General features: G+C 47.8%; 60 protein-coding genes, 1 tRNA gene and 1 pseudogene (1 of these 62 cut by a window edge). 7 read left to right on the forward strand and 55 right to left on the reverse strand.

Annotation, left to right across the window (positions count from 1 at the left end; genetic code table 11):
- The 16 genes from LEUMU_RS0110420 to LEUMU_RS28000 all read right to left on the reverse strand — a co-directional run.
- Positions 1-97: the 5' end (the start) of a DUF2955 domain-containing protein gene (locus tag LEUMU_RS0110420; protein WP_022952229.1), read on the reverse strand. The gene continues 953 nt to the left of window position 1, outside the view; the window shows 97 of its 1050 coding nt (coding positions 1-97); its start codon is at positions 95-97; the stop codon falls past the left edge of the window.
- Positions 98-107: 10 nt separating this feature from the next.
- Positions 108-1172 (reverse strand): HlyD family secretion protein, encoded by a 1065-nt coding sequence (locus LEUMU_RS0110425; protein WP_022952230.1) that lies wholly within the window; start codon positions 1170-1172, stop codon positions 108-110.
- Positions 1169-1654 carry a MarR family transcriptional regulator gene (locus LEUMU_RS0110430; RefSeq protein WP_022952231.1) on the reverse strand — a complete coding sequence of 162 codons (486 nt, stop codon included), beginning with the start codon at positions 1652-1654 and terminating at the stop codon, positions 1169-1171. The genes LEUMU_RS0110425 and LEUMU_RS0110430 overlap by 4 nt, the downstream gene beginning before the upstream one ends.
- 226 nt (positions 1655-1880) lie before the next feature.
- The gene (locus LEUMU_RS0110435; protein ID WP_211223025.1) at positions 1881-2801 is read right to left on the reverse strand and encodes a fructosamine kinase family protein; all 921 of its coding nucleotides are present in this window, start codon (positions 2799-2801) and stop codon (positions 1881-1883) included.
- A gap of 11 nt (positions 2802-2812) precedes the next feature.
- Positions 2813-3775 carry a ketopantoate reductase family protein gene (locus LEUMU_RS0110440; RefSeq protein WP_022952233.1) on the reverse strand — a complete coding sequence of 321 codons (963 nt, stop codon included), beginning with the start codon at positions 3773-3775 and terminating at the stop codon, positions 2813-2815.
- Positions 3776-3957: 182 nt separating this feature from the next.
- Positions 3958-4656, reverse strand: a complete 699-nt coding sequence (locus LEUMU_RS0110450; RefSeq protein ID WP_022952235.1) for an outer membrane protein — start codon at positions 4654-4656, stop codon at positions 3958-3960.
- 322 nt (positions 4657-4978) lie between these two features.
- Positions 4979-5995, reverse strand: coding sequence for an MBL fold metallo-hydrolase (locus LEUMU_RS27995; protein WP_022952236.1), 1017 nt, complete (start codon positions 5993-5995; stop codon positions 4979-4981).
- Positions 5996-6122: 127 nt separating this feature from the next.
- Positions 6123-7091: a helix-turn-helix domain-containing protein gene (locus LEUMU_RS25620; protein WP_157474307.1), complete on the reverse strand. Its 969-nt coding sequence runs from the start codon at positions 7089-7091 to the stop codon at positions 6123-6125.
- Positions 7092-7103: 12 nt separating this feature from the next.
- Positions 7104-7700, reverse strand: a complete 597-nt coding sequence (locus LEUMU_RS0110465) for a DUF3726 domain-containing protein (RefSeq protein ID WP_022952238.1) — start codon at positions 7698-7700, stop codon at positions 7104-7106.
- A complete protein-coding gene (locus LEUMU_RS0110470) occupies positions 7697-9403 on the reverse strand; it encodes a hypothetical protein (RefSeq protein WP_022952239.1) in 1707 nt (568 codons plus the stop codon). The genes LEUMU_RS0110465 and LEUMU_RS0110470 overlap by 4 nt, the downstream gene beginning before the upstream one ends.
- A gap of 23 nt (positions 9404-9426) precedes the next feature.
- Positions 9427-9621, reverse strand: coding sequence for a hypothetical protein (locus tag LEUMU_RS0110475; RefSeq protein ID WP_022952240.1), 195 nt, complete (start codon positions 9619-9621; stop codon positions 9427-9429).
- 48 nt (positions 9622-9669) lie between these two features.
- The gene (locus LEUMU_RS0110480; protein WP_022952241.1) at positions 9670-9909 is read right to left on the reverse strand and encodes a toxin-antitoxin system HicB family antitoxin; all 240 of its coding nucleotides are present in this window, start codon (positions 9907-9909) and stop codon (positions 9670-9672) included.
- Positions 9906-10334, reverse strand: coding sequence for a putative toxin-antitoxin system toxin component, PIN family (locus LEUMU_RS0110485; RefSeq protein WP_022952242.1), 429 nt, complete (start codon positions 10332-10334; stop codon positions 9906-9908). The genes LEUMU_RS0110480 and LEUMU_RS0110485 overlap by 4 nt, the downstream gene beginning before the upstream one ends.
- 59 nt (positions 10335-10393) lie before the next feature.
- Positions 10394-11368 carry a membrane dipeptidase gene (locus LEUMU_RS0110490; RefSeq protein ID WP_022952243.1) on the reverse strand — a complete coding sequence of 325 codons (975 nt, stop codon included), beginning with the start codon at positions 11366-11368 and terminating at the stop codon, positions 10394-10396.
- A 3-nt stretch (positions 11369-11371) separates the two neighbouring features.
- Positions 11372-12832: an aldehyde dehydrogenase family protein gene (locus tag LEUMU_RS0110495; protein WP_022952244.1), complete on the reverse strand. Its 1461-nt coding sequence runs from the start codon at positions 12830-12832 to the stop codon at positions 11372-11374.
- A 176-nt stretch (positions 12833-13008) separates the two neighbouring features.
- Positions 13009-13521 carry a hypothetical protein gene (locus LEUMU_RS28000; RefSeq protein ID WP_022952245.1) on the reverse strand — a complete coding sequence of 171 codons (513 nt, stop codon included), beginning with the start codon at positions 13519-13521 and terminating at the stop codon, positions 13009-13011.
- Positions 13522-13614: 93 nt separating this feature from the next.
- On the opposite strand from LEUMU_RS28000, the gene LEUMU_RS0110505 reads away from it, so the two are divergent.
- The 4 genes and pseudogenes from LEUMU_RS0110505 (at position 13615) to LEUMU_RS0110520 (ending at position 16506) form a co-directional block, all read left to right on the forward strand.
- Positions 13615-14493: a LysR family transcriptional regulator gene (locus tag LEUMU_RS0110505; protein ID WP_022952246.1), complete on the forward strand. Its 879-nt coding sequence runs from the start codon at positions 13615-13617 to the stop codon at positions 14491-14493.
- 126 nt (positions 14494-14619) lie between these two features.
- Positions 14620-15737 (forward strand): annotated as a pseudogene (locus tag LEUMU_RS25630) (IS256 family transposase).
- Positions 15738-15794: 57 nt separating this feature from the next.
- Entirely contained in the window at positions 15795-16061 is a 267-nt protein-coding gene (locus LEUMU_RS25635) for a type II toxin-antitoxin system RelB/DinJ family antitoxin (protein ID WP_022952247.1), read from the forward strand.
- Positions 16062-16065: 4 nt separating this feature from the next.
- Positions 16066-16506: a type II toxin-antitoxin system VapC family toxin gene (locus LEUMU_RS0110520; protein ID WP_022952248.1), complete on the forward strand. Its 441-nt coding sequence runs from the start codon at positions 16066-16068 to the stop codon at positions 16504-16506.
- Positions 16507-16539: 33 nt separating this feature from the next.
- Here the strand turns inward: LEUMU_RS0110520 and LEUMU_RS0110525 are convergent, their stop codons facing one another.
- From LEUMU_RS0110525 to LEUMU_RS0110555, 7 genes are all read right to left on the reverse strand, one after another.
- Complete coding sequence (locus LEUMU_RS0110525; RefSeq protein WP_022952249.1) at positions 16540-17592, reverse strand: AI-2E family transporter; 1053 nt, start codon at positions 17590-17592, stop codon at positions 16540-16542.
- 153 nt (positions 17593-17745) lie between these two features.
- Positions 17746-19578 carry a BCCT family transporter gene (locus LEUMU_RS0110530; protein WP_022952250.1) on the reverse strand — a complete coding sequence of 611 codons (1833 nt, stop codon included), beginning with the start codon at positions 19576-19578 and terminating at the stop codon, positions 17746-17748.
- A 145-nt stretch (positions 19579-19723) separates the two neighbouring features.
- Complete coding sequence (locus LEUMU_RS0110535) at positions 19724-20542, reverse strand: TauD/TfdA dioxygenase family protein (RefSeq protein ID WP_022952251.1); 819 nt, start codon at positions 20540-20542, stop codon at positions 19724-19726.
- Positions 20543-20837: 295 nt separating this feature from the next.
- Positions 20838-22148, reverse strand: a complete 1311-nt coding sequence (locus LEUMU_RS0110540; RefSeq protein ID WP_022952252.1) for a TRAP transporter large permease — start codon at positions 22146-22148, stop codon at positions 20838-20840.
- Entirely contained in the window at positions 22145-22639 is a 495-nt protein-coding gene (locus tag LEUMU_RS0110545) for a TRAP transporter small permease (protein WP_022952253.1), read from the reverse strand. Before LEUMU_RS0110545 ends, LEUMU_RS0110540 begins: the two co-directional genes overlap by 4 nt.
- Before the next feature lie 92 nt (positions 22640-22731).
- Positions 22732-23730: a TRAP transporter substrate-binding protein gene (locus LEUMU_RS0110550; protein ID WP_022952254.1), complete on the reverse strand. Its 999-nt coding sequence runs from the start codon at positions 23728-23730 to the stop codon at positions 22732-22734.
- A 239-nt stretch (positions 23731-23969) separates the two neighbouring features.
- Positions 23970-24046: transfer RNA gene (locus LEUMU_RS0110555), tRNA-Pro, on the reverse strand.
- A 174-nt stretch (positions 24047-24220) separates the two neighbouring features.
- On the opposite strand from LEUMU_RS0110555, the gene LEUMU_RS0110560 reads away from it, so the two are divergent.
- The gene (locus tag LEUMU_RS0110560; RefSeq protein ID WP_022952255.1) at positions 24221-25099 is read left to right on the forward strand and encodes a polysaccharide deacetylase family protein; all 879 of its coding nucleotides are present in this window, start codon (positions 24221-24223) and stop codon (positions 25097-25099) included.
- On the opposite strand, the gene LEUMU_RS0110565 is transcribed toward LEUMU_RS0110560, so the two are convergent.
- From LEUMU_RS0110565 to LEUMU_RS0110630, 14 genes are all read right to left on the reverse strand, one after another.
- Positions 25067-26746, reverse strand: a complete 1680-nt coding sequence (locus LEUMU_RS0110565; RefSeq protein WP_022952256.1) for an AMP-binding protein — start codon at positions 26744-26746, stop codon at positions 25067-25069. The genes LEUMU_RS0110560 and LEUMU_RS0110565 overlap by 33 nt on opposite strands.
- A gap of 65 nt (positions 26747-26811) precedes the next feature.
- Positions 26812-28155 (reverse strand): metalloprotease PmbA, encoded by a 1344-nt coding sequence (gene pmbA, locus LEUMU_RS0110570; RefSeq protein ID WP_022952257.1) that lies wholly within the window; start codon positions 28153-28155, stop codon positions 26812-26814.
- Positions 28152-29594: a metalloprotease TldD gene (gene tldD, locus LEUMU_RS0110575; protein WP_026744666.1), complete on the reverse strand. Its 1443-nt coding sequence runs from the start codon at positions 29592-29594 to the stop codon at positions 28152-28154. The genes pmbA and tldD overlap by 4 nt, the downstream gene beginning before the upstream one ends.
- Positions 29595-29648: 54 nt before the next feature.
- Positions 29649-31133 carry a ribonuclease G gene (gene rng / locus LEUMU_RS0110580; RefSeq protein WP_022952259.1) on the reverse strand — a complete coding sequence of 495 codons (1485 nt, stop codon included), beginning with the start codon at positions 31131-31133 and terminating at the stop codon, positions 29649-29651.
- A gap of 13 nt (positions 31134-31146) precedes the next feature.
- Positions 31147-31770 carry a Maf family protein gene (locus LEUMU_RS0110585; RefSeq protein ID WP_022952260.1) on the reverse strand — a complete coding sequence of 208 codons (624 nt, stop codon included), beginning with the start codon at positions 31768-31770 and terminating at the stop codon, positions 31147-31149.
- A 2-nt stretch (positions 31771-31772) separates the two neighbouring features.
- Complete coding sequence (gene rlmH, locus LEUMU_RS0110590; protein WP_022952261.1) at positions 31773-32246, reverse strand: 23S rRNA (pseudouridine(1915)-N(3))-methyltransferase RlmH; 474 nt, start codon at positions 32244-32246, stop codon at positions 31773-31775.
- A 20-nt stretch (positions 32247-32266) separates the two neighbouring features.
- Entirely contained in the window at positions 32267-32614 is a 348-nt protein-coding gene (gene rsfS, locus LEUMU_RS0110595; RefSeq protein WP_022952262.1) for a ribosome silencing factor, read from the reverse strand.
- Between the two features lie 2 nt (positions 32615-32616).
- The gene (gene nadD, locus LEUMU_RS0110600; protein WP_022952263.1) at positions 32617-33240 is read right to left on the reverse strand and encodes a nicotinate-nucleotide adenylyltransferase; all 624 of its coding nucleotides are present in this window, start codon (positions 33238-33240) and stop codon (positions 32617-32619) included.
- Complete coding sequence (locus LEUMU_RS0110605; RefSeq protein ID WP_022952264.1) at positions 33237-34502, reverse strand: glutamate-5-semialdehyde dehydrogenase; 1266 nt, start codon at positions 34500-34502, stop codon at positions 33237-33239. Before LEUMU_RS0110605 ends, nadD begins: the two co-directional genes overlap by 4 nt.
- A gap of 135 nt (positions 34503-34637) precedes the next feature.
- Positions 34638-35249, reverse strand: coding sequence for a hypothetical protein (locus LEUMU_RS0110610; protein ID WP_022952265.1), 612 nt, complete (start codon positions 35247-35249; stop codon positions 34638-34640).
- Between the two features lie 111 nt (positions 35250-35360).
- Positions 35361-35774 carry an alternative ribosome rescue aminoacyl-tRNA hydrolase ArfB gene (gene arfB, locus LEUMU_RS0110615; protein ID WP_022952266.1) on the reverse strand — a complete coding sequence of 138 codons (414 nt, stop codon included), beginning with the start codon at positions 35772-35774 and terminating at the stop codon, positions 35361-35363.
- A 3-nt stretch (positions 35775-35777) separates the two neighbouring features.
- On the reverse strand, positions 35778-36809 hold the full coding sequence (holA, locus tag LEUMU_RS0110620; protein WP_022952267.1) for a DNA polymerase III subunit delta: 1032 nt from the start codon (positions 36807-36809) through the stop codon (positions 35778-35780).
- Entirely contained in the window at positions 36806-37132 is a 327-nt protein-coding gene (locus tag LEUMU_RS0110625) for an RnfH family protein (RefSeq protein WP_022952268.1), read from the reverse strand. The genes holA and LEUMU_RS0110625 overlap by 4 nt, the downstream gene beginning before the upstream one ends.
- Positions 37125-37556, reverse strand: a complete 432-nt coding sequence (locus tag LEUMU_RS0110630; protein ID WP_022952269.1) for a type II toxin-antitoxin system RatA family toxin — start codon at positions 37554-37556, stop codon at positions 37125-37127. Before LEUMU_RS0110630 ends, LEUMU_RS0110625 begins: the two co-directional genes overlap by 8 nt.
- Before the next feature lie 89 nt (positions 37557-37645).
- Between LEUMU_RS0110630 and smpB the strand changes: the two genes are divergently transcribed.
- Positions 37646-38125, forward strand: a complete 480-nt coding sequence (gene smpB / locus LEUMU_RS0110635) for an SsrA-binding protein SmpB (protein ID WP_022952270.1) — start codon at positions 37646-37648, stop codon at positions 38123-38125.
- A 39-nt stretch (positions 38126-38164) separates the two neighbouring features.
- Entirely contained in the window at positions 38165-42322 is a 4158-nt protein-coding gene (locus LEUMU_RS0110640; protein ID WP_022952271.1) for a DEAD/DEAH box helicase, read from the forward strand.
- 15 nt (positions 42323-42337) lie between these two features.
- On the opposite strand, the gene folK is transcribed toward LEUMU_RS0110640, so the two are convergent.
- The 18 genes from folK to rpoE form a co-directional block, all read right to left on the reverse strand.
- Positions 42338-42829 carry a 2-amino-4-hydroxy-6-hydroxymethyldihydropteridine diphosphokinase gene (gene folK, locus LEUMU_RS0110645; RefSeq protein ID WP_022952272.1) on the reverse strand — a complete coding sequence of 164 codons (492 nt, stop codon included), beginning with the start codon at positions 42827-42829 and terminating at the stop codon, positions 42338-42340.
- Entirely contained in the window at positions 42826-43191 is a 366-nt protein-coding gene (gene folB, locus LEUMU_RS0110650) for a dihydroneopterin aldolase (protein ID WP_022952273.1), read from the reverse strand. Before folB ends, folK begins: the two co-directional genes overlap by 4 nt.
- 13 nt (positions 43192-43204) lie before the next feature.
- A complete protein-coding gene (gene parC, locus LEUMU_RS0110655; protein WP_022952274.1) occupies positions 43205-45427 on the reverse strand; it encodes a DNA topoisomerase IV subunit A in 2223 nt (740 codons plus the stop codon).
- A 27-nt stretch (positions 45428-45454) separates the two neighbouring features.
- The gene (locus LEUMU_RS0110660) at positions 45455-46198 is read right to left on the reverse strand and encodes a hypothetical protein (RefSeq protein WP_022952275.1); all 744 of its coding nucleotides are present in this window, start codon (positions 46196-46198) and stop codon (positions 45455-45457) included.
- A complete protein-coding gene (gene cysM, locus LEUMU_RS0110665) occupies positions 46195-47088 on the reverse strand; it encodes a cysteine synthase CysM (RefSeq protein ID WP_022952276.1) in 894 nt (297 codons plus the stop codon). Before cysM ends, LEUMU_RS0110660 begins: the two co-directional genes overlap by 4 nt.
- A 2-nt stretch (positions 47089-47090) precedes the next feature.
- Positions 47091-47468 (reverse strand): holo-ACP synthase, encoded by a 378-nt coding sequence (gene acpS / locus LEUMU_RS0110670; protein WP_022952277.1) that lies wholly within the window; start codon positions 47466-47468, stop codon positions 47091-47093.
- Positions 47469-47597: 129 nt separating this feature from the next.
- Positions 47598-48293, reverse strand: coding sequence for a DNA repair protein RecO (gene recO, locus LEUMU_RS0110675; RefSeq protein WP_022952278.1), 696 nt, complete (start codon positions 48291-48293; stop codon positions 47598-47600).
- Positions 48293-49186 carry a GTPase Era gene (gene era, locus LEUMU_RS0110680; protein WP_022952279.1) on the reverse strand — a complete coding sequence of 298 codons (894 nt, stop codon included), beginning with the start codon at positions 49184-49186 and terminating at the stop codon, positions 48293-48295. The genes recO and era overlap by 1 nt, the downstream gene beginning before the upstream one ends.
- Complete coding sequence (gene rnc, locus LEUMU_RS0110685) at positions 49183-49851, reverse strand: ribonuclease III (protein ID WP_022952280.1); 669 nt, start codon at positions 49849-49851, stop codon at positions 49183-49185. The genes era and rnc overlap by 4 nt, the downstream gene beginning before the upstream one ends.
- A 47-nt stretch (positions 49852-49898) precedes the next feature.
- Entirely contained in the window at positions 49899-50324 is a 426-nt protein-coding gene (locus tag LEUMU_RS25640) for a DUF4845 domain-containing protein (protein ID WP_022952281.1), read from the reverse strand.
- Positions 50325-50435: 111 nt separating this feature from the next.
- Positions 50436-51227, reverse strand: a complete 792-nt coding sequence (gene lepB / locus LEUMU_RS0110695) for a signal peptidase I (protein WP_022952282.1) — start codon at positions 51225-51227, stop codon at positions 50436-50438.
- A gap of 1 nt (position 51228) precedes the next feature.
- The gene (lepA, locus tag LEUMU_RS0110700) at positions 51229-53034 is read right to left on the reverse strand and encodes a translation elongation factor 4 (protein WP_022952283.1); all 1806 of its coding nucleotides are present in this window, start codon (positions 53032-53034) and stop codon (positions 51229-51231) included.
- Complete coding sequence (locus LEUMU_RS0110705; RefSeq protein WP_245570697.1) at positions 53021-53251, reverse strand: glutaredoxin family protein; 231 nt, start codon at positions 53249-53251, stop codon at positions 53021-53023. The genes lepA and LEUMU_RS0110705 overlap by 14 nt, the downstream gene beginning before the upstream one ends.
- Positions 53252-53274: 23 nt before the next feature.
- Positions 53275-54708, reverse strand: a complete 1434-nt coding sequence (locus tag LEUMU_RS0110710; protein WP_022952285.1) for a Do family serine endopeptidase — start codon at positions 54706-54708, stop codon at positions 53275-53277.
- 85 nt (positions 54709-54793) lie between these two features.
- Positions 54794-55279, reverse strand: a complete 486-nt coding sequence (locus LEUMU_RS0110715; protein ID WP_022952286.1) for a SoxR reducing system RseC family protein — start codon at positions 55277-55279, stop codon at positions 54794-54796.
- 35 nt (positions 55280-55314) lie between these two features.
- Entirely contained in the window at positions 55315-56169 is an 855-nt protein-coding gene (locus LEUMU_RS0110720) for a MucB/RseB C-terminal domain-containing protein (protein WP_169446415.1), read from the reverse strand.
- A gap of 41 nt (positions 56170-56210) precedes the next feature.
- Positions 56211-56867 (reverse strand): sigma-E factor negative regulatory protein, encoded by a 657-nt coding sequence (locus tag LEUMU_RS0110725; protein WP_022952288.1) that lies wholly within the window; start codon positions 56865-56867, stop codon positions 56211-56213.
- A 34-nt stretch (positions 56868-56901) separates the two neighbouring features.
- Positions 56902-57477 carry an RNA polymerase sigma factor RpoE gene (gene rpoE, locus LEUMU_RS0110730; protein ID WP_022952289.1) on the reverse strand — a complete coding sequence of 192 codons (576 nt, stop codon included), beginning with the start codon at positions 57475-57477 and terminating at the stop codon, positions 56902-56904.
- Positions 57478-57671 lie beyond the last annotated feature (194 nt).

Here is a 57671-nt window from a genome sequence, read left to right on the forward strand (position 1 = left end):
TGATTGCAAAGCCAAGCGTACAGCCACTCGCAACCCGCAGTGCCTGGCGCAGCCCATTCGCATCTAATTGTGGCACGTGGCCAGCAACTTGACTCATAGCACCTCCATTAATAGATGTAATGTAACCAGCTGATAAACTTTATCTGCAGGTCCGCCAGTCGTTGTCCGAGGGGAAACTCTGGCAATAACTGTACCGTCGCCCGCGCACTACTGGGCAGATTCGCGATCAGGCTTTCATTATTGACGAGTGTTAAATGAATGCGTTGACGCTGTGCATCACGTACCCATCGGTTGCTGGATTCCGTCGTGCTGAGCAAGCCATCGGCGCTTAACTGACCATCGCTGACACCCGCTTCAAAAGTAGTAATTTTCGCATCGTATACTTCGCCGGGGCGGCTATCAAAAACCACCTTGGCCAAGCTACCGGGTTTCATATTCATCAATGACTTTTCTCTGAAGTCCGCAACCAAGTCGGCCTTTTTGGCCACAATCGCCAGCAACGGCTTACCTGCAACCGCATAGGCCCCCTCGAGTAACTGCAAATTAGAAACGATGCCATCGCTTAAGGCCCGTACTTGTGTGTACGACAAATTAAGCTTCGCCTCAGCCAGCTGGTTGGCGGCATGGCGTCTGGCAAGATTCATCTCACCCGGCGCTCCACGCGCTAAAATAGCTTCCGCTAACTCTGCCTCTAGCGCCGCCTCATCGGCTTGGCTCACGTCAAAATTCGCATTGATACTCTGCAGCTCCTGCGCCGACATATAGCTTTTTCTATACAACTCCTGCCCCCGCTTTTTTAACAGCGACTGCTCATATTGCTTGGCCTTGGCCGCACTGATTTTTTCCTTAATCACTCGAATATTGGTATCGAGGCGTCTATTTTGCAGCTTCACCTCTTCGAGATCTATCCGGACTTGTTCTATCGCCAACGTGTAAGCAGCTGAATCGATTTCAAACAATAAATCGCCCGCCTTGACTGGCTGGTTATTTTTGACCAATACCTTCGTTACCCGACCACTGACTTGCGGGGAGACCTGCACAACAGAGTGATACACACGCGCCTGAGGCGTGACGGGGAACAAGACATCCGCCGCTAAATAATAAATAAACACCAATACGAACAGCGCCAGCGATAGCCTCACATAGCGCGTAAATTTTTGATCCGGAGTCATGACTTAGCTCTATTTTTAACTTGATTTTGAATGCAATTTTGGGCGTTTTTTTCCATTTCTACCAAGCCATACGCAATGGCATCCAACTGCTCAGTGCTTAAACCGCTGTACAGCTGATCCCGAATATCGGCGATTTTTTCTTTTACCGCCTCCATCACCACACGGCCCTGCTCCGTAAAGTAGATTTTTTTACTGCGCTTATCTTCCTCATCAATACGACGAGTGATTAGCAACTGCTCTTCCAGCTGCTTGAGTGTGCGCGTGAGTGACGGCATTTCTATACCGAGACTTCGGGCAACTTCAAGCTGCGTCGCGTTCTCCTTGAGCAGGCTCACATGCATTAACACAGTCCAGCGGGATTGTGTTAAACCCATTGGCTCAACGGCAATCGTCACCGCATCACGGCATATACGATGCACGCGGCCCATATGGGCGCACAGGTTTAAATCTAGGGTTTCATAAAAAGGAACTTGCTTGGCCATCACCATCTCCAATTACTTAGCAGGCTAACTAATGGCGTGGAGATTAGCATTAGTTAGCCTGCTAAGTAAGTGCGAGATGGCTTTATTAAAATTAAATAATGTAGAGCGAAGAAAATATTCCGGAGCCAGCCCCCGTATTAAATTCACTTCGCCGACTCGCTTTGCTCGTAAGGACTGCGTGAATTTAATACGGGGGCTGGCCTGCTTGAGTAGTGGCGGTGAGTTGTTAGAGTAGTAGGTCTTTTATTATTCTGGTGGCTTGCTGGCCGTAGTTGCCACCAAATAAGTGGTAATGATTGAGGATGTGGTAGAGCTGATAGAGGGCTTTGCGTTGTCGGTAGCCGCTGTCGATGGGAAAAGCTTCGTTGTAGGCTTGGTAGAATTGCTCGTTAAAACCGCCGAATAGTTCGGTCATTGCCAAGTCGGTTTCGCGGTCGCCATAGTAGCAAGCAGGGTCGAATATTACGGGTTCGCCACTGGCATCATAGCCCATATTGCCGCTCCACAGATCTCCGTGTAACAGTGATGGCTCTGGCCGATAGCGTTTAAAAAACCGCGGAAGTTGATCACACAGGCTTAACCCCGCTTCATAATCTCTAGCGCTCATGCCCTGCTTTTTGGCTAGTTTAAGCTGCGGCATTAAACGCTCTTCGAGCCAAAAATCGACCCAATTTATGTGGTATCGATTGGATTGGTGAGTGCTACCAATTGTATTGTCTTGGTGCCAGCCAAAACGGCCTTCCGATTCAACGGTTTGATGCAGCGCAGCCAGCTGCAAGCCGGCCTCACGCTGTGAGTTTGCGTTGGGAGGCGCTAAAGTGATGTATTCCATCAGCAGGTAACTGACGTTTTCACCGGCTCCATAAGCAATTGGCTTGGGGCATCTGATGCGGCCACTTTGCATGATTGCTTGCAAGCCAGCATATTCCGCCGCAAACATTTCAAGCTGGCTTAGGTGGTTGAGCTTGATAAACAACTGGCTTGGTTGTTTGTTCGGTAACGAGGGATTGGCGCCGATACTCAACTGGTAGGCTTGATTTATATTGCCACCATACACAGTCTCGAAAGTGTTGAGCTGAGCGCCCTCACCTAATTGCTCCGTCAGGATCTGCTGCAGTTGTTGTGCGGTTTGCTCTGTATTTTGCACTGCGGATACCATCAAACGCCAACAGCAACTGACTGCTCTGCTTGCGACTCTAGTAAGGCATGAATAAGTTCAGTAACCGGAACCTCAATACCCAGCTGCTTAGCTCGCCGAATCACAGCACCGCTAATCCCATCCAACTCCAATGGACGGCCTTTCTCTTTATCAACCAACATTGAGGTTTTAATGGCGTCGAAGTTACTGATCAACTCAAACATTTCATCAATATCTTGTTGCCCCAACTGCACTTGATCGGCTTTGGCGACTGCGGCGACTTCTTCCATCATTCGATAGACTGTTTTTGCAAATACAGGGACTGAGGTCAGGCGCTTGGTATTTAAACCCGTGAGAGCCGATAGCGGATTAACGCCGTTATTGATCAGCAGTTTACGCCATAGCTCATATTGAATATCAGCGCTAAGTTGGGTCGGTATGCCGGCTTTGTTAAAGATTTCTGCAAAGCATTCAAGTGCGCTGGCATCCACCGCTGTCTCGCTGCCGTGGTTAGGCCAGCTGCCAAAAATGACTTGCGCCGGGCCTTTAACCTCGACTTCACCGGGCTTGGTAATATGCCCGCCAATTCGCACGGCAAGCCCGCCTAAGGTTCTGTTTGCGCCGACACTTTCGGCAATCAGCAATTCATTATCAACGCCATTTTGCAATGATAAAATAGGTACTCCACAGCCTGTAAGCCAGTCAGAGAGTTGATCGAGGATGGTCGCAGTCGCGCCGCTTTTGAGGGTAAGTACGATGAGGTCGAACTGGCTGCAGTTTTCGTGTTGTAGCAAATACTCAATGTCGATTGCTTCCACGCCTTCATGGAATGACAGGTCTTCGTGGCTCACGGTAAGGCCGTTGCGCTGCATGGCTTCGAGGTGCTCGTCACGGGCAAGATAACAGACTGAGTGACCGGCTACTTGCAGCCTTGCACCGTAATAACACCCGATACCGCCTGCTCCCACTATTAGAAAACGCATTGTTACCCTCCAAAAAATCGTTCCATACAGACTATCGTACAAAAAATACTAAGCCAATATTTCATAAGTTGATTTTTTGGAGGAGATACCAGATGGATAACGATTTATTTGAAAAAGGCTTAGCCCCGGTATTAAATACCGGGGCTGGCCGATTGGTGCAGAAGACGAGCCAATATTGCTGATTAGAACCGGTAGGTGATTCCCGCTGTCACTTCATGTGAAGCCGTATCAAAATCAATCCTGTCACCATTCACGTCAACACCTGTTGAAACATCACCCATATCAATGTACTGGTACTCTAGGTCAATTGATAAGTTCTGTTTAACAGGGTAACTAACACCCGCCCCTAGCGCCCAGGTAAAGTTGGTGTCATCACCTTCAGGATAATCCCAGTCATTCAGTTCAAAACCGCCAAATGAAGGAAAGCTACCATCTAATTGTGCATTGGTCTTATGTCGAGAATAACCGACACCCGCTTTTAGGTAAGGCTTAACCTTGCTAGCTGTGTGAATATCGTAGAGCACATTAGCCATCAACGTGACGCTTTTATCTTCCCCATCAATATTGAACGTATCCTCTGATCGCGTCGCCAGACCGTTTTGTGTTGATGTATCGGTATTGAGTTTGCGTTTGCGAAGCTCACCTTCGAAACGAAATTTATTGCCTGTGTCGTAACCCACGGCAACCCCACCAAGGGTATTTCCATCTAGATCATAACTGGGTGTATTAGCTGAGTTAGTCCCACTGTGGCTGGCTTCATTCTGACCGACCTGAGTACCGACATCACCTGAAACATACCAGCCAGCATTTGCCTGTACCGCAGCTGAGGTGAAGAGTGAAATGGATAATAAAGGAATAGCTGCGAGTGTTTTAAATGTCATTGTTTCCACCGTAAATTAAAATGTAGAAACCTCTATCAACTTATATTCTCAGAATTATTAAGTTCGTAAAATATTAATTATTTACGATAATTTTGAATATTAAGTGCGTCGAGATTTGCTGTATTTGTTCGATGGATGAATCTTCACATCTGGACGTATTAGAATAAACAAGGCGATGGTAATGAGTACTATGAGGGAAATCGATGAATCATTCCCATACGCTCTAGCCATGAGCGGCATGGCACTATTGGGTCTCGCAACAGCATTGGCACCCGGTAGGTTTTATTGACCTACCGAGCGATCAACCAACTGCTATGAATTGCTATGGATCTAAAATAATCTGATGCATAAACATCGTCTGGCAATTTTCTACTGCGTTTAGCGTGATATTTCGAACACGACCAGCCCAGTTCTCAATCAGCTTATTCGCACACATGTTTGAGGCGATCAAAATATTTTCTTTGTAACCCCAATGCTCGAAGCCATCTTTATAACGAGCAACGGCTTCTTTGGAGGCATTTTGGAATGCTGGCGACTTCACAACTTCAAACAGAATCTTTTGCATGTCTTCGATCAGCGCTTTGTAGGTTTCCAGATGCGCCCGCGTTGGCACAATGCGCTCATGGCCCGCAATCACAAAGTTGAAGTCATAGGTATCCAGCAGCATACCGGGCAGCATAAATGCGAACATCGGATCGGAGGACTCGCCAAAGTGAATCCATGGGGCGGCGTCGGCGTGGAAGGTATCGGTCGCAAACAAGATCTTTTGCTGAGGCGCATACATGATCGTATCGTCCTGAGAGTGCCAGTTGCGTCCAAAATCTTTGAACTCTAATCGCAAGCCACCAGTTTCCAGCACATAGCTATCCGACCACGTAGTATCCGGCATCGGACGTTTTGGGTCGTTTGCGATTGCTAAGAATTTAGCAGTGCGCTCATTGGCAATCAGCTCGGCAGACTCCGGAAACAAATAAGCTCCATCGGAATGATCACGATGGTGATGCGAGTAAATTACGTGAGTAATTGGCTTATCCGTAACTTCCGGAATAACCTTGAGTACAAACGGAGACACATCAGGCTTGGGGTCGTAAACCACCACACCATCATCCGTAACAAAAAAGACCATATGCTCAAAATCGTCATGCACAAAATAGGCATTGTCAGCGATTTTGTAATAGTTATATCCGCGCTCTGGTAGCGGCGCATAGGCATAGTCTCTAATGCTGTATTTAGCCTTTACCGCTTCAACATCAAACGTACTCTCAGCAGCTGACGTAGTGCCACTCGCCGCTGAAAATAGCAGAGTGGAACATATGGCCAGAACATTTAACCATTTCATGATTTATACTCCTGTCAATCATTTAAAAACTGCCGCCACTTAAAACGGTTTAACGCCTAAAGGCAGTGTATTTGAATGACCTATCATCGCATTAGTCCTAAAATCTATTAAGAGGCCCAACGCGGATTTACTGGTACTTTTCACGGGTTAGCTGTCGGAACGCCGCCGGACTCATACCCACTTCTCGCTTAAAGAAGCGCCCGAAGTAGGATGCATCGTCGAAGTTTAAACGGTAGCCAATTTTAGCGACGGTAGCATTGCTATGAGCCAGTAAACGTTTAGCTTCAAGTGCCAGTTTTTGACGAATCAATTGGCCAGGCGTGAATCCTGTTACCGCTTTAACGGTGTCGGTGAGATGGCTGCTGCTGATACCTATCCTGTTGGCATAATCCTGCACGGCTTGCTCTGTGAGAAAATGCTCAGCGACTAACTGCCGGAACTGGTGCACCAGTGAGGAGGTTTTGGCAGAGTATTCATCCGGGCAGTCAGCCAGATATAAGCGATTGAGTTTAGTCAGCAGGATATGCAAATAGGCCCGTAATACCGACAGACTGCGCGTAGCTTCGTTTTTAAATTCTTCCTCAATTCCCTCAAGCAAGCTGCTAATCATCGCCTGATTTTCAGGGCCAATCGCCAGTGAGGGCGCATGTCCCGCCTGCTGGAAAAAGGCTAAGTCTTGCGTTCTGATAATACTTTGAGTAGGAAAGCCCAGAAACTCTTCAGGAAACAGCAGCGCATAGCCTTTCAAGGGCTTCTCAAGCTGCCAGAAGTGGACCTGATCTTTTGAGAGAAAATAGAAGACTGGTGGCTGAATAGGGTGAGGTTCAAAGTCGATGATATGTGTCCCCTCGCCACCGCAAATATACAGCACTTCATAGCAGTCATGGCGATGCGGGTAATCCGCCTGAGCAGACGAATTCATTAAGTCAAATTGCGTAATTGCAAACGGGAACTGCGGATCGAGAGATAGAAGTGGCTCGCCCTGTTCACATTGGACGTTATCCGCTGCTTCATTGTAGTAGTGGAAAGGAATGTCTGAGTTGTTCTTTTTATTAACCATGGATGAAGTCTGCGCCATAGTCGAGGATGAACTCAAGAAATGCGTCCATTAATCAGCGGGCCCAGCCCCTAGCCTCGACGCTTCAGTGGCGGGCACATAAGTATGATGCGCCAACTCCGCCAGCACTTGCCAATCGCTCTCATGAATAAACTGCCCCGTTCGCTTTGCCATTTGCCCTTGTCGAACTTGTTGCTTATTGCCTGACACTTCGCAGCACACATCGGTGGCAGCATCCGTACTCGGCTCAGATTGTTCCAATATACAAATACCTGTTGAATTACACACAATCCTCTCACCATCCCACGAGATCACCAAATTCAACGACCGTTCCCGCGCTAACATCGCCACATAAGGAAGCAATAACAGCGGGTAAGCCAGCTGCTTAAAATATACTGCTTGCGTCACGATCGCGTCACCATTATCACAAATCGCCGCACCTGCAGCGATTGGGCACATCCCCTGAAAGTGTTCTGGCGCATTGGCGTATTGCGGTAAGTAAGCCGCTAGCAGCGCTGCACCGGGTAACTCATGCTTTGCCAGCCAACGTGCAGCCTTACCAGCCTCCTCCGCATGGCCCCATTCAAAGCCTGCACCACGCGTGGCTTTTTTGCATTGCGCATCAATCTCACTCAAGGAATAAATCATGGTTTTGCAGCCTCTAACGGCGGATAGGCCCAACCTTCCGGTGACAGGGTGGTGATTTCATGAGGAAACGGCGCGCCTTGGAACATAGTAATTCTCTCCCAACGATCGGAGCGCGGATCAAAGTGCGTGGCACCAAAGAAGGATAGCTTCAGGCGCAGCATATTGATCGGCAGCATGTCGGCATCAATCAGGTTGTCACGAATCTCCATATAAGGATATTTCTCTGCCATTTGCGCGCGACGAACCACATGGCGGAACTCTGGATGAACCAGTAAAAATGCCGCCAGTGATGAGCCGGAGAACTCAGCCAAGGCCTTATCCAGCTGAGAAACATGCCACGCCACACACAGCGGCTGCTCCAGCTCCATGCCGGGTTCGCTAAAGCGCTCACCTAAGCGTGGCTCCAGCTTTTCCTCAGACACATACCAGAAGCGATTGCGGCTGGTCACTGCTGAAAAATCAGTATCCAAAGCCCATTGGTAATGCGTTTTTAGTAAGTCCCGCATCGCCTGAATGGATAGCCTAGTATCAATCATGGGCAGGGTTTCATCGGCATTCATGCAGTCGGTTAAGCCATCCACTAGTTCGGGATATGGTTCTAACATCAGCATGGCAACCTGCTCCTGTGTTTCTTCAGTGAGCTGCTCTTCGCACCATAAATAGAGCGTATTCCAAAGGTAAGGCTGCGTGGTGTCAACCGAATCTAAGTGCTCGCTAAAGCGCTTTAACTCTTGCTGCAAGGTTTGAATTTTTGGCTTCTGAATTGGGTGCTCAGACTCCCACTGCATGGCATTAATCTGCGCACGCGCCAGAAACTTCCTGAAGCACTCAAGCTTATCTTCGCTGACTGTGGCTTGTGAACGGACTCGCGCCAAGGCTTCCTCGCGCGCCATCATCCAGTTATTAAGCAATATCGGATGATTCACAATAAAGGGAGCCATGCCCAAGCCAGTGGAATTCCCCACGCCAATGCAGCGGCGCAATACAGGCTCCAGCGCAACGGCTTTATCGCCACCACGAACCTTGGCCATGTATTCCACCAAGTCCAGCGTAAATGCCCGAATTAGCCAAACTGATAACATCTCTGCCTGAAATGGGCCGGATAACTCCTCCCTATCCTGAATTTTATCCCGATCTGCCGCGCCAAATTTACCGGAGCCATACACCGCTGTGGTACGCATAAGATAACCAATGCATTCCAGCTTTTCACGCGCCGGCTGCTCGCCTTTGGCCAGTGTATTAGCGACATAATCAAACAAGCGCATTGAACGATTGGCACGAGAGAGTGAGAGCTCCGAAGGCGTCACCCGCCCTGCTTCCTGCTTTGGCACATTGTTCGCGAGCCGCTTTAAGTCTGCTTCGGTGGGGATGCCATCGAACAGCGTAAAGGTTGCGTCCCATGCCTCAGCAATCACTCGGTCAGAGCGTAATTCATCGGGGAGTTCATGGGCGAAAGCCACTAAAGAATAGGTGCGCTCCGGGCCTTGGGCTTGGTACACCGCACGTCCAACGCCATGGTCATCAAACTCCCATAAGCTGCAGTCGAATTGCCAGTTTTCGCGCTTCATGCGGCGTAGTAAGGTGCGCATAAATGAGAGGCGGGATTGGTGTGCGCTGCCCATTCGGGAGAGGCGCATCACGGTTTCAGGTGAGCGGTGGTATTGGCTGGGTTGCCAAGCGGGATGGGGGCTTCGGTTTTGCATGGACACCTACCAGTAGAGGGCGACTACCCTTTGTATTTATCGTATAAAGATTCAACTGTGTAATTAAAAAGGTCTTTAATTTTATCCTTGAGTGCCAGCTCGGATTCCCAAGGGTAGTTGTCGATGAGCTCGCAAGCTTCGCGGTGTACTTTAAGCAATTTTTTGTAGTGCACTAACTCAGTGCCACCGCTGCGATGAGAGTAGCTTGCTTCAACCATTACACGTGCTCCTGTTCTTAGGCCGACGCATCAAAAACACTAATGCATTTACTCTATACGGTCATGAATCTCAGGCTCGGCATCTGGGACTTTTGCCATAGCAGCCAAAAATGCATTCTTATCACCTTTTTTTGCTCTTTTTTCCAAATACTCTTCAGTCATTAAAGCAGACATTTTTTCTGCTACTGCTGAAGCAACGAATTGATTGATTGAGATACCTTCTCTTTTGGCGAGAAGCTTAACTTCTTCATGTAATGATGTAGCTAGTCTTAAACTTAATGTGCTCATGACAGTAATCCTCTAATGGTCATAAATTCGTATGGAGTGACTAATTCAATTCCAAATTTTTCACAACCAACAAAATCTTTCTTGTTAAAGGTAATGATGTATTCACTTTGTGACTTAACGGCAACTTCAAGCACCAAGTCATCCCCTGGATCTTTCAGTAACGGTCGCCATAGATAATAGATTTTCTGTATGTTTGATTGACTCAAAAAATAACTCAAAATGTCATCAATCTCTTTCTCCGTAAGGCCGACAATCAAACCAGATCTTTTTGCTACGGATTCATACTCAATGAAGAGAGGCACTGACACATTGGGTACAAACGAGCCTTCAACCAAAGACATCAATAATTTGTATGAAGCTCCTCTGTTAGACTTAAGCGCACCAACTAAAACATTAGTATCTATCGTTACATTAACTTTATTCATTTTGGTATTATATATAGTACCATTATTTATGCAAAGCCTAGCTATTACTTAGACTCACCTTACGGACCAAAATTCTCTTCAAAGAAGCGATGCCAGTTATTGCCCATCACCTTGTGCACATCCGTCTCACTAAATCCGACCTGCCGCAATCCAGCCTCAATATTCGGGAAATCTGCATTGCCACCAAACCACTCCGGCATATCCGGAAATCCCGGCGCACTGGCTGAGCCTTCACCATAATCAATCTGCTTAGTCCAGCGCCCAACGCGCATCCATTCCACCACAGAATCCGGCTGATCCTGACAAAGATCCGATCCCAAACCAATATGATCCACGCCCATCAACTCCGCAGTACGCGCAATCATTTCGCAGAAACTCTGCAAGGTGCAGTCAGTGCTTCCCGCCAAATGATGCGGATACATAGAGAAGCCCAACATACCGCCAGACTCCGCCAATGCTCTCAACACATCATCAGATTTATTACGTAGTGCCGGATGCCAGTTATGTGGATTAGCATGCGTCACAACAATGGGCCGCTCACTAATTTCAGCAGCTTCCAGCGTGGAGCGTTCAGCCGAGTGGCTCATATCGACCACCAAGCCGACACGATTCATTTCTCGAATCACCTCACGACCCATGCGGGTAATGCCAGGGTCTTCAGCTTCATAACAACCGGTCGCGAGTAATGACTGATTGTTATACGTCAGCTGCATAAACCGTGCGCCAAGCGTATGCACGATTTCCACCAAACCAATGTCATCTTCAATCGGTGATGGGTTTTGAAAACCGAAGAAAATAGCGGTGCGGTTAGTTTGTTTTGCCAGTGCCACATCGGCGGCCGTTTTGCCGTGAAGAATCAAATCATGATGCTTTTCAAACAACAGATTCCACGCTTCTATATTGGCTACGGTCTCACGAAAATTCTCATGATAAGCGATGGTGACATGAACCGCGTCCATGCCTCCTGTGCGCATTTCACGAAAAATCTTCTCGCCCCAATTAGCATATTGCAGGCCGTCGATGCGAAAGTTCATGGCTTACTCCGGATCGCCAGCGCTGATGTAGCTGGTTTTTACGGTGGTGTAGAATTCAGCCGCGTATTGACCTTGCTCACGAGGGCCGTAACTAGAGTCACCGCGACCACCGAATGGGACGTGATAGTCCGTGCCGGCTGTTGCCAGATTCACCATCACGCAACCGGTCTGCGCATTTCGACGGAAGTGAGTGGCACGTGCTAATGAGTTAGTGATAATGCCGGACGTTAGACCAAAGTTAGTGTCATTTACCGTTGCCAACGCTTCATCATAAGAGTCCACTTTGATCACGCAGGTCATCGGTGCGAATAGCTCTTCACGATTAACGCGCATCTGGTTGTTAGTCCCGATAAAGACCGCAGGGTCCATGTAGTAACCTTCCGTTTCACGCTCTAAACGCTCACCACCACACATCCATTCTGCGCCTTCGCTTTTCGCGAGCGCCACATTATCGAGGTTTTGCTGAAGTTGCTCAGCGCTGACGACAGGGCCGATTTGTGTGCCTTCTGTTAAGGCGTGACCGACGACCATTGACTTAGCACCGGCGACTAAACGCTCAACGAATTCATCATGAACCGCGCTGTGAACGACTAAGCGGGAAGAGGCGGTACACTTTTGACCAGAACCACCGAATGCGCCGCCTAATGCCGCTGCAACCGCAATGTCTAAATCGCCATCATCCATTACTGCGAGTGCGTTCTTAGAACCCATTTCCATTTGCAGCTTGGTGAGGTTACCAATCGCAGAAACCGCAATGTGCTTACCCACTTCGACAGATCCGGTGAAGGTAATCGCATCAACCCGTGGGCTTTCAACTAAACGCTGACCAATGTCACCTCCAGAACCCATCACCAGATTAAACAAACCTTTTGGCATGCCCTTTTCCACTTGGCGAGCGATGATTTCAGCAACCGCTACCGCAGACGCTGGAACGATATTCGCAGGCTTCCAGATCACCGTATTACCGAAGGCTAGCGCGGGGGCAATTTTCCAAACCGCTGTCGCCGTTGGGAAATTCCATGGAGAGATAATCGCCACCACACCGACTGGTTCACGGGCGACATGCACTTCAACACCGGCGCGAACAGAGTCTGCGGTGTCACCAATTTGGCGCAATACTTCAGCCGCGTAATAAGTGAAGAACTGACCGGCACGGAATACTTCACCCTTACCTTCAGCGAGCGGCTTGCCTTCTTCACGCGCTAGCAATGTGCCTAGTTCAACGGCACGCGCCATTAACTCTTCACCAATCGCATTCAAAATGCTTTGACGTTGTTCCAGACCGACTTTTGCCCACTGTGTTTTAGCATCGTGAGCAGCATCTAGCGCTAGCTCTAACTGTGCGTGATCTGCTTGTGCGTACATGCCGATCAGGTCGCTGAGGTCAGAAGGGTTGTAGTTCTCGACTTCTGAAACACCGTTCATCCATTCGCCGGCGATGTAGTTTTGTGTGTTCTGGGTCATAAATCTTGTCCGCTAGTGTATTTAGTCTGAATAAAATCAGCATGGACGCTAGTCGGCTCTTGTGTCAATCTTAAACTATTGAAGATTATTTCAATTATTTTGAAATAACAGGCAATCAATTAATGAACATTAAAACTGAAAGCCTGTGTGAGGACTTGGTAGCTCAGAAAGTAAACTTAATCAGCGGGCGAGAAAGGCGTACCAGCCACGGATTTGATGTGCTTAAACGCTGACCCCGTGAATTCGTAGAAATGAGCACCAAAAATATTGTTGGTTTCGTCTCCGCCCGTTAGCCCAACCATAATGAAGAGTCGGCTATTGGCGCGTGTATAGAGGTTTTGACCCGTGTAGGTACTTTTGCCAGTGCCGTCTGGATCAGCGTAAATGCCACCGGGAAACATGACCCACTTGCCTGTTTTTTTACTGACTACCGCACCAGTCTCACAGCTCGACCCACAGCCCCATTTTGCAACGGCATACTCACCCGCAAAATTGACTGGTGAACCCAGTGCCTGAAGCAGTTCATATTCGAAACGAGGCTCTGAGTTTTGCAACAGGCGTACTGCCCTCTCCTGATAAATTTCGGAGACAGCATAGTCTTTAAATTTTGTTGTTGTGCCATCTACAGCCTGCGCTACGGGTAAGAAAAGTGTCATCGCCAGCAAACCGCTAACCAATAATTGCTTCATCGCATATCTCCCTAAGTTGTAGACTAAGCATAGTCTGTACAGCGGAAATGACGGATTTATTTACTTCAGCCCTCACAACACGATAACTAAATCATGAATATCAAACCTGAAAGCCTGCGTACCTTTGTGACGGTAGCCGATTGCGGAAACTTGCATGAAGCCTCGGAAATACTGGGACGTACACCCTCCGCGATTTCCATGACTCTCAAGCAATTGAGCGAGCAGCTGAACACTGAATTATTTGAAACCGACCGCAAATCTAACCTCACTCCAACCGGCCAGTTTGTACTGGAAGAAAGTCGCCGCGCATTAAACAGTTTTGATGAATCGGTGCGAACCATTGAGCGTTACACCAAAGGTGAAATGGGCGTGGTGAGAGTGGCAACGGTGCCCTCGGTGGCCAGCCATTTATTGCCTGCGGTGGTATCGCGGTTTCAACAAAAATCGCCCAAAGTACGGCTGGAGTTACGGGATACAGACTCGGTCATGGTTGCCACTGCGGTGCGTAATGGGAGTGTGGATTGCGGCGTGGCGAGTTTGTCATTTGCCTCGCATGATTTGCAGCATGAGTTATTGCTGGAGGAACCGTTTGGCTTGGTGTGTCGGCCTGATCATTCCCTGGCAAATACCACGCAACCATTGAAATGGCAGGCGCTGGAGGGCGTGACATTTATTAGTAATGGCCTATGCGAACAGATCCGAAATGAGCGCTTTATGCGGATTAATAGTCGTACGGCAATTCAGGTACACAATATTGTGACGTTGCTGGGGCTTATTCAGCAAGGTATGGGGGTGACGCTACTGCCAAGGCTTGCAGTGCCGGATGGTGGGGAATTTTGCTTTTTGCCGTTGGCGGATAAGACGGTGGTTAGGAAGTTGTACTTTTTGGAGAACCGGCATCATCGGATTAGTCCGGCTGGGCAGTTGTTTAAGGAGGAAGTGGTTGGGAGTTTTAAGGAGCAAAAAATATAGGTTTATCCATCTCAACAAGGTTTGCGTTTCGATGACATTTGGCATACATTTGATTACATATGAAAACAAGGAGGCTGTAAATTGAACTGTGTATCTGCCTAATCCTAACCTGTTAGAGTAGATCACATGAATAAGAAACAATTAAAAGCCCTGGCTAAAGAGGCCGCTCAAGGCCTCAACTCGGAAGAAGATATTGCTGCATTAACCAAACTGCTGCGCCAATCATTCTATGAAAAAGCGCTTGATGCTGAGCTAGATGACCACCTTGGTTATGATCGTCATGATACAAAGCCCAGCACGAATAGCCGTAATGGTTACACTAAAAAGACAGTGAAAACGGATGAGGGTGAGTTAGAAATTAACACACCCCGTGATCGTCAAAGTGAGTTTGAACCGCAAATTATCAAGAAGCGCCAAACGCGCACACCCGCTTTGGACAGTAAAATTCTGAGTTTGTATGCAAAAGGAATGACCACACGAACCATCGTTGATACCCTCAGTGAATTTTACGATACAGACGTCTCGCCGACGCTGATTTCTAAAGTCACCGAGGGTGTTCTAGACCTGGTTACCGAATGGCAATCACGACCACTGGATGAGGTGTATCCCATTGTCTATTTGGACTGTATCGTGCTCAAAATTCGCCAAGACAAACAGGTGATCAATAAGGCGATGTACCTTGCGTTAGGCGTGACTATGGAGGGTCATAAAGAACTGTTAGGACTCTGGATCACAGAGAATGAAGGGGCTAAGTTCTGGCTGGGCGTACTCACTGAACTCAAATACAGCTCTGTATTGTCCACATGGTACGAAACTCACTGAAGTTTGTTCCTTGGAAAGACTACCGCGAAGTAACGACAGATCTGAAGCGAATTTACCAGTCTGCGACTGAAGAAGAAGGGCTGCTTGAGTTGGAAAGTTTTGCCACAAAATGGGATGAAAAATACCCTTTAATTAGCCGTGCATGGCGGTCACACTGGGCAAACTTAAATACCCTGTTTCTTTACCCAAACGACATCCGAAAAGCGATTTATACAACCAACGCGATTGAGTCGCTGAATAGCGTGATTCGAAAATCAACCAAGCATAGAAAGCTCTTTCCAAATGACGACTCCGCAAAGAAAGTCGTTTATTTAGCCATCCAAGAAGCCTCTAAAAAGTGGAGCATGCCGATTCGTAATTGGAAATCGGCATTAAATCGATTTATTATAGAATTTGAAGATAGACTAACGAATTACCTGTAAACCCGAAATGGCATTTACACAGTTAGATTTACAGGCTCAAAACAAGAGGATATCACCATGAGCAAGACCGCCACTATTACCACACGCGTGGAACCTGAGCTTAAAGCAAATGCTGATCTAATTCTTTCCCAGCTAGGTATGACTACTGCCCAAGCTATTAGTATGTTTTTAAAACAGGTTGAGCTGAACCGAGGTTTACCTTTTACGCCACGCTTACCGCCTCAGACAACGTCTGATCACAAGCCATTCAAAGTACAAGCCTTTAACTTAGGCAGCGACATAATGCCTGACCGAGATGAAATGTACTCTGATCGAGGCCTCTAGCAGTATGTACGCTGTCGATACTAACCTGTTGGTCTATGCTCACAATGCTGACTCCGTATTTCATGAACCCGCGAAAGAATTTATTGAAAGCATTCTAAACACGCGCGACGACAACGGTAATCTTAAGGTGTGTATACCTGCTCAAGTACTGGTTGAGTTCATTAACGTTATTACTTGGTCTCGGTTAGAATCTCCGCTGTCATTGCCGGATGCGCTGCACCTTGTAAAGCAGTACCGAGATTCGGGCGTAACAATCTTGCACCCAAAAACAAGCCAGCTCGATACACTTTTAACTCTGTTTGAGTCAGTGACAACGCGTAAGAAAGTGTTCGATATTGCTCTAGTGGCAACACTTAAAGACAATGGAATTAATGGTTTATATACGGTTAATACCAAGGACTTCGTCGACTTTGATTTTCTGGATGTGGTTAACCCTTTAGGCTAAAAAACTAACGCTAAATAGCATCATCCACAAAACCTAAATCTCCCCCTTACTAGACAACAAAATCGCAATCGTGCGAGTCGAGTGAAAGTTAGAGCAAATAATCAAAATCACCACCGTCATTGGCACCGACAAGATCATTCCTGTAATCCCCCAAATGCTGCCCCAAAAAGCCAACGAAATTAGGATAACCAAGCCACTAAGATTCAAGCTAGAGCCCATCAGCTTCGGCTCCAATAAATTACCAATCAAAAACTGCAGCCCTCCCAGCAACAAAACCACCACAAAGAATTCACTGGAGGTATCAAACTGCACTAAAGCCAAAGCCGCCGGAAACAACACCGCAAGCATAGAGCCAATAGTGGGAATGTAGTTAAACAGAAACACAATAAAGCCCCAGAACACCGGGTAATCAACGCCGATCAGCGCCAGTGCAGCCGCACTGAGTACGCCGGTTAATATACTAACGAATGTCTTAACCGTCAGGTAAGTCCGTATGCGTGACATGATCTCATTACGCACTTTAAACACTTGAGGATTATCTTTTTCTTCACCAAAAATCGCTGTGAATTTCAGGTTAAAAACTGAGCGCTCGAGGAAGATAAATAATAGATAAATCCACACCAACAGCATCGTACTGGTGATATTACTAATCAATGAAGTGGTCCAGGAAACGAGTTTCTGGAGGTTTAAAATATCGTTGAATTGATCGAGTTTGAAATCTCTATCCGGTGCAACCAGAGTTAATAACTGCTGTATTTTAGTTTCGATATTTTCTGTGTAGCTCGGCGCGAGTTTAGCCAGTTCCTCGGCATTACTGGCGACCATATTAGCCACAAACATCAGAAAAACGATTGCCACCACAAAAGCACCCAACAGCGAGAATGAGTGCGGAATATGTTTTTCGCCAAACGGGATGCTTTGAATTCTTTCGGCAACCGTGTCGAGCAAGTACCAAAAAACCAGCGCCAGCATGATAGGAACCAATAAATTTTTACCAACAATTAGCAACCAGCCCAGCATGATGACAATCGACAACCCGATCGCAATATTGAGTGCTTTAACGTTGAATGCATTGGGCTGGCTCATGAAGGCTCTCTATTTGTTATTAAATTCTGAAACAGTATAAAGTATCTCGGCCCGTGTTTTATAGCCGCCGTGCATTTGAGCACTCCAGACACAAAAATGGCAGACTTTATGCAAGCCTGCCATTCATCATCGATCTAAGCATTTCGCCAGAAATTAACGCTGACTTTCTTCATGCCTGTCACGTATTCCATCACGGATTAACGCTTTGGTGAGGGAGATACACATTAGCACCATCACCATAGCGAATGGTAATGCACCAATAATCATGGCGTTTTTCAGAGCATCGAGCCCTCCACCACCTGCAACCAGTAACGTTCCGATAACCGCGGTCATTACAAGACCCCAAACGATACGGTGCTTAATACCTGTTTCCTGCTCACCACCAGACATAATGGTGTTCATCACCAAAATACCCGAGTCAGCTGAAGTCACGAGGAAGGTCAGGATTAACACCACACTCATCACTGTGATACCTGACAACAACGCGCCATTATCAACTAGCATTACCTGAAGGGTTGCGAACAGCTTGTTAGTGGTCGATGCCGCGATAATTGCACCATCAGCCGTGCCGTTCATTTCAAGGTTCATGGCTGAAGCGCCGAGGATTGTCATCCATGCAAAACACACTAACGCCGGTGCAAACACACAGCCGACAATAAATTCACGGATTGAACGACCCTTTGAAATACGCGCTAAGAACAGTCCTACAAAGGGTGAGAATGCAATCCACCAAGCCCAATAGAACGTCGTCCAGGCAGCTTGCCATGCGAACTGACGGCCTTGAGTACCGGATTCATAAATACTGGCAGCTAACGTGCTTGAACCATCTAGCGCCGCAAAACTTTCAGGCAACTTGCCTTCAAATCCAGACAGTGTGCCCCAAGGGTTGGTTGCACCGCTGTATAGTGCGCTAACGTCAGCCGCAGGTAAGGCTTTTACCGCTTCAGGCAACGCAGCGACAAAGTCCGCTTGAGGTAATAGGTCATAAGCACCAAACGACAATGAAGCAAAATGCATGATGTAATCGATAAAGGCGCTGGCATAGGTGCTCAAGGCAAAGGCAAACGAGCCAAATACGGCGAAAGTACCTAATAAGATTAACGACAACACTAAGTTCAGGTTCGATAAGTATTTAACACCACGTCCAACACCGGATACCGCCGAGATAATCGACAGCACCATAATCATGAGCAATGCGGCAATCAGGCCAACCGAGCTAGGCTTTGGCGTTTTGCCTGTTAAGTCCATTAACCAAGCCATATCGGTAATCGCGTAGATTCCATCAACCAACTGGCTCACACCGAATCCAATGGTTACCGAGACACCTAGAATCGTGGCAACAACACCAAGAATATCAACGATATCCCCTAAGATTCCATTCATTAACTTGCCAAATAAGGGCGTTAATGCAGCGCGAATAGTGAGAGGCATGCCACGTGAGAAAGCGTAATAAGCTAATGATAAGCCCGTGACTACGTAAATTGCCCACGCATGAAAGCCGTAGTGAAGAAAGGTGTAGCGAAAGGCTGAGCCGAGTGCTTCTGGCTGGTTTGCGGCAACATCACCGGCGATAACGACGGGGTTTGAGCCCCAGAGGCCCATCGGCTCTGCAGTGGCATAAACCATTAGACCAACACCCAAACCAGCACCAAACATCATGGAGAACCAAGAGAAGTTGGAAAACTCCTTTTCATCATCCGGCATGCCGAGCTTACGCTTACCGGTGGATGGAATGACTGCGAGAGCAAAGAGAAAAAAGGCAAAAAAGCCCGTGGCGATAATGTAAAAACTGTTGAAACTTTTGAGTAGTGAGCCATTCCAAGCGCCGAGTAGCTTGTTGGCATTTTCGGGAAGAATCAGTGCCCAGAGCACTAGGGCGACCATGATTCCTTTACTAATCAGCGCAATGGATACGCTGTTACCTTCGTAGAACCCTGAATCCGATGTTTTGACATCCAAATCCGTAAACGGGGCTTTTATTGACATATTCTTTCTCCTAATAAGATGGCAAAGCCAAACTGATATTGTGAGCCAGTAAGTCCCTATCCATTTTGGGTAGGTTTATTATCTATGTCAATTTGAAGTGGTAAGTAGTCACTCAATATTATTGTTTCCTAAGCATTTGTTTCGCTTACATCAAGCCAGTGCCCTTTATGGTAATCCGATGCATTAGCCGCTTTTGCCCCTGATAATCCGCCGCCGCATAATGCTGCACTAGTCGATTTTCCCAAATCGCCACCGTGCCGGGGCTCCACGTAAACCGACAACAAAACGACGGCTGCACTGCATACTGGTATAAATACTTCAGCAGCGGCTGCGACTCTTCCACTGTCCAGCCTTCAAAGTGCGTCGTAAACGCATCATTCACATAAATCGCTTTTCGTCCGGTTACTGGATGTCGAATAATCACTGGATGCAGCGTTGGCTTGGTTATTCCATCTGCTGAAAAGTGCTCATCCAATACCTGAGCGGCCAAGCCAAAACTCGCATCACTATGCCAGGCATTCAGATTTTCAAGCGTAGCTTTAAGTCCTTCGGATAAGTGATCATAAGCGGCCCCCATAGATGCAAACAGCGTATCGCCGCCAAACTCCGGCAGCTGTTGTGCGGATAGTATGGACGCCATCGCCGGTGCAGGGTCAAACGATTGATCAGTATGCCAATGCCCACCAATCACAATTTTCTGATCCCGCTTAGTTAGCACTTCGGCAATCTGCGGATAGCCTTCCACACCGTTAAAAAACCGACTCACATCAATTTCCCCCCAGCGCTCAGCAAACTCAATATGCTGCTCTGGCGTTAGAAATTGCTCCCGAAAGAAAATCACCCCATGCTCGAATAAAGCATTTTGAATTGCCGCGAATGTGTCGTCATTAATATCTGCAAGGCGAATATCGCTAATTTCAGCACCGACATAACCGGAGAGCTTTTTTAGTTGTAATTGAGTCATGGTTTGATTCCTGAAAATGATCACGGCAATGCTGCAGCATTACGCAAGGCACTTAAGCTAGTACGCTGAATTTAGCATTAAAGATTCAGGGATAACGAATGAGAGCCATCAAAATTTAAGCATATGATGATTCAAACAAATAACAGGAGGGATAAGCAAAGTGACTTTCAGGTAGCATTGCGGAGGAATTGTAACGGTTTAAGCGAGGATGGAAATAGCGGGGAAATTAGACAAAACAATAACAATGGAATATTGCACGGAGCACCGAAGCACTCCGCACAATAAAGGCTTATCACTATTTAAATGAAGCCGGCATCAGTGCCTTTGGCAACCACAATGCGATTTCAGGGAAAACAATGATCAACAGTAAGATCAGCAACATCGGAATCAGAATAATGACCACTTCTTTCATTACCTGCATCACGTTCATGCCACCAATGGCCGCCGAGATTAAGAGACAGAGCCCATAGGGCGGTGTCACCAGTCCAAAGGCGAGCGAAATAATACCGATGATGGCAAAGACAATCGGTGAAATATCCGCTTGAATCGCCACTGGCAGCAGTACCGTACCTAAGATAATAATCGTTGGAATGGCATCAATAAACAGACCAAAGAACAAGAACAGGAAGGCAATAACCAAGCAGGTTCCAAAGGTACCTAAATTCAGATCAACCATTACTTCGATGATTAAACGTGGCACATTGTAGTAAGCCAGCAACCAACCAAATACCGAGGCAGTACCAATCGCAAATAGCGAGATGGAGGCAAAGCGGCCCGTGTCATAAAGAATAGTTCCAACTTCACGCACGGTTACTGTGCGGTAGACCACCATCCCTAAGAACAAAGAATATGCTGCGGCGATAATGGCACTTTCAGTCGGCGTTACGATACCGGCAACGATTCCGTAGATAACAAATACCGGCGTTAACATGGCCAGCGCCGCACCTTTAAAGGCTTTTAAGGCAGTGCCCCAAGTCGGTTTCAACTCGATTGGGTAGTTATAGACTTTGGCATAACCGTAAACGGTGGCCATCAGTGCAAAACCAATCATGATTCCCGGAATAGCGCCTGCAAGGAACAACGCACCGACTGAGACCTGCATTACGCCGCCCCAGACAATCATCAGAATGCTAGGCGGGATGATGACACCCATAACAGATGAACAGGCCGTGATGGCGATTGCAAAGCGTGGGTCATAGCCCTCTTTGATCATCGAAGGGATCAGGATCTTTCCGCAACCAGCCGCATCGGCGGTTGATGAACCCGAGATACCCGCAAACAACATCGACACTGCGACATTCACGTGCCCGAGTCCGCCCGGCATCCAGCCCGTCAGCACCCTAGCCAAGTCAATGAGCTTGTCGGTAATTTTTCCCGAGTTCATCAAGTTGGCGGCCAACAAGAAGAATGGCACGGCTAGCAGAATAAAGGAGTTATACGACTGGAACATCCGGTCGATAATAATAAATGGGGTCAGTCTGATATCCAGCATTACGACTGGAATCGTGGCAATACCGAGTGCAAAGGCAACAGGTACACGCAGAATGACTAATAAAATAAAGCCGCCTACTAACAAGGCGCATGCAAGTCCGGTCGATACAATCATGACAATGCCCTTTTGGTTGCTCTGTATTCTTCAAATGCTTCGGAAAGTCTGAACAGTGAAAACACGCCCCACAACAAACCCGCAAACGGAATCGTGATGTGAGTAACGAGTAAATTGGCATTCATCATGACAGAGTGTTGAATGAATCCGAACTTTGCGTAGTCGATGCCATACCAAGCGAACAAAATGCCAAAAATACCAACCAGTACTAAGACGATCGCTTTTTGAATAAACAAAATAAACGGATTACTACTCTCAGGAATGACCTGAACATCAAAGTGCGTGCCATCCCAAACGGCGAGCACCGAACCAATCATGACAACCCAAACAAAGATAAAGGTGGCGAGTTCTTCCGTCCAAAGGTAAACCGGAATAATGCCGGTGTAGCGGGCAATGACCTGCATGGCGACGGGAACAATTAAAGCGCCCACCATGATGGCTATTGTGACCCGCAGTACGGTACACAACGATTCTAATATGCGTTTAATCATTGATGATCCTCAGAGCAGCAAAAGTGACAGAAAAAAATATCCCCATGACCGGTTAGGACCACAGGGACATCTTAGGAGGTGTAACAGTAGTCTTACTTAACGTCGCGAATCGCTTTTAGCAACTCCGTCGCTTCAATGCTTGCAGCAAACTCATCCTGAACTGGCTGAACCATTTCTAACATCTTGTCGCGATTTTCAAACTCTTGAATAACGATCTGCTTTGCATCAGCCATTTCTTTCAGCTTGATGGCATCTTCACGCGCTTCTAACTCACGACCGAATGCGCCCGCTTCTTTACCTGCTTTCTTGATAGCTGCTTGCAGCTCAGGTGACAGTTTACGGAAACTCTTACCACTAAATACGATAGGACGTACTGTGATTGTGTGGCTTGTCAACGTAACGTTTGGCGCAACTTCATAGAACTTTAAGTTCTGGATACTCGCCGCTTCGTTCTCAAAACCACTGATAACGCCAGTTTGGATCGCGTTGTACACTTCGTTATAAGCGATTGCTGAAGGTGCAGCACCGACCGCATCAAAGATCTTAGCCTGGATTGGAGCACCCATTACACGCATCTTGTGGCCCGCTAACTCTTCCAGATTACCAATTGGCTTGCTAGATAATAAGTTACGTGTTCCACCGCCGGCATAACCAACGATCACAATATCGGCTTTTTCTGACAGCTCTTTCTCAAGTGGCGCAAGGATGTCGCTAGACAATACTGCGTTCCAATGATCCAAATCGCGGAACAAGAAAGGCATATCCATTAGCGGAATAGATGGCGCGAAACGAGCCATATTTGAAGGCGCGAGGATTGTATAATCAATCGCTACACCTTGGTTGAGGAATGTTACGTAGTCTTTTTCAACACCTAACTCGCCGTTCAGGCGTAAGTCAAATGTCACGTCACCGTCATAATATTCGCCGACTAAGTCTGCAAATTTGACCATGGTTTTAGTGAATGTGTGATCATTGTCGAACATGCTCGCGCCACGCAGTGTTTCTGCGCTAGCTGACAATGTGAATGCTGAAAGTGCAACACCGGCGACTGCGGCTTTTACAAATTTAGTGATATTCTTCTTCGATAACATAATTTTCTCCTCTGAAAATGTCGAACAGAAAGGCTGCCCTTCGGGATAGCTCTTGTAATTCGTGAGGCCAATATATGTTAAAATTTGTAAACTGTCTATCTAAAACATGGGTCAACTTGTAAATTAGTATGACAAACAGCATTGATGTGAATTAAGTGGTTTTAAAATGTACACAAAGTGCACGCGCACAAAAAAGCCCGCCATAAAGCGGGCTCTTAGTATACTTGATTTTATCTGATTGGTCGGGACGGCAGGATTCGAACCTACGACCCCCACACCCCCAGTGTGGTGCGCTACCAGACTGCGCTACGCCCCGAATCAGAGCGCAGTAGAATAACCGAACTCACCCGAAATAAAAAGGAATTAATACAGGGATCAGGACTTAAAATACCACTTATCCGAATCTGTCCCGTTAATCACGGTTTAACAGGACAAAACAAACGATCGCACTCATTATCTAGCTAATAATAAAACAAAATGAGGTCATCCAGTGATTTTCACGGTAGACGTAGAGGATTGGGCACAGTCCGTACTTGATCGTAGCAACCCAGTATCCGACCGTGTGCTGCACAGCACTCATAAAGTCATGGACATTTTAGCGACCAATGACACCAAGGCAACCTTCTTCACCTTGGGCAATGTTGCAGAAAAATACCCGGAGCTCATCCGTCGCATGGCTGATGAAGGCCATGAAGTCGCCTCGCACGGTTATTCTCATACCAATATACATGCCATGAGCCCACAACAAATGATGGAAGACATCACGCGTTCGGTGAATGTGCTGGAACAAGCAGGCGGACAAAAAGTGATTGGCTTCAGAGCGCCTAATTTTTCAATTCGTGAGCACTTGTTCGTACCCTACTGCGAAGCGCTGGCGGCAAACGGCATTCGTTACGACTCTTCCCTGTTCCCAATGAAGGTCATCAAATATGGCATTGAGAAGAAATACGATTTAAGCGTGTTTGAAGAGTTTGGAATTGATGAGTATTACCTAAGCTATATCAAGATAGCAGGTTACAAGCTGCCCTACTTCGGCGGTGGCTATTTCAGGCTATCACCCTATTTAATGACACAAGCGCTCTGTAAAGACTTACCCGAGTCCTCAGTGTTCTATATGCACCCTTATGAAGTGGATGTCGGTGAAATGCAGGCGGTTAAACAAAACTATGGGGATATCCCATTGAAATGGCGACTGAGTCAGTTTTCAGGTCGTGGCGGTATTCCATCAAAACTTCAGCGTTTGATTAGAGATTACGACATGATGTCATTTAGGGATGGTTATTATGCGGGAGATGACACTATCAAACTGCGTAAGGCTAAGTCTGAATCACACGATCTAAAAGGCTTTTCGCAGCTCTCGGCGCAATAGGTTGCCGGTTTTATCGCGTGGCAGGCGGTCTACAAACTCAATATGTTTAGGGCATTTGTAGCCGCTGAGTTTGCCTCGGCAGAAATTCATCAGCACTAACTCATCAGACTCAAAGCCTTTCTTAGTCACCACAAAAAGCTTTACCGCCTCACCGGAGCGGTCATCGGGCACGGCAATCACCGCCGCATCTTCGACACTTTCATGGGTTTTAACCAAGCTTTCAATTTCGGTGGGATACACGACAAATCCAGACACATTCACAATGTCGCGAATCCGGTCGATTACCCGCACATAGCCATTGGGGCACATTTCAGCCACATCGCCGGTACGAAACCAACCATCTTTCGTTAGAGCATAAGCGGTGGTTTCCGGCTTACGCCAGTAGCCCAACATGATTTGCGGCCCTTTGACCCACACTTCACCTGGCCGGTTCGGGCCAAGCTCATTGCCACTTAAATCACGGATAGAGACTTCAGTTGATGGTAAGGGCAACCCTAAAAAGCCATTGTACTTCGGCAAGTTCATTGGATTAATGGTGATCGCAGGCGATGCTTCAGTCATGCCATAGCTCTCAATCAGCGGCATTCCGGTGAGGTGCGCCCACTCTTTGGCCAAGCCTTTATTCATCGCCATGCCGCCAGTGAGTGAAACTTTCAGATGACTAAAGTCGACTCTGGAAATATCGGGTGCCAGCATTAACTGCTGATAAAAAGTCCCGACCCCCACCAATACCGAAAAGCGATTCTCGGAGAGTACTTTCACTGTCTCTTTGCTGTCTTGCCCGTTAACCAATAATAGATTGCAGGCACCGATCTTGATCGCATACAGCAAGTTACAGGTAAGCCCGAAGATGTGGTACATCGGCAGCACAGTAACCATCGTCTCAGCACCCGCCACTAAATCGCCGGAAGCCCAAGCCGAACCTTGCAACACATTCGCCACCAGGTTCTGATGACTAAGCATAACCCCTTTAGGAACGCCCTCGGTGCCACTGGTATATTGCAGCAGCGCAAGGTCTTCGGGGTGGATAACCGGATCAGCGTACAGCCTGCGACTGTATCGAACGGTCTTACAAAATGAGATGGAGCCCTTAAGGCTAAACGGTGGCACCAGGCCTGACAGCCATTTGTGCTGAAAGTTGATTGCGGTGCCTTTGATCGGCCCGAGCAAATCACCAACCTGCGTGGTAATCACAAACTCAATTGGTGTTTCTTCAACCACGTTCGACAATTTGCGAGCGCAGTCTTCGATGACGATAATCGCGCGGCAGCCAGAGTCGGTTAATTGGTAGCGAAGCTCGCGCTGACTGGATAATGGGTCACAGTTTACAACAACCAGCCCAGCACGAATGATGGCAAAGAATGCAACCGGATATTGCAGGATGTTTGGCATCATCAGGCCAACGCGGTCGCCCTGCTTTAAGTCCAGTTCGCCCACCAAATAGCTCGCCAGATTACGACTCAGCGTATCCAGTTTGCTAAAACTCATTGTTTTGCCCAGACTGACTAGTGCGGTTTTATTCGCATAGCGCTCAGAACTACGGCGAAATAAATCCGCAAGGGACGTATATTCCCCTAGATCTATCTCTGCCGGTACACCGTCCGGATATTCGTTGAGCCAACCTTTCTTCAAGCGATTGTCATCCATTGCCAAGCTTGCATAATTAAATTCCCGTGCAGTCCTGCGCGGGTTAAAATACCAAGACTACCGACTTACTCGCCGGAAATCATCATATTTTCTACCAAAATCGAACCCGTGCGAGTGCCCAGTCTCGGATCAAGATCATTACCCACGGCCACAATATTGCGCAACATTTCGCTCAAATTGCCGGCGATGGTAATTTCTTCAACCGGATATTGGATCTTACCGCCCTCAACCCAAAAGCCTGCAGCGCCCCGTGAGTAGTCACCGGTAATGCCATTAATGCCACTACCGATTAGCTCGGTTACCAGCAAACCGGTATCCATTAACGCCAGCATTTCATCGAAGTTCTGCCCGGTAGAGTCCACAGTCAGGTTGTGTAGGCCACTGGCGTTACCGGTTGTTTGCATACCCAGCTTACGCGCTGAATAGCTAGCAAGAATGTAAGACTCTACAATACCGTTACGCACAATATCCTTTTCACGGGTGGCAACCCCTTCAGCATCAAAGGCCGCACTGCGCATGCCCCTTGGAATGAAGGGCTGCTCATACAAATTGATAAACTCTGGAAATACTTGCGTACCCAAGCTATCAACCAAAAAGCTAGCTTTGCGGTATAAGGAGCCACCCTGAATTGCAGAGGTGAAATGCCCAATCAAGCCGCTGGCTAGTGGTGGTATGTACATCACCGGAGCCTGTCGGCTGGTTAGCTTTTTAGCACCCAAACGACTTAAGGTTTCTTCTGCGGCTTTACGGCCCACATACTCTGGCGTTAGCAACTGATCGGCAATTCGTGAGCTGGAATACCAGTGGTCACGCTGCATGGCATCCGAACCCGGATTTTTGGCAATCACCGAACAGCTCAACGAGTGCGAGCTGGACGCATTTACCGCCGCAAAGCCATGTGTATTGGCATAAGCACTTAAGCCACTGTAAGTCGTGACGCTCGCGCCATCGGAGTTACTGATCCGAGGATCATACTCACGGGCACTGTTTTCACACAAGATCGCTTTTTCAATCGCAGCGTCTGCGGTGATATCCCAAGGATGATACAAGTCCAGATCCGGCAAATAAGTTGCCATTAGCTCTGCATCTGCCAAGCCCAGACAATCATCTTCCGAGGTGTATTTGGCGATATTACACGCTGCACGTACGGCATCGCGAATCGCATCTTCCGATAAGTCACCCGTACTAGCAGAGCCTTGGCGATGACCAAAATACACCGTCAGGCCTAAGCCTTGATCGCGGTGATATTCCAACTTATCAATTTCTGCCATGCGTACATCGACCGATAAGCCATCACCCGTACTAACACCTGCAGCTGCGCTAGTAGCACCCTGACGTTTCGCTTCTTCCAGTACAAAACCAGAGAGCTCTAATAAGGATTTTTTACGTGCTTCAAGTGTCATAGTCATCCTGCTGTACCACCTACTGTCACGCCATCAATTTTTAAGGTTGGCTGCCCAACACCGACTGGCACACTTTGGCCTGCTTTACCGCAAACGCCAACGCCCTTATCCAGTTGCAAGTCATTACCGATCATACTGATGCGGTTCATGACTTCAGGGCCATTCCCAATCAGGGTTGCGCCTTTAACCGGACGGGTGATTTTTCCATTCTCAATCAAATAAGCTTCAGAGGCCGAAAACACAAATTTACCGGAAGTAATATCCACCTGACCGCCACCAAAATTCACGGCATACAAACCGTTTTTGACCGAGGCCAGAATTTCTTCCGGCTCTTTATCGCCAGCCAACATATAAGTATTAGTCATGCGTGGCATTGGCAAGCAATCATAGGACTCACGACGGCCATTTCCGGTAGATTCCTGCCCCATCAAACGGGCATTCATCTTATCCTGCATATAACCTTTCAGGATGCCATCTTCAATCAAGGTTGTGCATTGCGTTGGTGTGCCTTCATCATCAATCGTCAATGAACCACGGCGTTCAGCAATGGTTCCGTCATCCACGATAGTGACGCCCTTGGCGGCAACTTGCTCGCCAATTCGACCACTAAACGCAGAGGTGCCTTTACGGTTAAAATCACCTTCTAAACCATGGCCAACGGCTTCATGCAGCAAGATACCCGGCCAGCCGCTGCCTAATACCACGACCTGCTCGCCCATTGGCGCATCCACAGCATCCAGCTTCATGAGTGCCAAGCGCACAGCCTCATCAACATATTCTTTAACTTTGTCGGCCTGCGTAAAGAAGTCCAGTGCAAAACGACCACCGCCGCCACTACCGGCACTTTCACGCTGGCCATCTTTGACAACAATCACAGTGACATTCATGCGCACCATTGGGCGTACATCTGCGCTCAAATGCCCACGATCATCAGCCACTAAAATGACTTCATGCACTGCGCCAATATTGGCAATTACTTGCTCAACATAAGGGCTAGCCGCACGCGCCAATTTATCTGCCTGATGTAGCAACGCGACTTTCTCAGATTCAGTTAAGCTATCCAGCGGATTGGCCGGTGAATACAAGGGTGCAAATGCCGATTGACGAGACCAAGCATTAACGCGTCCGCTTTGACCGCCACGGCTGATGGCTGAGGCAGATTTAGCCGATGCCATTAAGGCATCCAGACTAATTTCATCCGAGTAGGAAAAACCAGTCTTCTCACCACTGACTGAGCGTAAGCCGACGCCTTGGCTGATACTGTAACTACCGGATTTAATAATCCCGTCTTCAAGCGTCCAGCCTTCTGAACGTTTGGATTGAAAGTATAGGTCAGCCAAGTCGCATTTTGGCCCGACTAATTCAGCGAATACCTGATCCAAGCGGGCTGTATCCAGCCCATAAGGCGTTAGCAGCGTCGCTTCTGCCACTTCCATTAAACTCATATTATTGACCTTTCATGCCTGCGCATGCTTGGTGTGTGATTAATTACTATGGGGTCAGATCAGCACAACATCAAACTGTTCTTGTGTGTAAAGTGCCTCAACCTGAAAGCGAATGGGTTTGCCAATAAATTCCTGCAACTCGGCCAAACTCTCGGACTCTTCATCCAGAAACAAATCCACCACTTCCTGAGAGGCCAGCACTAATAACTCTTTAGCATCAAACTGGCGCGCCTCCCGCGAGATTTCACGGAAGATTTCATAGCAGACTGTGACCGCCGTTTTTACAAAGCCACGCCCTTCGCACATCTCGCAAGGCTCGCACAAAGTTTGCAGCAAGCTTTCGCGGGTGCGTTTGCGGGTCATTTCTACCAAGCCCAATGACGACACGCCACTGACTGCCGTTTTCGCAGGGTCTTTAACTAGCAGACGCTCCATTGCGCTAATCACCTGCGCTTTGTGATCTTCGGTCTGCATATCAATAAAGTCGAGAATGATAATGCCGCCAAGATTACGCAAGCGCACTTGTTTAGCGATGCCTTGCGCCGCTTCCAGATTGGTTTTGAAAATCGTTTCTTCCAGATTGCGATGTCCGACATAGCCGCCGGTATTCACATCAATGGTGGTCATCGCTTCGGTCTGGTCAATGATCAGGTAGCCACCGGATTTAAGCTGCACTTTGCGCTTAAGGGCTTTTTGAATGTCATCCTCAACGCCGTGGAGATCAAAAATCGGGCGCTCACCGGGGTAATGCTCAATCTTAGTTTCCAGCTCTGGGATATAGGTGTGGCAAAACTCAGTCAGTGCCAGCACAGTTTCTCGCGAGTCCACTAGGATCTTCTTAATATCCTCACTCACCACATCCCGCAAAATGCGCTTGGCTAGCGGCAAATCGGAATACAGTTGAGCGATGGTTTTGGATTGGCTGGCACGCTGCTGTACTTTGTTCCAGACACGATGCAAAAAGCGCATATCTGAGCGCAAAGCGGCCTCGGTAATGCCTTCTGCCACGGTGCGCACAATAAAGCCAAACTGATGGCCTTCTTCTTCACGAATTTGAATCACTAACTGCTTTAAGCGCTGACGCTCAGCGTCTGATTCAATTTTGCTGGAAACACCAATGGTTGAAGTATCCGGCATCAAGACCAGATAGCGAGAGGGAATGGTGGCATAAGTGGTTAGACGAGCACCTTTAGTGCCCAGCGGCTCTTTCACCACTTGCACCATTACCTGGCTGCCTTCCTGCAAAATCTGATTGATCTTACGCGGGGCTAAATCTTCATCTGGCGAGTCGCCACTAAGCAAATCTTTATTGCGAAACGAGAGGTCTGAGGCATGTAAAAAAGCCGCCTTACCGAGACCAATGTCGATAAATGCGGCTTCCATGCCGGGGAGCACCCGACTCACCCGACCGTTATAAATATTGCCGACAATACCTTGGTGCGCATTGCGCTCAACCAGTATCTCTTCCAGCGCGCCATTATCGGTCAAAGCTACCCGACATTCCTGCGGGGTAACATTAATTAGTATTTCTGCACTCAAAATCAACCGCCTGTTATTCTGTAATTGAGGGTTTCTCCAGTCCTGAATTGCCGCTTAAGCACGACAGACCAGCTCGCTCTAATAATTGTGCCGTCTCAAACAGAGGCAAGCCCATGATGCCGGAATAGGAGCCTTGAATCTGTTCGATGAAAATAGCTGCCCGCCCCTGAATGGCGTAGGCGCCGGCTTTGTCTTGTGGCTCACCGGTCTGCCAGTAAGCGACGATTTCAGCCGGATCGAGTGTGCGAAATTTTACCCGACTAATGCAGGTTTGCTGAAAGCAGCATTGCTGATATACAACTGCAACTGAGGTGTGAATCTCATGCCAGTTGCCTGACATCTCCATCAGCATGCGCTCAGCATCGACAAAATCAACGGGTTTTAATAGCACGTTGCCATTGAGCAAGCCAACCGTGTCGGAGCCTAAAACCGGCAAGTCGCCTCCGGTTTCAGCTGCGCCTTGCCACGCTTTTTCAGCAGCGAGGCGCATAACCAAGTCGGTAACGGATTCGCCCTCACGGGGCGTTTCATCGATATCCACGGGGTGAATACGATGTGACACTGCAATCTGATTAAGCAACTCACTACGCCGTGGCGATGCGGATGCCAGAATCAACTCTGAGATGGGTTGGTTCATGCTTATCCTGCCCGGTGATAGGGGTGGTTTTCGGTAATCGTAAAGGCGCGATATAACTGCTCTGCCACAATCACCCTAACCATCGGATGGGGAAAGGTCAAATTTGACAATGACCAATGCTCATCAACCCGCTTTATGAGTTCCTGCGTTAAGCCGTCAGGCCCGCCGATGATCAAGGCAATGTCCGGACCTTGCATCATCCAGTCCTGCAAACGCTCTGCCAGCTTTTCGGTGCTCCAGATTTTACCGCGGCCATCCAGCGCCACAACCCGGCAACCGGCTGGCATCGCCTGCATGATCTTATCCGCTTCGCGGTGCTGAATATCGCCGGTGTTAACATTTTTACCGCGTTTTTCAGGCGCAATTTCTTTTAATATTAAACGGCAATGCGGCGGCATGCGCTGCGCATACTCTTCGTACCCGGCTTTAACCCAGGCAGGCATGCGATTCCCTACAGCCAGCAGGTGAATATTCATAAACGAAAACCGTTAAAGGTTTAAGCTTGGGTCTTCTCTGAAGCCGGTGTTGGCTCCCAGATTTTCTCCAGCTTGTAGAAGTCGCGAACGTCTGGCAGCATAACGTGAACAATCACATCATTTAAATCTACCAATACCCACTCACCTTCTGCTTCACCTTCAGAGCCTAAAGGCTCGATACCGGCTTCTTTAACGCGAACTTTTACACTGTTAGCCAGTGATTTCACATGACGTGTGGAGGTACCACAAGCCAAAATGATGAAGTCGGTCATTGATGATTTGCCGCGAATGTCGATAACATGAATATCTGTCGCTTTCATGTCGTCTAGTGCTTCGCTCGTTAACGCTACTAATTGATCTAATTCCATTATTACTTTCTATATAAGTTTTGATGCTGAATATAATCATACACCGCATCGGGGAGTAAATAACGAATACTTCGTTGCTCCTGCTGCTGATGTCTAATATCGGTTGCCGAAATAGCTAATGCGGTGGTGTCTGTAAAAAACAGCTTACTGGCCGGACTATTGCGCAATTCTTCGGCATTATCGGTCTGCATAGCTTGTGCCCAAGCTTGCAAAGGTTGCGCAGTATAGTCTGGTCGGCTGGTAACTGCCAGATGTGCGAGCGTTGTTATTGCTTCCCACTCATGCCAGCTGGTAAATCCCTGAAAGGCATCCAAACCCAAAATCAATACCAGCGGCTCGCTTTCTCCAAGCTCATGGCGCAGTGATCGCAAGGTATCAACCGTGTAGGAGTAACCCTCGCGCCGCAGTTCGCGGTCATCTGCGATAAAGCGCTCATTGCTGGCAATGGCTAACTCTACCATGGCTAAACGCTGGTCAGCCGTGGCATCCGGTTGCGACCGGTGCGGTGGGAGTTTTCCGGGAATAAAGCGCACTTGGCTTAGGGATAAAGCCTCGGCCACTTCTTGCGTTGCCCGCAAGTGCGCAGTATGAATCGGGTCGAAGGTGCCTCCACGCACACCAATCATTGGCGAATGTGGCCATCACCCAGCACGATATATTTCAATGAAGTCAGCCCTTCTAAACCAACTGGCCCACGGGCATGCAGCTTATCAGTACTAATACCAATCTCTGCGCCCAAGCCATATTCAAAGCCATCGGCAAAGCGGGTTGAGGCATTTACCATCACCGAAGCAGAGTCGACTTCACGTAAGAAGCGACGGGCTTTGGTGTAGTTTTCAGTAACGATACTGTCGGTATGCTGCGAGCTGTAGGTATTGATGTGCACAATCGCAGCATCCATATCATCCACCACGCGAATCGCTAAGATTGGGGCTAGGTATTCCGTATTCCAATCCGCTTCGGTTGCGACTACACAATTTGGAAGAATGTCTCGGCTACGGTCACAGCCGCGCAATTCCACATTATGCTCAGCATAAGCGGCTGCCAGTTTAGGCAAAATGGATTCAGCAATCGGTGCAGCGACCAATAAGGTTTCCATGGTATTACAAGTACCATAACGGTGTGTTTTGGAGTTCAGCGCGATGCGAATCGCTTTTTCTTCATCGGCTTGCTCATCGATAAACACATGGCAAATACCATCCAAATGCTTGATCACTGGAATCAGCGAGTCTTTGCTAACCCGCTCAATCAGGCTTTTGCCACCGCGAGGGATAATTACATCCACGCTCTCTTTTAAGCGTAGCAACTCACCAACGGCTTCACGGTCAGTGGTTTCAATAACTTGTACGCATTCACCTGGAAGGTCAGCCACTTGCAGACCCTGCTGAATACATTCGGCAATCGCTTTATTAGAATGAATCGCTTCGGAACCACCACGCAGAATCGTCGCATTACCTGATTTTAAGCATAACGCTGCGGCATCGGCCGTTACATTCGGGCGGGATTCATAAATGATGCCAATAACACCCAAGGGCACACGCATACGCCCAATCTGGATTCCGCTCGGGCGGTAAGCCATATCTGAAATTTCACCGGCAGGGTCTGCCAATGCCGCAATCTGGCGAATACCTTCAGCCATGGTTGCAATGTTTGCATCGGTTAATGCCAGACGATCTAACAGCGCAGCGTCCAATCCTTTAGCGGCACCCGCTTCCAGATCTTTGGCATTTTCAGCTTTAAGATAATCGCCTTTTTCTTCTAACAAGTCGGCGATCACCAACAGTGCTTTGTTTTTTACAGCGGCTTCGGCAGCCGCCAGAACGGTTGAGGCACGGCGGGCGTTTTGGCCAACTTGCTGCATGTATTCGGCAATGCTTGCGTGATTCATGGGTTCCTTGGATAGCTTATTCGTAGCGATATAGTATTTAATTGTGCGAGGGGTTGGTAGTGAAATATTTTTGCCGCCGCTCTAGTCACTTCACAATAAGCTATTGTTAGCCTGATTTAAGCACCGTTTAGTATGCTACTTCCAACTTGCCAGCAAGCGATTAACACTATGCTTTATATCGTTAATCAAACCCATTTTGGTGGATGGAAATAGTACTGCGCTAGAATTATTGGGAGTTAGCTCAAGCTTATGCTTTTTAGCATCGGCTTTGCGCGATACCGTGAAGGTGAGTAGTTTTTCCGCTTCCGTCTTACCAAACAGTTTATTTTCAAAGCGTAGAGCGCTGGCTGGAGTTCGTAGAACAAAACGCCCCATCGCCACAATCTGCGTCACCGGAACCGGCAGTCCGTGATCATTCGCATCAGATGACAGCAACAAACCCTGTATTTGAATCGAGCCTTTTTCGTCATACAGCAAAACGGATTGCTTGATCACCTCGGCACTTGCCAAACGATGCTTTGTAAACTCCGCTGCAGACATTCGCCCATCCGCATTATCATCCACGCCCTTAAACGCTGAAACGGGCAATGACAACACCATAAAAGCACCATTTTCGACAATATTTAGAGTGCCATGCTGCGCCACCATTAAATGAGCATTGGCAGTAGTCATCAACCCCACACTCAATAACAGAATCTGTGACGCACACTTGACTGACGCTGGTATCAATTCATTTATTTTATTCATAGTTAGCAAAACCTGTTGAGCAAGCTTAATTATTATTGAAATTATTGCGTGCGCAAGCCTACTCCAGCAATGTGCAGAAAATATGGAGAGCGCTAGAAAGGAGTTGCTGAACTAATCGATGGGTTTGCGGCGCAGCACCTTGGTTTTACCATGCTGCGTTTTCTTATCCATCCGCTTTTTTTGGGAGTTGCGTGATGGCTTGGTGGGACGACGTTTCTTTGGCTGTACGACAGCACTTAAAATCAGCTGTTTGAGGCGTTCTAAGGCATCTTCCCGGTTCTGTTCCTGAGTACGGTGCTGCTGCGCTTTTATGATCACCACACCGTCTTTGGTAATTCGGTGATCGGTGTATTTCATCAAACACTCTTTGTAGAACGGCGGCAGTGTTGAGTGCTGACTATCAAAGCGTAAATGAATGGCCGACGACACTTTATTGACGTTTTGACCACCCGGCCCCTGCGCACGAATCGCGGTGAGTTCTATCTCCCAGTCAGCTAACTCGATATAGGGTTTAATCATTAACATCGTTTAGGCCGCCACAACTCTGGTACCTGCCAGCAATAAGCTCAGGTTTAGCAGCTCAACCCAAACTCTGGCTTCACCCTTATTCGCGACAATGCTCAAACCTTTAATCAAGCGATCCACATTAATGGTTTTCTGCAAGATCAATGGCCAATCCGCTGATTGCAGGCGGCGCATCGCAGGCTGTAAGGTTTTTTGTCGGGGGCGCGGAATTTTGCTCAATGCTTGTTGCTCGCTACCCGTTTGACGCAATTCATAGCACGCATCGGATAGCTGACTGACCAGATCATTTAACACCCACAGCACTAGCGGCGTAGCCGTGCCTTCTTGACGTAAATGATACAGCACATGCTGAATGCGTCGGGAATCGCCCTGCGTAACGGCGGTAGACAAATCGAAAATGGTAAACCGCGAGCTATCACTTACCGCAGCCAATACCTGCTCTTCATTAATTGCACCATCGCCATGTAGCAATTTAAGCTTATCGATTTCCTGAGCGGCCGCCAGCAGATTCCCTTCTACCCGCTCAGTCAGTAAGCGAACGGCTTCCTGAGTCGGTTGCATGCCTTGAGCACGCATGCGTTTGGCGACCCAGCCCAGCGTCTGCGCCAGCGAGAAATCCCAAACTTGCACAAATACGCCCGCCTTATCTAAGGCTTTGACCCATGCACTGTTTTTCTGCCGAGCATCAAGCCGGCCGCAGGTAATTAGTAACACTTTATCATCAGGAATGCGCTGCACATATTCGATCAGCGCCTTGCTGCCTACTTTTCCGGGAGATTGCTTTTCTAGGCGTAAATCCAACACTTTGCGTTGGCTAAATAAAGAGAGCGCATCAGCGGATTGCCCCAAAGCCGTCCAATCAAAGCCCGCTTCCACCCGTAGGATTTCACGCTCTTCAAAGCCTTGCTTGCGAGCAACCGCGCGCACAGCATCGGAGGCTTCCATGATTTGTAGCGGCTCATCACCACTTAACAGGTATACAGGGCTTAAGGGCTTGTTCTCACCCAGCATTCGCATTAGCTGATCAATATTCACGTGCCAGCACTTCCCGACTCATCACCACCTTTTTTCATCGCTTTACCTGCTGCGGCACGTTGCTTACGCACTTCTTTAGGGTCAGCGATCAACGGTCGATAGAGCTCGATACGATCTCGTTCGCGCATTACATGGGTTTTGGGGGTGATTTTGCCGAAGATGCCGAACTTGACCGTGCTTAAATCCAGCTCAGGATGGTGATCCTGAACATCTGATAACAATATGGCTTGTTCTAATGTGGTACCCTCCTCCACCTCAAAGCTCAGCAGCGTTTGACGGTCGGGCAAGGCATACACCAATTCGATTGGAATCTGCTTAGGCATAAACGACTTTCGCCCGCTCAACAAAAGAATCGACAAAGGTATTGGCAACCTGATTAAATATTGGGCCGATAGCAAGACTCACCAACTTATTTGAAAACTCGAAGTCCAAATCGAAGGTTACTTTGCAGGCCTGCTCCGACAAGGCGTCAAAACGCCAGAAACCTTTGAGGGTTTTAAACGGGCCGTCTAATAATTGTAGCTCGATAAGATTGGGTTTATGTAAGCGGTTTTGAGTGGTAAATGACTTATTAATAGCGCCTTTTTGGATGGTGACCGAGGCTTGAACCTGGTTTTCATCACGCTTATGTTCTTCTGCACCACCACACCAGGGTAGAAACTCGGGGTAAGCAGATATATCATCAACCAGTTGGTACATTTGCTGTGCACTGAATGGAACCAGTGCGCTGCGGTTAATACTGGGCATAGCAAAAAAATTCCTGAATCGTGTCTTGCTGGAAAAATATCAACGAATAGCGGTATCGAACGCAATCAACCTAGGGGTATAATACACGGATGGCTAAGAAGCAAAAGAAAAAAGGGCACGGTGGTTTAACAATCGCAACAAACAAGGTTGCCCGTCACGAGTACTTTATTGAAGATACTAACGAAGCGGGAGTCGTGCTGGAAGGCTGGGAAGTCAAAAGCCTTCGCGAGGGAAAAGTGCAGCTCAAAGAAAGTTATGTGTTCATGAAAAATGGCGAAGCATGGCTTAACAATGCACACATCTCACCACTCAGTACAGTCTCAACCCACATTACTGCAAACCCGTTACGCTCTCGCAAATTACTATTGCACGTTGAAGAGCTAGTACGCTTGGCAGCGGCGGTTGACCGTAAAGGTTATACTGTTGTGCCACTGACCATGTACTGGAAAAACAATCGGGTAAAACTAGAAATAGGCCTTGGTAAAGGTAAGCAGCTGCATGATAAGCGGGCCGTCTCGAAAGAGAAGGATTGGAATCGCGATAAACAACGCACGCTTAAAAACGCCTGATCGCTCCTGTCGATAACCGAAGATAATCAAAAACTCTCTATGACTGATAACAACGCAGAATTCGACTCAATTGCCTTTCAACAGCTACCTGACCTGGAACGCTCGCTACTGCAGTTGTTATCCGTGATCTATGCGCCGACGGCAGCCACGCCCTTGGCGATTTGTGCACGAAAGGTTGGCATCCGCAACCCAGCGGGTGATGAAAGCTTTAATCTCCATACGCTGAAGCCGGTGCTTCAGGGCTTGGTCGATACCGGCTGGATTACCAGTGGTATTAATCGCTTTGCTTGTACCTTAGAGTCGCGTGAAAAGATCACATTGGATGCCGTGCATCAGGGTGTATTTGAAGAGTACTCTGCGAGCATTCTGGAAGCCTTTGAGCCCCGTAAAGTCGATGGCATCATAGTCTGGCAGGACTTGGAACACGGCATCTCTCATGCGCGCATTCACTTATACCGTGGTGATCGCGCGCAGCTGCGACTGACGCTACAAAGCCTTTATAAGCAGTTTGCAAACACCGAAACACCAATTGATGCGAAGTCATTTTACGAGCCTATTTTTGGTAATCCGCCAGATCCGGAAGTACTCTCCACACTGAAGCCTGAAATCCTGGCTGACTCGTTTAAAGACCTTGCGCAAAGCGGCATGCAAAAGCTGCAGGATTTACAACCGTTGTGGGAACTGGTTCAACATAACCAAACCACCGAAGACAGCTCAATGATTGAAACGCAGACGCTTTACCGTTTGCTGACCGGTCAATTAGAAGCTGCAAATGAAGAACTGGTTGCAGGCAGCGTTTCAGCGACACCAGCTGGCCATTTAGCCAGAGCCGTCCAACAATTAGTTCAGCACGGTTCAGAGCCTAGCATCGCCGTTATTGAAGAATTAAAGGACAGCTTTAATCCGTTAGACGCACTGTGTCTGGATGGCGAGCTGACTACCCTGCCGATACTCGCCTACATCAGCAGTAGCAATGCAACCCACCAGCAGTTAGCGCGCGAGTCTCTTGGCCGCCAGCTCACTAGCTCAAATAATGTACTATTACAGCAATATTTAGACTCCCTAAGCACTGGCGTGTTTAGCGTTCAGGCACCTGACCCGGAAGTGGAGCAAGGCCAGTTAAGCTTATTAATTTTATGCTTAGCAAACCACTGGCTTGGCCATGCGCTGGATGAAGCCATCGTTGCTGATTTACAAGAACGCCATGCCCGCGCCTCAGAAGCCAATTACCACTGGCTAGCTGCAGAATATGCACAAGCATTATCGCTATTTGGCCCGCCCAGCGTGCGTGAAGACTACGCAGCTCTGGCGAATGCCATGCACCAAAAACTGAGCACCATCACGCTGTTTAATTTGGTTAAGCCAAAAGCTAAATGGGAACGCGCGCTGGATGCATTGAACATGCTGGCAGATACCCAAATCCAGACTATCCATCAGAGCGAAGAACGCCTGATCTGGTTACTGGAAGTGGATTCGCATGACAACTACAGCTTGTCGCCGAAGCTGCAAAAGCGCAAAGCGAGCGGTGGCTGGTCTAAAGGTCGCAATCTATCACTGCAACGCCTCAAGCTGGAATACACGGAACTACCACAACTTAGCGCTAAAGACGTTGAGCTATGCAATCTGATTCAGTACCGCCCAGACTTTGATAATCAATTAAGCAATGCCAGTGCTGCGCCCTGCTTTATTGATATGAATACTGCTTGGCCCATTATGGTCGAGCACCCTGCTTTGTATTGGGATCAATCCCGCCATACGCCATTAGAAGTTATTCAGAATGAATTTGAGCTACTAGTGAATGAGGAAGGCGATAAATTACGCATTAGTTTTTATCCGCCAGTGATTGCCAGCAAAGCACATGATCAGTTTGTGATCCAGAAAGAAACCCCTACTCGTTTATGTATCTATCGTAAGAACGAGCAGGTAATGCGCTTGCACGATATTTTGGCGCAAGGCTTGTTAATCCCTCGTGAAGCCGAAGCGCAATTGCGCGATACGCTGAGTTCGCTAGCGCCGATGATCAATATCCAGTCCGACCTGGAAGGCGTGGTCGATGCTGAGCCAATGGATGCGGATAGCCGCATTCATGCCAACTTACTGCCTTACGATGAAGGCTTACGGGCGACGCTACGTGTTAAGCCATTTGGTCAATTCGGGCCGTTTTACCCGCCGGGTCAAGGTCGCCGTAAATTGGTCACTGAGCACTACGGGGTGAAATACAGCACGCAACGCGATCTGGAGCTGGAGAAGCAGCACCAGCACCGCATTCTTGAACAGAGCGTTTTGTTAGATCAGGATGAGGACGATTACGATGATGAGTACGTCATTGATAATCCTCAGGACTGCTTAGAGCTACTGGAACAACTCAGAATGCTGGGTGACGATGTGATTATTTCGTGGCCAGAAGGTGAAGCCCTACGCATTGAGTCACGTGTTGATAGCAGCAGCATGCGCTTGAATATCAATAAGTCGGATGACTGGTTTCAGTTGGATGGCAGCTTAGTCATTAATGATGACCTGGTGCTGACACTACGTCAGATTTTGGATTTATCCAAAAGCAGCAATGGTCGCTTTATTGAGCTGGGCGATGGCGAGTATGTCGCCCTGACCCGCCAGTTGCAGAAAAAACTCAATGCTCTACATAGCTTATCAGAAGTTCATGATGGTCAAATCCGCATTAGTAGTTTGGCTGCACTGGCACTGGATGAGCTCACACAAGACATTGGTGAGCGGATTGTGGATGATGCTTGGATTGCGCACTTGCGCCGCCTTGAGTCACTTCAAGACTTCACCCCAGCGGTACCAGCAACCCTCAATACCAGCTTGCGCGACTATCAGGAGCAAGGTTTCCAGTGGTTGTGTCGTTTGGCTGAATGGGGTGTTGGTGCTTGTCTGGCCGATGACATGGGTCTGGGTAAAACCATTCAGACACTGGCATTGATTCTATATCGCTCAGAGCAAGGCCCGACCTTAGTGGTTGCGCCGACTTCTGTGTGTAATAACTGGATGAGTGAAACGGAGAAATTTGCTCCAACACTAAAACCATTATTCTATCGCGGCAAAGAGCGGACAGACATTCTGGATAATGCCGGCCCGCATGACTTAGTCATCTGCAGTTATGGCTTATTGCAACAAGATGCCGAGCGCTTTATTGAAATCCAGTGGACCACCATCGTACTGGATGAGGCGCAGGCCATTAAAAACGTGGGCGCAAAACGTACCCGCACCGCGCATCAGTTAAAAGCAGACTTCCGCTTGGTTACAACCGGTACGCCGATTGAGAACCATTTGGGCGAACTGTGGAGCTTATTCCGCTTCCTGAATCCTGGCCTGTTGCATAACCAAGATCGCTTTGTGAAACGCTTTATGACGCCGATTGAGCGCGACAAGAACGAAGGTGTTCGACACGCGCTTAAAGCGATTATTCAGCCGTTTATGTTACGCCGCACCAAGTCTCAAGTATTGAATGAGCTACCATCACGCACCGAAATCACGCTGGAAGTTCCACTCAGTGAAGGCGAACGTGCGCTGTATGAAGCAGTACGCATGCAGGCAATTGAAGGATTGGAGCCCGGTCAAAAGAGCGAAGGCAGTGGTGATCATCTTAAAGTATTGGCAGCCATTACCCGCTTGCGGATGGCGAGTTGTAACCCTCGTTTGGTTATGCCGGAAACGACTTTACCAAGTAGCAAGCTGGAACAATTCTCTGAGCTGCTGGATGAGCTTCTGGAAAACCAACACAAGGCGTTGGTATTTAGTCAGTTCGTAAAACACCTGACTTTGATTCGCGAGCATTTGGATCAGAAAGGAATTTCGTATCAGTATCTGGATGGCAGCACTAGCATGGCTCAGCGTAAGCAGCGTGTTGATGCATTCCAGGCCGGTGAAGGTGATGTGTTCCTGATCAGCCTTAAGGCCGGTGGCTCAGGGCTTAACCTGACAGCTGCGGACTATGTGGTGCACATGGACCCTTGGTGGAACCCTGCGGTGGAAGATCAGGCCTCTGACCGTGCTCACCGAATTGGTCAGACTCGTCCAGTGACGATTTATCGCTTAGTGGCGGAGAATACTATCGAGCAAAAGATCATTAAGTTACACCAGCAGAAACGTGATCTGGCGGATAGCTTGCTGGAAGGCAGTGATATGAGTGGCAGTCTGAATGCCAAGGATATGCTGGATCTGATACGGGAGATTTAATCCCGTATCACGACATCATTTAAGACAGGTTAAGTGGGCCGGCCAAATGCCGCGCCTGCTTAATTTGGATTCCAGCGCTAACTGGCCAATCGTTTTTTGCAGCTCCGGGTGAACAACAGACGCTGCTATTTCCGCCAATGGGAATAATACGAAGGGATATTTCAGTACCTCAGCGCGCGGCACATCCCAATCCGGCTTTAAAATCTCATCGCCAAATAACAGAATATCCACATCCAGCGTACGCGAGGCAAACTTAATCCCATCGCGGGTACGCTTCTGCCGCTCTTCCAATTGCTTCAGGTAAGAGCGCAATTCCAGATAGCTCAGCGTGGTACTGAAGCCAGCTGAGAGGTTGATAAAATCATCCCCCTCAAAGCCTTCGGACTTCGACTCATAAGGCGTCGAAAATACAATATCCGGAAAGTCCTCACGCAACTGTAAGACACAGGCACTAATATTATGGTCGCGATCAATATTGCTGCCGATATCTACAAATACCTGAGTCATGAGACGATATCCTTTGCGTAGCGCTCGATAATAACGCCCACTTCACGGGACCCATTAACCGCGACTGGCTTACCGAGACTGACTTTCACCCACGGTAATTTCATTTCAGTTAATAGCAAAGCCGCAATGCGCTCAGCCAGTGTTTCCACCAGCTGAAACTCGCTTTCTCTGGCAAAGGCCGCAACCAACTTAGCGCACTCTTTATAGTTGAGTGTGTAAGCAATATCATCGGTGTTAGCAGCTGGGCGATTATCCCACCCCATCTCCAAATCGATGGTAATTTGCTGGCGAATTTTGCGCTCCCAGTCGTAAATACCGATGCAGGCATCAACTCGTAATTCACGAATATAAACAATATCCATCACAATTTCCTAGTTAAGCCTGCACTTCCAGACGTGATACGTTTTGGTAGCCTTTAGGTAATAACTTACCGCGACGACCTCGTTCACCAAGATACTCTTTTAGCTCATCCTGCTGAATCACTTTATGCTGCTTGCCAGCATGTACCACGAGCTTAGCATCTGCCGAGACAACAACCATATCCTGCACAAATTCCTCACCAGCTTTAAGCTTAGCCGATGGGATATTAATGATCTTATTTCCTTTACCGCGCGATAGCTGAGGAATCTCAGACATACTCACTGCCAGCAAATAGCCAGCCGAAGTCACTACCACGAGGTAATCTTTAACCGGCGCATCCAATCTGGCAGGCGCTAGTAGTTTCGCCCCTTTAGTTAGACTAACAACCGCTTTACCGCTTTTAGTCCGGCTAATCAGGTCTTCGAATTTACAGATGAAGCCATAACCAAAGTTACTGGCCATCAGCAAATACTGTGACTCAGCCCCCATAATTACCTGCTCAAAGCTGGCATTAGCCGGTGCACTGAAGTATCCACTTAAGGGGTCACCCTGTCCACGTGCCGATGGCAGCGTGTGTGCGGATAACGTATAACCACGACCGGTACTGTCCATTAGCACCGCTTGCTGATTAGATCGGCCATGCGCGGAGGTCAGGAAACTATCGCCGGTTTTATAACTTAAGGCTTCAGGGTCGATATCATGGCCTTTTGCCGCACGAATCCAGCCCATTTTTGATAATACAACAGTGACTGGCTCACTAGGCAATAGCGCGGTTTGATCCAATTGCTGAGCGGCTGAGCGCTCTTTTAACGGCGAACGACGATCATCGCCATACAGCTCTGCATCCTGCTTTAACTCGTCACGAATCAAGTTGGATAAAAGCTCTGGCGAATTCAGCAAGCTTTCCAGATAATCACGCTCATCTTCCAACTCATCCTGCTCAGCTTTTAGGGTGAACTCTTCCAGTTTAGCCAGATTACGCAAACGCAAATTCAGAATGGCTTCGGCTTGAATATCGCTAATACCAAAGCGCTCCATCATTATCGCTTTCGGCTCATCTTCATTTCGGATGATTTCAATCACTTCATCAATATTCAGATAAGCGACCAATAAACCTTCCAAGATATGCAAGCGGTCCATAACCTTTTCCAATCGCCATTCAAGACGACGGGTCACGGTTTGGCGACGGAACTCTAACCACTCCACCAACACTTCGCGTAGGTTTTTAACCCGCGGCCGACCATCAATCCCAATCATATTCATATTGACGCGGTAGCTACGCTCAAGGTCAGTACTGGCAAATAAATGCAGCATTAGCTGATCTAAATCGACTCGATTGGAGCGCGGGGTAATCAGTAAGCGAGTTGGGCTTTCATGATCGGATTCGTCACGAAGGTCAGCCACCATTGGCAACTTTTTGGAACGCATTTGCTGAGCGATCTGCTCTAGAACTTTGCTACCAGAAGTCTGGTATGGCAGGTCGGTAATGACAATATCCGAGCCTTCTCTATTCCAGCGCGCACGCATCCGCAGACTGCCATGGCCTTTCTCGTAAAGTGCAATCAGGTCTTGTCTGGGTGTAATCACTTCAGCAGCGGTCGGAAAATCTGGCCCCTGAATATGTTCGCACAAATCAGTGACATCAGCATCCGGCTCATCCAGCAAATGCAAACAAGCGTTCACCACTTCCCGCAAATTGTGCGGTGGAATATCAGTAGCCATACCAACGGCAATACCGGAGCCACCGTTTAGCAGTACATTTGGCAAACGCGCAGGTAATAACGCAGGCTCCGTCAAAGTACCATCAAAGTTAGGTGTCCATTCTACCGTTCCCTGACCTAACTCTTGCAGCAGCACTTTGGCATAAGGCGTTAGGCGCGACTCGGTATAACGCATCGCGGCAAAGGATTTCGGGTCATCCGAAGAGCCCCAGTTACCTTGCCCGTCGACCAGCGGATAGCGATAAGAAAATGGCTGAGCCATCAGAACCATCGCTTCGTAACAGGCGCTATCGCCATGCGGATGGAATTTACCCAATACGTCACCGACGGTACGGGCAGATTTTTTATGCTTGGAGCTAGCCGATAAGCCAAGCTCAGACATCGCATACACGATGCGTCGCTGTACCGGCTTTAAGCCATCGCCGATATGTGGCAAGGCGCGGTCTAAAATGACGTACATGGAGTAGTCCAGATACGCTTTTTCGGTATATTCCTGAAGTGCTAAAGTTTCACTCATAGTCTGTCGGTCAATTCCGTTAAATTATTATTGTTGGCTTAGCCAAAGATCGGCATAACGCTGCAAATTTGCGTGGCCACTGGCCTGTAAATACTGGCTTAGCGCATCGTGTCGCGATTCAAGTTCAGCAGCTGACAACTGGCCCTGCTGATGCTGTAAGCGTAGATAAATCAAATAAGTATTTAGTGCATCAGCGGTACACGCCTCAGCAACTTTCTCTTGCTGTCCGGATTGGTACTGCTCTAATACCGTGGCCGCATCCAACCCTAAATTACCGGGCAAACCCAGTACTGTGGATAAGTCATCCAGAGAGACTTTTGCCGATGCTTGCTGTCGGGATAACTGGCTTTGCAAACCAGTGACATTTCCCCATAAAGCTGGGCAAGCAATGCCATGTTTGAGTAAGCGATACGTGAGTACTGGCAATACAAACTCGGTATCTCGCCAAGTCACGATAGCTTTTGATTTTTCCAGCAGCTTTGCCAAAGCGCTTAGCAGGTCTGCTTCCGAGGCACCCGAGGACTTGGAGCCGCTGGCTTGTGAATCCAATACCGAGCCCGCACGAAGAACCGTTTCCTGATTCGCTTCAAGCACTGAAATCGCCACAATGCGATGTTGCTGTAAAGGTAACAAGGCGGTGCCGGTCTGCTGATTCTGCAAATGCAGCATGGCTTTATACACACCACTTTCCGGCAAATCACCTAGATTATGAATCGCACGCCCTGCTTCCGCATCCGGAATGGTGGCGATATTAATAACAATGGTACTCATCCCGGAAAGACTCCTGTAGAGATGTAGCGATCTCCGCGATCACAAATAATGCAAACGATGGTGGCATTTTCAAGCTGCTGCGATAATTTAAGCGCCGCCGCTACTGAGCCACCGGAGGATACGCCACAGAAAATCCCTTCTTCTGTCGCTAATCGACGCATGGTGTCTTCAGCTTCTGGCTGACTAATATCAATCGTTTTATCAACGCGACTCGCTTCGAAGATTTCTGGCAAATAGGCGGCCGGCCAGCGGCGAATTCCCGGAATGGAATCGCTGTCAGTTGCAGGCTGCACGCCAACAATTTGCACATCTGAATTTTGTTCTTTCAGAAAACGCGAGGTACCCATAATAGTTCCGGTGGTCCCCATTGCGCTAACAAAGTGCGTGATTTCGCCATCAGTATCTCGCCAAATTTCGGGGCCAGTCGATTGATAATGAGCTAAAGGATTATCTTGGTTGGCAAACTGATTTAGCACCAAGCCTTCGCCATTTTCCTGCATTTTCAATGCCAGATCACGCGCACCTTCAATTCCTTCGGCAGCGCTCACGGAGATAATCTCAGCGCCATAGGCCTTCATTGACGCACGACGCTCTTCGCTCATGCTTTCAGACATGATCAGCTTCATGCGATAGCCGCGAATCGCAGCAACCATGGCCAATGCAATGCCGGTATTGCCACTGGTGGCCTCAATCAAACTATCACCCGGCTTGATCGCTCCACGTGCTTCAGCCTGCTTGATCATGCTTAATGCCGCACGGTCTTTAACCGAACCACCAGGATTATTACCCTCAAGCTTAGCCAGAATCGTGTTAGTGGTATTTCCCGGTAATCGCTGAAAACGCACTAAAGGCGTATTGCCAACCAATGTTTCAAGGCTTTTATAATTCATTGTTATCCCTCCAAAACCACGTTCGCGACAGCATAATCCTGCTCATCGGACAGTGAAATAAATAGATTTTTTACGCCCAACTGCTCGGCCTTTTCCAAAGTCGTTCCGTGTAAACGTAAATGTGGCCGGCCATTTTCATCCAGATGAGTTTCGATTTCATTGAAATTCACCCCTTTGGCGATACCTGTTCCCAAGGCTTTAGATAAGGCCTCTTTGGCCGCATAGCGCTTGGCGAAATAAGCAAGTGGCTGACTGTGTTGTTGGTAGACTGCCATTTCATTGGTATGCAGAACGCGCGTAGCAAAACGCCCTTCATGGCGCTCCAAAACTCGCTTCACTCGTGATACCTGCACGATATCCACTCCGATTCCAACTATCATTCACCGCTCACCGGTTTTTATACAAGGTGCCGATTATCGCTTGTTTTTAAACGGATTGCCAAAGCCTGTCGCTTGAATTGGGATATTGTATTCAGGCAGAACGCCTTAGAAGTGAAATGTCGCTGAGACTTATCGAAGTTGTAGCAATTTTCGGCTATTAAATGGCTTACCGACAATACGTAACCAGAGACGATCTAAGAAACGTCGCAAGCTTTGCTGTTGCCCTAAACTCAGAGCCTCATCAGTACGCAGCGCCACTAAGAGCTCACCTTGAATAGGCACGCCTGACACTGCTTGGGAAGACTCAACGGAAGGCAATAAACCCGACCCCAGACTGTAGTGATAACTGTGCTCAGCAACTATTTCATGACCATGAACATCGTCATGCCATAAATTGACAGGATGGCCCAATGCTTCTAGTAATGACAATTCAAACTGCATCACTGCTGACATTGGCGCTTCTGCCTGAGTCAAGCCATGCACCGTGTGCTGATAATGTGTGAATAGCTGATCCAGATTGCTATGCGGCTGAATCAACTTAAGAATTAACTCATTCAAGTACAAGCCGTACAACAAGTGACCGCCTGGCACCCGATGCCGGAATCGCTCATCAGTCTGCGTCAGACGGCTCATCTCACCACGGCCTTGCCAGTCCATTTGTAGCAACCTGAATGCCTGCAAATGACCACGCTGTACTTTGCCACGCAGCTTGGCTGGCCGACTCATACACGCAAAACGGCCCGCATCCTGAGTAAAAACGTCAACAATGACGCTAGTATCAGAATACGGGCGCGTGCGTAACACATAGCCCAACGAGCTCTGCATCAGCGGTTAGACATTATGCCAAGCTCTTGCAATAAGTGTGGGTTGTTTTGCCAATCTTCTTCCAGCTTAACCCATTGCTTAATAATGACTTTCTTATCAAGAAACTCTTCGATGGAGTGACGCGAGCCAGTACCAATTCGCTTTAAGGTCTCACCTTTCTTACCGATGATAATACCTTTCTGACTCTCACGAGCAACCCAAATGGTGGCATCAATTTCGACAAACTTCTCGGTCTCTTCAAAGCGCTCAATATTCACCGCAGTGAAATATGGCAATTCCTGGTGTAGGTTAACAACCAATTGCTCACGAATCAGTTCAGCACAAATAGAGCGCACTGATTGGTCAGTAATGCTGTCTTCATCATGAATCCATTCGTCTTCTGGCATCACATCAACTAATGCTTTAGTCAGTTGATCGATATTAATTTTGCTGGTCGCAGAACCGGGAATGATTTCTTTAAAGGCGTACTTCGCCGCTACTTTTTCCAAATACGGGAATAAGCGCTCTTTTGGTGTCACCCGATCAACTTTATTGACCAGCAAGAAAACCGGCACATTCAAATGCTTAAGACGCTTTAATGCCAACTCATCTTCATCAGTCCACTTCAGTGCTTCAACTACCATCACTGCTGCGTCAATTGACTCCAGCGAGGCAACCGCTTCACTGTTCAGCGTCATGTTGAGCAAGTTTTTAGACTGCTGGTGAATACCGGGTGTATCAGTAAAGATTAGCTGATAATAATCTTCCGTTAAAATACCGCGAATATTTGTTCGGGTAGTTTGAGGCTTATTGGCAATCGCCGATATTTTATAGCCTACTAACAGATTCAAAAGAGTAGATTTACCGACATTTGGACGACCGACAATCGCAACATAACCGCAGCGCTTATTCATTTAGATGTTACCTGTTTATAAGCCGATGCAGCGGATAGCTGCTCTGCTTTGCGGCGGCTAGTAGCGACGCCTTCTGTTTTAATCTTCAGACTTTCAATTTTGCATTCAGTCGTAAAAGTTTGACGATGCGCATCACCTGTGGTGGAAATCAGAGAGTACTCTGGCAAATCCAGTCCGCGAGATTGCAAGAACTCCTGCAAGCGACTCTTAGGATCTTTTAGCTCATCTTCTTCAGGGAGATTCTTTAGGCGACTCCGGAACATCTGAAGCACAAAGTCTTTTGATGCTTCAATTCCACGCTCAAGATACACGCTGGCAATCAGCGCTTCAAAAGCATCTGCTAAAGTAGATTTGCGACGGAAGCCACCGCTTTTGAGTTCACCACTGCCTAACTTCAAGTGGTCACCCAATTGTAGCTCAGCACCGATCTCGGACAGAACGTCCTCATTAACCAGAGAGGCGCGCAGACGACTAAGGTAGCCTTCAGACGCGCCCGGCATTTGTTGGTAGAGTGCCTCGCTGATGATCACACCCAATATGCTATCACCCAGAAACTCCATCCGCTCGTTATGCTTACTGCTCGCACTGCGATGCGTCATTGCGAGATTGAAGTGTGAGCTATCGAGAAACTCTTTACCCAGTAATGTTTTTAGTTTTGTTGCCAATCGACTATCAATTCCTTTTCAGTCACCGGCATGAAACATTGCCGGCCTTATTGTTGTTTACCCAATGGTACCTGATACTTGTAATCCATCAAGAAAGACAAATTACCCATCCATGACTTGCGCACTTCATATTGTACGGCCAACTCACGCTGATTCGTTTTCTTTATCTTTACAATTTTAAACGGGTTTTCAGTGCCCGGCTTACCACTCTTTCCTGCGTAGTAGGCATCGCTCAAGCTATCCATACTATTCACATTCAAGTAGCGCTCAACCTTCGCCATAATCTCACGCTTATTTGCCCGCTCAATGCCCGGCTCAGACGCGATACTATTCATTAGGCTGCGAACGGAGTTATATTCCAAGTAGTAAGGCCCCACTTTCAATCCCGCACTCACGATAACAATACCAATTGAAACCATGATCAACCAAGTGATGAGTGTGGCACCTTGTTGGGCCTTCGGAGACTTTTTCATTATTATTATTCCAATGAGTCGCTGTTAGTTTAAATACAATTCAGCACTCATTGTCTGGTTTTGCGAGCCGCGCTGTCAATCTGAGGTGACAGGCGGCCAGTCCCATTTTGCTTACTTTAGCGAGGTTCCAATCCGTGAGAAATTGAAGCCATCACCGCCCTTTTGCCAGTTCCAATGCAACCAAACAAAAGCAGCCTTACCAACCAAGTTTTCTTCAGGCATATAACCCCAAAAACGGCTATCCGCACTGTTATCGCGGTTATCACCCATCATGAAGTAATGGCCTTCTGGTACAACCCACTCACCAGTGCGGCTTAAGCCAGGCTCTAAGATCACTTCATGCTTATGGTCAGCATCTGCAGATGGCAAGGTCTCGCGTAAGCGTGTTACTTCAATCTCACCAGAGCGAGCACTGTTATACGTGTATGGTTCCAGCATTTCCTCACCAACCAACTCACCATTTAGCATTAACTTCTTATCAGAAGTCCACTCAATGCGATCGCCCGGTAAGCCAATCAAGCGCTTGATGTAGTTAATGGATGGATCTTCCGGATAACGGAAAACCACGACATCACCACGCTGAGGTGAGCCAGTTTCAATGATTTTCTTCTGGATAACTGGCAAACGAATACCGTAGGCATACTTCTGCACCAGAATGAAATCGCCAATCTGCAGCGTTGGAATCATCGAGCCGGATGGAATCCGAAATGGCTCAACCACAAATGAACGCAGCACAACAACCACTAGCAACACAGGGAAGAAAGAGCGTGCATAATCGATCAGCATCGGCTCATTGCCGACATCACTCTTACGCCCCATCACGAAGCGATAAACAAACAAAATAATTCCGCAGACTAGCGTGGCGAATACCAGCCAGAACTCAAGACCAAACGTGAACTTCATGTTACTTATCCCCTACCTTTAGCACTGCTAGGAATGCCTCCTGAGGAATCTCGACACGTCCGATTGATTTCATGCGTTTCTTACCTTTTTTCTGTTTATCCAACAGTTTACGCTTACGAGAAACGTCACCACCATAACACTTGGCGATAACATTCTTACGTAATGCTTTTACGTTTGTACGAGCAATGATATTGGTTCCGATAGACGCTTGGATCGCAACATCAAACATCTGACGAGGAATCAGCTCTTTCATTCGTTCAGCAAGGTCACGGCCTTTAGCAGCTGCAAACTCTTTGTGTACGATAATCGCTAAAGCATCCACTCGCTCGCCATTGATCAGAACATCCACACGCACCAGATTAGCTGGCTGGAAGTGGCTGAGTTCATAATCAAATGAGGCGTAACCACGACTCACTGACTTTAGCTGATCAAAGAAGTCCAAAACGACTTCATTCATCGGTAGCTCATACGTCAAAGAGACTTGAGTACCCATGTATTGCATGTTCTTTTGTACACCACGACGACCCACGCACAAGGTAATCACATTACCCAAGTAATCCTGCGGAACCAGAATATTAGCGACAATGATTGGCTCGCGAATCTCAGCGATCTTGTTAACCGCTGGCAACTGCGATGGGTTGTGAATTTTAATCACTTCACCGTCAGTTTGCTCAACTTCATAAACCACAGTCGGTGCAGTGGTAATCAAGTCCAGATCGTATTCACGCTCCAAACGCTCTTGCACAATTTCCATGTGCAACATACCAAGGAAACCACAACGGAAACCAAAACCCAGCGCCTGAGACGTTTCAGGCTCGTAGTTCAACGAGGAGTCGTTAAGATTCAGCTTGCTAAGTGCATCACGCAGATTTTCATAGTCATCTGAGCTCACAGGGAATATACCCGCGAATACTCGTGGTTGCACTTCCTGGAAACCTGCTAGTGGCGCAGCGGCAGGCCTAGCGGCATCCGTAAAGGTATCACCGACTTTAGCAGCGTCGATCTCTTTAATACCCGCGATGATAAAACCTACTTCACCGGCATTCAGCTGCGGCATATCGTGCATCTTAGGCGTGAAAATACCCACACGATCTACCTGAAAATCCAGATTAGTATGCATCGCGCGGATTTTTTGCTTCTTACGAATTTGCCCATTCATGACTCGCACTAAGGACACAACACCAAGGTAATTATCGAACCATGAGTCAATGATCAAGGCCTGTAACGGCTCATCCAAATCACCCTTTGGTGGTGGAATTTTCTCAACCAATTGCTCCAGCAGATCTTCAATACCAACACCCGTTTTCGCGCTGCAATGCACCGCTTCTGAGGCATCAATACCGATAATGTCTTCAATTTCCTGCGAGACACGGTCAACGTCAGCCGCTGGCAAGTCGATCTTGTTCAGCACTGGTACCACTTCAAGGTCCAGATTGATTGCCGTGTAGCAGTTGGCCACACTCTGCGCTTCCACACCTTGAGAAGCGTCTACCACTAGCAGCGCTCCCTCACAGGCAGACAAAGAGCGCGAGACTTCATAAGAGAAGTCCACGTGACCTGGTGTATCAATGAAGTTCAGGTGATAAGTCTCACCATTTCTGGCTTTATAATCCAGCGAAACACTTTGCGCTTTTATGGTAATACCACGCTCACGCTCGATATCCATGGAGTCCAAGACCTGCGCCGCCATTTCCCGCTGCGTTAAACCGCCGCAGTACTGAATAAAGCGATCGGATAAGGTGGATTTACCATGATCGATGTGAGCAATGACCGAAAAATTTCGAATATTCTGATTAGCTTGGTGCATGAGTAAACGTCAGTCTAAGTTGTTCTTCATCAAAAAAATGATACATAATCACTTCGTCCTGATATTTCACTACGGGGATATCCACATTATAGCGACGTGTCAGTTCGGGATCTTTATCAATATCTACCCATTCAATCTGGTAGTTAAATTCTGCCTGATACTGGCTCAGGTGAACCGCCATCTCGTCACAGAGATGACAGCCTCGGCGATAATACACTATGAGCGCCCTATCGTATGCCACTATTTTTCTGATTCCACGTCAGGCTTGAATGCAAGGAAGCGCGCAGCACCATCACGAATCACCAAAATAGCCAAGGTGCGATCCCCTGTAATTTGTGCGACCATTTTCTTAAAGCCCTGCACATCTTCAACCTGTTGACCGTCGAACTGAGTAATAATATCGCCTCGCTCTACTTCCGCTTTGATGGCTGCATCACCCATCACTCGCTGTACCAAAATACCGCCTTTATCTAAGCCAACAGAGTCACGAATTTCATCATCCAGATCTTCAACGGCGATACCAAGAACGACATCAGATGTTCTCTCTACATCCTCAACCTCTTCAATATCTTCCTCGATTGCATCCTGCTTTTGAAGCTCGCCTAGTTTAAGGCTGACCAATACATTGGAACCTGCACGGCGCACTAAAATATCGACAGTCTCATCAACTGAAGCCGAACCGACATGAAATGGCAGCGTCTGAGAGTTCACAACCGGCTTACCGGCAAACTCCAGAATGATATCGCCTTGCTTCAACAAGCCATCAGCAGGACCACCAGGCATAACCTCAGCAACTAATGCACCTTTTGGATGATCTAAACCAAAAGTCGTTGCCAATTCTCGTGTGACCTCCTGAATAAATACGCCCAACCAGCCGCGACGAACTTCTCCGTTAGTCTTGAGCTGCTCAATCACGTTCTCAGCAACATCCACGGGAATCGAAAACGATAAGCCCATAAAGCCACCGGTGCGGCTATATATTTGTGAGTTTATTCCAACCACTTCGCCTTTCAGATTAAACAAAGGACCGCCTGAGTTACCAGGGTTAATAGCCACGTCTGTTTGAATAAAAGGGATATAACTTTCAGAAGGAAGATTACGTTCTTTTGCAGAGACAATACCAGCCGTTACGCTGTAATCAAAGCCGAATGGAGAGCCAATAGCGACGACCCATTCACCAACTTCCAACGCATCAGAATCACCAAATGTGGTACTAGGTAACGACTCAGCGCTGACTTTGAGCAAGGCCAAGTCACTGCGCTTGTCCGTACCAATAATTTTAGCGGAGAACTCACGGCGATCATTGAGCTTAACAACAATTTTTTCCGCACCATCTACCACATGGTGATTAGTCACCACATAACCATCGGTGGAAATAATAAAACCAGAACCTAAGGAGTCAGAGTCACTATCATCATCCTGCCCGAAATCAAAAAACCGCTGCAGAAATTCGTCAAGCGCTTCATTTCCAGTGCCTTCTTCAGGGATTTCAATACCGGGGGGGAGCTTTGAGCGACTAGGAAGTTTGCGTTCGGTGCTGATATTCACAACCGCCGCGCTTTGTTGCTTTACCAAAGTAGTAAAGTTTGGCAATCCTTCTGCCGAGGCAGTCAGAGATAGCGTCCCGACCAGCCCGTATATAATTATTCCAATGAAATATGTCCGCATGCGCATGCAGTAGCACTCCCGAAGCTTACCCAGCAAATTGACGTCGCAATCTACCTGCCAAACAAGCCAGTCGCGAACGAAAGAGCGCTAATTATAACCTAAGCAGAGCGGATGCTTGACTAAATTCAATGACTTTTTCTTCAGCTTTGCGCTTACCGAGCATGACAGGCTCTAACCGACCACAAACCGCTAAATTAGCCGTTGTGCGATTCACCGCAAAAAAACCAAATGCCAGACCGGATAAACCCAGCAAAATACTGGCCGTTTCAGAGAAAAACACCTTACCCAACAATGCAAAAATAATAAGGCATAAAATTGGCAGCAAATAGACCAGCGCAGAGCTAATCAAAAGATTAACCGAGTGAATCCCGACAATCACATGCTCACCTGGCTCAACCGCTTCCAAGTTAACAATCCGAATAGTGCGCTCTGATTTGCGCTTTAAAATCCCTTTTAAAAAGGATGTTGAGCAGGCCCCAGAGGACTCGCATCCGCTGCAGCTACTATTTTCTAAGGGTGACACCCAGGCATATTGCCCGTTACTACTGACGACTATCGCTTCTTCTTCGATCATCATAACCACTCTCCCCCGATATGCGGTTTGATCGTGACTTAGTTTACGCCACGATAATGCAAGCCTGTAAATATACGCTGCATAGTTCCTTTTGGAACCTCCCCTACCAAAGTGATTCTGTGATTATTCTTTTGTGAGGTCAACACATTTAGAGCGCCAGAGCTAATCCCAGACATATTTTCTGGTTGAGCGGTAGTGATTGGTGAAATAAAAACCGACACTGAGCTTAAACCGTCCGTCACCACAAAGTGCTCGGTATTATCCGCTTTTTGGCCAACTTGGGCCGACGCACGGACTTTACCGAACGTAAAACCTTTAGGCAGTTTTTCAACCGTCCAATCACCAGAAGGCTGCAAGCTACCTAACAAGGTTTGCGGCGCAGCAGAAGCCACACTGGCATAAGCCTTTTGTAACTGATCCGGATTTGGCTCTGAAATCTCAACCGCTGTAAAAGTAAATTGCTCGACCACATTGTGATTATTATCAATCAATGAATATGCCAACGGCAGCTTGGTTAAGCTATCAATGCAGTACTTTTGCAAGTAACGCATCTTATCTTTAGGTCTGGCAATCACAATTTGACACTTACGGTCGGCAACTTTCTTAAATGCACCCACATCCAGTGAATACACTTTATCCATCACCTCGATGGAATCTGGAACCTGTGACAAGCTAAACGGTTGAGTCTGACGTGACACGCTTTCTTGCGACTCATTCAGACTGGAAATAACTTCATTTTCCACGCCATCGATATACTCATGCGAGATTCTCAGCGTATTAAGATCAGCGCCTTTAATGTGCACTAGCGTCCCGCTGTAATTTAATCGATGCAGAGCGTCAGTCATCTCAACCATTAAATCCATACCAACGTCTTTGGCACTGACAGGCGCCATTAACGTTGCCAACAAAACTATCGCGAAGCCACGAGGAGCCATCATCTGAAGTCCGTAGAGTAACTAACTGCCCGCACAGCAGGCATTAACGTATTGCTACTAGCATATTGAAAATGCTGCGCCACGTATTCATCAATCATGCCACGCATTGCCGCATCTGGGATGCTATACACCGGCTCAGCCGCCGGCGTGAATGAAGCACGCATGGTGGTCAATTGAGCAACCTCTTGCGCTTTTGCAACGGGCATTTTCGGCTCAGCTTGTGCCAGTACAGGCGCGGCCGGCTCTGAAACCGATGCGATGCTTTGAGCAGGTTCAACCGTCATAAAATAATTTTGTAAACTAATCGCAGCTACAGCTACAACGGACGCCGCGACGGCATACCCTGCAACTTTGGTAGGCCATAATTGTTTTTTCTTTACTGGTAATGGAATCACGTTTGGCGTTGATTCCGGCACTTCAGCCACTGGAATCGCTTCATCTTTCAGCGCTTCTTGTATCCCGGCCAAAAATGACGGCCCGACACGAGCAGTTTGCTGCTGATTACGCATGGCTTCGCCAATGAGTGCATAGTTCGCCAACTTAGTTTGCATCTCAGTATCAGAATCCAGGGCATCACATAGCCGGTGCTGCTCAAAAGACCCTGCTTCGCCATCCAGAAGCGCTGACAAGTATTCTTGTTTTGTTGTTTGACTCATAATATCAACCCGTTTCGCCCAATTTCACTGTCGCCTAATCCATTAATGGCTTCAGTTCTTTTTCAATCGCTTCACGTGCCCGGAAAATCCGTGACCTCACTGTCCCGATCGGACACTCCATTGCCTCCGCAATTTCTTCGTAGCTCATTGCCTCCAACTCACGCAGCGTAATCGCAACTCGCAAGTCTTCCGGCAATGCGTTGATGGCATCCATCACTGTGACATGAATCTCATCTTTCAGTAATTCATGCTCGGGGGTTGCATTATCCCGCAAGCTATCCGCACTCAGGTATTGCTCAGCTTCCTGTGCATCAATATCACTATCCGGCATACGCCGGTTTTTGGAGACCAGATGGTTCTTCGCCGTATTTATCGCAATACGGTATAACCATGTATAGAAAGCACTCTCTCCGCGAAAGTTCCCCAGCCCTCGGTACGCTTTGATAAAGGCTTCTTGTGCAACGTCCATCGATGTATGAGGATCGTGCACATAGCGATTCACCAAATTGATGACCTTCTGCTGGTATTTAAGAACCAGTACGTCAAACGCAGACATATCACCTGCCTGTACACGTTTGACCAATTCTAAATCGGTTTGGTTCCCGCCCATCTGGGCCACACTCCTTGATATAATTAACTACCTAAGCTTTTGGCCGGATAGTAGCATTATTGTCTCGCAAAGTGTAAACCATAGTATCTACACCCACTTAAGACCCGAACAAATCAGATAGTTCCGTTTATTTTATCTAAGCCGATAAACAGCTATTGCCGACACCTTGTGAGATCGACATTCGGGCGGATTAA

The organism is Leucothrix mucor DSM 2157 (assembly GCF_000419525.1).
In the GTDB taxonomy this organism is placed as follows: domain Bacteria; phylum Pseudomonadota; class Gammaproteobacteria; order Thiotrichales; family Thiotrichaceae; genus Leucothrix; species Leucothrix mucor.

Excerpts from the sequence above, each read along its gene's own strand:
- LEUMU_RS0110425 (WP_022952230.1), bottom strand. The coding sequence starts at position 1,172 with ATGACTCCGGATCAAAAATTTACGCGCTATGTGAGGCTATCGCTGGCG.
- LEUMU_RS0110430 (WP_022952231.1), bottom strand. The coding sequence starts at position 1,654 with ATGGCCAAGCAAGTTCCTTTTTATGAAACCCTAGATTTAAACCTGTGC.
- LEUMU_RS0110440 (WP_022952233.1), bottom strand. The coding sequence starts at position 3,775 with ATGCGTTTTCTAATAGTGGGAGCAGGCGGTATCGGGTGTTATTACGGT.
- LEUMU_RS0110450 (WP_022952235.1), bottom strand. The coding sequence starts at position 4,656 with ATGACATTTAAAACACTCGCAGCTATTCCTTTATTATCCATTTCACTC.
- LEUMU_RS27995 (WP_022952236.1), bottom strand. The coding sequence starts at position 5,995 with ATGAAATGGTTAAATGTTCTGGCCATATGTTCCACTCTGCTATTTTCA.
- LEUMU_RS0110465 (WP_022952238.1), bottom strand. The coding sequence starts at position 7,700 with ATGATTTATTCCTTGAGTGAGATTGATGCGCAATGCAAAAAAGCCACG.
- LEUMU_RS0110470 (WP_022952239.1), bottom strand. The coding sequence starts at position 9,403 with ATGCAAAACCGAAGCCCCCATCCCGCTTGGCAACCCAGCCAATACCAC.
- LEUMU_RS0110475 (WP_022952240.1), bottom strand. The coding sequence starts at position 9,621 with ATGGTTGAAGCAAGCTACTCTCATCGCAGCGGTGGCACTGAGTTAGTG.
- LEUMU_RS0110480 (WP_022952241.1), bottom strand. The coding sequence starts at position 9,909 with ATGAGCACATTAAGTTTAAGACTAGCTACATCATTACATGAAGAAGTT.
- LEUMU_RS0110485 (WP_022952242.1), bottom strand. The coding sequence starts at position 10,334 with ATGAATAAAGTTAATGTAACGATAGATACTAATGTTTTAGTTGGTGCG.
- LEUMU_RS0110490 (WP_022952243.1), bottom strand. The coding sequence starts at position 11,368 with ATGAACTTTCGCATCGACGGCCTGCAATATGCTAATTGGGGCGAGAAG.
- LEUMU_RS0110495 (WP_022952244.1), bottom strand. The coding sequence starts at position 12,832 with ATGACCCAGAACACACAAAACTACATCGCCGGCGAATGGATGAACGGT.
- LEUMU_RS28000 (WP_022952245.1), bottom strand. The coding sequence starts at position 13,521 with ATGAAGCAATTATTGGTTAGCGGTTTGCTGGCGATGACACTTTTCTTA.
- LEUMU_RS0110505 (WP_022952246.1), top strand. The coding sequence starts at position 13,615 with ATGAATATCAAACCTGAAAGCCTGCGTACCTTTGTGACGGTAGCCGAT.
- LEUMU_RS25635 (WP_022952247.1), top strand. The coding sequence starts at position 15,795 with ATGAGCAAGACCGCCACTATTACCACACGCGTGGAACCTGAGCTTAAA.
- LEUMU_RS0110520 (WP_022952248.1), top strand. The coding sequence starts at position 16,066 with ATGTACGCTGTCGATACTAACCTGTTGGTCTATGCTCACAATGCTGAC.
- LEUMU_RS0110525 (WP_022952249.1), bottom strand. The coding sequence starts at position 17,592 with ATGAGCCAGCCCAATGCATTCAACGTTAAAGCACTCAATATTGCGATC.
- LEUMU_RS0110530 (WP_022952250.1), bottom strand. The coding sequence starts at position 19,578 with ATGTCAATAAAAGCCCCGTTTACGGATTTGGATGTCAAAACATCGGAT.
- LEUMU_RS0110535 (WP_022952251.1), bottom strand. The coding sequence starts at position 20,542 with ATGACTCAATTACAACTAAAAAAGCTCTCCGGTTATGTCGGTGCTGAA.
- LEUMU_RS0110540 (WP_022952252.1), bottom strand. The coding sequence starts at position 22,148 with ATGATTGTATCGACCGGACTTGCATGCGCCTTGTTAGTAGGCGGCTTT.
- LEUMU_RS0110545 (WP_022952253.1), bottom strand. The coding sequence starts at position 22,639 with ATGATTAAACGCATATTAGAATCGTTGTGTACCGTACTGCGGGTCACA.
- LEUMU_RS0110550 (WP_022952254.1), bottom strand. The coding sequence starts at position 23,730 with ATGTTATCGAAGAAGAATATCACTAAATTTGTAAAAGCCGCAGTCGCC.
- LEUMU_RS0110565 (WP_022952256.1), bottom strand. The coding sequence starts at position 26,746 with ATGGATGACAATCGCTTGAAGAAAGGTTGGCTCAACGAATATCCGGAC.
- pmbA (WP_022952257.1), bottom strand. The coding sequence starts at position 28,155 with ATGACTATGACACTTGAAGCACGTAAAAAATCCTTATTAGAGCTCTCT.
- tldD (WP_026744666.1), bottom strand. The coding sequence starts at position 29,594 with ATGAGTTTAATGGAAGTGGCAGAAGCGACGCTGCTAACGCCTTATGGG.
- LEUMU_RS0110585 (WP_022952260.1), bottom strand. The coding sequence starts at position 31,770 with ATGAACCAACCCATCTCAGAGTTGATTCTGGCATCCGCATCGCCACGG.
- rlmH (WP_022952261.1), bottom strand. The coding sequence starts at position 32,246 with ATGAATATTCACCTGCTGGCTGTAGGGAATCGCATGCCTGCCTGGGTT.
- rsfS (WP_022952262.1), bottom strand. The coding sequence starts at position 32,614 with ATGGAATTAGATCAATTAGTAGCGTTAACGAGCGAAGCACTAGACGAC.
- nadD (WP_022952263.1), bottom strand. The coding sequence starts at position 33,240 with ATGATTGGTGTGCGTGGAGGCACCTTCGACCCGATTCATACTGCGCAC.
- LEUMU_RS0110605 (WP_022952264.1), bottom strand. The coding sequence starts at position 34,502 with ATGAATCACGCAAGCATTGCCGAATACATGCAGCAAGTTGGCCAAAAC.
- LEUMU_RS0110610 (WP_022952265.1), bottom strand. The coding sequence starts at position 35,249 with ATGAATAAAATAAATGAATTGATACCAGCGTCAGTCAAGTGTGCGTCA.
- arfB (WP_022952266.1), bottom strand. The coding sequence starts at position 35,774 with ATGTTAATGATTAAACCCTATATCGAGTTAGCTGACTGGGAGATAGAA.
- LEUMU_RS0110625 (WP_022952268.1), bottom strand. The coding sequence starts at position 37,132 with ATGCCTAAGCAGATTCCAATCGAATTGGTGTATGCCTTGCCCGACCGT.
- LEUMU_RS0110630 (WP_022952269.1), bottom strand. The coding sequence starts at position 37,556 with ATGCCCAGTATTAACCGCAGCGCACTGGTTCCATTCAGTGCACAGCAA.
- smpB (WP_022952270.1), top strand. The coding sequence starts at position 37,646 with ATGGCTAAGAAGCAAAAGAAAAAAGGGCACGGTGGTTTAACAATCGCA.
- LEUMU_RS0110640 (WP_022952271.1), top strand. The coding sequence starts at position 38,165 with ATGACTGATAACAACGCAGAATTCGACTCAATTGCCTTTCAACAGCTA.
- folK (WP_022952272.1), bottom strand. The coding sequence starts at position 42,829 with ATGACTCAGGTATTTGTAGATATCGGCAGCAATATTGATCGCGACCAT.
- folB (WP_022952273.1), bottom strand. The coding sequence starts at position 43,191 with ATGGATATTGTTTATATTCGTGAATTACGAGTTGATGCCTGCATCGGT.
- parC (WP_022952274.1), bottom strand. The coding sequence starts at position 45,427 with ATGAGTGAAACTTTAGCACTTCAGGAATATACCGAAAAAGCGTATCTG.
- LEUMU_RS0110660 (WP_022952275.1), bottom strand. The coding sequence starts at position 46,198 with ATGAGTACCATTGTTATTAATATCGCCACCATTCCGGATGCGGAAGCA.
- cysM (WP_022952276.1), bottom strand. The coding sequence starts at position 47,088 with ATGAATTATAAAAGCCTTGAAACATTGGTTGGCAATACGCCTTTAGTG.
- acpS (WP_022952277.1), bottom strand. The coding sequence starts at position 47,468 with ATGATAGTTGGAATCGGAGTGGATATCGTGCAGGTATCACGAGTGAAG.
- recO (WP_022952278.1), bottom strand. The coding sequence starts at position 48,293 with ATGCAGAGCTCGTTGGGCTATGTGTTACGCACGCGCCCGTATTCTGAT.
- era (WP_022952279.1), bottom strand. The coding sequence starts at position 49,186 with ATGAATAAGCGCTGCGGTTATGTTGCGATTGTCGGTCGTCCAAATGTC.
- LEUMU_RS25640 (WP_022952281.1), bottom strand. The coding sequence starts at position 50,324 with ATGAAAAAGTCTCCGAAGGCCCAACAAGGTGCCACACTCATCACTTGG.
- lepB (WP_022952282.1), bottom strand. The coding sequence starts at position 51,227 with ATGAAGTTCACGTTTGGTCTTGAGTTCTGGCTGGTATTCGCCACGCTA.
- lepA (WP_022952283.1), bottom strand. The coding sequence starts at position 53,034 with ATGCACCAAGCTAATCAGAATATTCGAAATTTTTCGGTCATTGCTCAC.
- LEUMU_RS0110710 (WP_022952285.1), bottom strand. The coding sequence starts at position 54,708 with ATGCGCATGCGGACATATTTCATTGGAATAATTATATACGGGCTGGTC.
- LEUMU_RS0110715 (WP_022952286.1), bottom strand. The coding sequence starts at position 55,279 with ATGATGATCGAAGAAGAAGCGATAGTCGTCAGTAGTAACGGGCAATAT.
- LEUMU_RS0110720 (WP_169446415.1), bottom strand. The coding sequence starts at position 56,169 with ATGGCGCCTGTCAGTGCCAAAGACGTTGGTATGGATTTAATGGTTGAG.
- LEUMU_RS0110725 (WP_022952288.1), bottom strand. The coding sequence starts at position 56,867 with ATGAGTCAAACAACAAAACAAGAATACTTGTCAGCGCTTCTGGATGGC.
- rpoE (WP_022952289.1), bottom strand. The coding sequence starts at position 57,477 with ATGGGCGGGAACCAAACCGATTTAGAATTGGTCAAACGTGTACAGGCA.